General features: G+C 66.8%; 64 protein-coding genes, 1 tRNA gene and 2 pseudogenes (1 of these 67 only partly in view). 40 read left to right on the top strand and 27 right to left on the bottom strand.

Features of this window, described 5'->3' with window-relative positions; genetic code table 11:
- From B3T77_RS11795 to B3T77_RS11825, 7 genes are all read right to left on the bottom strand, one after another.
- A partial coding sequence (locus B3T77_RS11795; RefSeq protein WP_292079788.1) for a hypothetical protein occupies window positions 1-247 on the bottom strand: 247 nt, incomplete at its 3' end.
- Window positions 244-723: a helix-turn-helix domain-containing protein gene (locus B3T77_RS11800; RefSeq protein WP_292079790.1), complete on the bottom strand. Its 480-nt coding sequence runs from the start codon at window positions 721-723 to the stop codon at window positions 244-246. The genes B3T77_RS11800 and B3T77_RS11795, both read right to left, overlap by 4 nt.
- Window positions 720-1,043, bottom strand: a complete 324-nt coding sequence (locus B3T77_RS11805) for a hypothetical protein (protein ID WP_292079793.1) — start codon at window positions 1,041-1,043, stop codon at window positions 720-722. Before B3T77_RS11805 ends, B3T77_RS11800 begins: the two co-directional genes overlap by 4 nt.
- Window positions 1,040-1,621: a hypothetical protein gene (locus tag B3T77_RS11810; RefSeq protein ID WP_292079795.1), complete on the bottom strand. Its 582-nt coding sequence runs from the start codon at window positions 1,619-1,621 to the stop codon at window positions 1,040-1,042. Before B3T77_RS11810 ends, B3T77_RS11805 begins: the two co-directional genes overlap by 4 nt.
- A 6-nt stretch (window positions 1,622-1,627) precedes the next feature.
- Window positions 1,628-1,900 (bottom strand): DUF2312 domain-containing protein, encoded by a 273-nt coding sequence (locus tag B3T77_RS11815; RefSeq protein ID WP_292079797.1) that lies wholly within the window; start codon window positions 1,898-1,900, stop codon window positions 1,628-1,630.
- Window positions 1,901-2,214: 314 nt separating this feature from the next.
- Window positions 2,215-2,652, bottom strand: a complete 438-nt coding sequence (locus B3T77_RS11820) for a hypothetical protein (RefSeq protein ID WP_292079799.1) — start codon at window positions 2,650-2,652, stop codon at window positions 2,215-2,217.
- A gap of 55 nt (window positions 2,653-2,707) precedes the next feature.
- On the bottom strand, window positions 2,708-2,965 hold the full coding sequence (locus B3T77_RS11825; RefSeq protein WP_292079800.1) for a hypothetical protein: 258 nt from the start codon (window positions 2,963-2,965) through the stop codon (window positions 2,708-2,710).
- A 125-nt stretch (window positions 2,966-3,090) separates the two neighbouring features.
- Here B3T77_RS11825 and B3T77_RS11830 point away from each other — a divergent pair, with 125 nt between their 5' ends.
- Complete coding sequence (locus B3T77_RS11830) at window positions 3,091-3,771, top strand: helix-turn-helix domain-containing protein (RefSeq protein ID WP_292079801.1); 681 nt, start codon at window positions 3,091-3,093, stop codon at window positions 3,769-3,771.
- Between the two features lie 54 nt (window positions 3,772-3,825).
- On the opposite strand, the gene B3T77_RS11835 is transcribed toward B3T77_RS11830, so the two are convergent.
- The 3 genes from B3T77_RS11835 to B3T77_RS11845 form a co-directional block, all read right to left on the bottom strand.
- The gene (locus tag B3T77_RS11835) at window positions 3,826-4,671 is read right to left on the bottom strand and encodes a KilA-N domain-containing protein (protein WP_292079802.1); all 846 of its coding nucleotides are present in this window, start codon (window positions 4,669-4,671) and stop codon (window positions 3,826-3,828) included.
- A 251-nt stretch (window positions 4,672-4,922) separates the two neighbouring features.
- On the bottom strand, window positions 4,923-5,315 hold the full coding sequence (locus tag B3T77_RS11840) for a hypothetical protein (RefSeq protein ID WP_292079803.1): 393 nt from the start codon (window positions 5,313-5,315) through the stop codon (window positions 4,923-4,925).
- 201 nt (window positions 5,316-5,516) lie between these two features.
- A complete protein-coding gene (locus tag B3T77_RS11845) occupies window positions 5,517-5,684 on the bottom strand; it encodes a hypothetical protein (protein ID WP_292079805.1) in 168 nt (55 codons plus the stop codon).
- A 218-nt stretch (window positions 5,685-5,902) separates the two neighbouring features.
- On the opposite strand from B3T77_RS11845, the gene B3T77_RS11850 reads away from it, so the two are divergent.
- From B3T77_RS11850 to B3T77_RS11915, 14 genes are all read left to right on the top strand, one after another.
- The gene (locus B3T77_RS11850) at window positions 5,903-6,148 is read left to right on the top strand and encodes a hypothetical protein (RefSeq protein ID WP_292079806.1); all 246 of its coding nucleotides are present in this window, start codon (window positions 5,903-5,905) and stop codon (window positions 6,146-6,148) included.
- Window positions 6,148-6,699, top strand: a complete 552-nt coding sequence (locus B3T77_RS11855; protein ID WP_292079808.1) for a hypothetical protein — start codon at window positions 6,148-6,150, stop codon at window positions 6,697-6,699. Before B3T77_RS11850 ends, B3T77_RS11855 begins: the two co-directional genes overlap by 1 nt.
- Entirely contained in the window at window positions 6,696-7,052 is a 357-nt protein-coding gene (locus tag B3T77_RS11860; protein WP_292079810.1) for a hypothetical protein, read from the top strand. The genes B3T77_RS11855 and B3T77_RS11860 overlap by 4 nt, the downstream gene beginning before the upstream one ends.
- The gene (locus B3T77_RS11865) at window positions 7,052-7,576 is read left to right on the top strand and encodes a hypothetical protein (RefSeq protein ID WP_292079812.1); all 525 of its coding nucleotides are present in this window, start codon (window positions 7,052-7,054) and stop codon (window positions 7,574-7,576) included. The genes B3T77_RS11860 and B3T77_RS11865 overlap by 1 nt, the downstream gene beginning before the upstream one ends.
- Window positions 7,573-7,827 (top strand): hypothetical protein, encoded by a 255-nt coding sequence (locus tag B3T77_RS11870; protein WP_292079814.1) that lies wholly within the window; start codon window positions 7,573-7,575, stop codon window positions 7,825-7,827. Before B3T77_RS11865 ends, B3T77_RS11870 begins: the two co-directional genes overlap by 4 nt.
- On the top strand, window positions 7,827-8,060 hold the full coding sequence (locus B3T77_RS11875) for a hypothetical protein (RefSeq protein ID WP_292079816.1): 234 nt from the start codon (window positions 7,827-7,829) through the stop codon (window positions 8,058-8,060). Before B3T77_RS11870 ends, B3T77_RS11875 begins: the two co-directional genes overlap by 1 nt.
- On the top strand, window positions 8,060-8,275 hold the full coding sequence (locus B3T77_RS11880) for a hypothetical protein (protein ID WP_292079817.1): 216 nt from the start codon (window positions 8,060-8,062) through the stop codon (window positions 8,273-8,275). The genes B3T77_RS11875 and B3T77_RS11880 overlap by 1 nt, the downstream gene beginning before the upstream one ends.
- A complete protein-coding gene (locus B3T77_RS11885) occupies window positions 8,272-9,525 on the top strand; it encodes a hypothetical protein (protein ID WP_292079818.1) in 1,254 nt (417 codons plus the stop codon). Before B3T77_RS11880 ends, B3T77_RS11885 begins: the two co-directional genes overlap by 4 nt.
- 2 nt (window positions 9,526-9,527) lie before the next feature.
- Window positions 9,528-9,761, top strand: a complete 234-nt coding sequence (locus B3T77_RS11890) for a hypothetical protein (RefSeq protein WP_292079820.1) — start codon at window positions 9,528-9,530, stop codon at window positions 9,759-9,761.
- Window positions 9,758-9,997: a hypothetical protein gene (locus tag B3T77_RS11895; protein ID WP_292079822.1), complete on the top strand. Its 240-nt coding sequence runs from the start codon at window positions 9,758-9,760 to the stop codon at window positions 9,995-9,997. The genes B3T77_RS11890 and B3T77_RS11895 overlap by 4 nt, the downstream gene beginning before the upstream one ends.
- A complete protein-coding gene (locus B3T77_RS11900; protein ID WP_292079823.1) occupies window positions 9,994-10,374 on the top strand; it encodes a hypothetical protein in 381 nt (126 codons plus the stop codon). The genes B3T77_RS11895 and B3T77_RS11900 overlap by 4 nt, the downstream gene beginning before the upstream one ends.
- Window positions 10,371-10,751, top strand: coding sequence for a hypothetical protein (locus B3T77_RS11905; RefSeq protein WP_292079826.1), 381 nt, complete (start codon window positions 10,371-10,373; stop codon window positions 10,749-10,751). The genes B3T77_RS11900 and B3T77_RS11905 overlap by 4 nt, the downstream gene beginning before the upstream one ends.
- A 239-nt stretch (window positions 10,752-10,990) precedes the next feature.
- A complete protein-coding gene (locus B3T77_RS11910; protein WP_292079827.1) occupies window positions 10,991-12,124 on the top strand; it encodes a tyrosine-type recombinase/integrase in 1,134 nt (377 codons plus the stop codon).
- A 19-nt stretch (window positions 12,125-12,143) separates the two neighbouring features.
- A tRNA-Lys gene (locus B3T77_RS11915) sits at window positions 12,144-12,220 on the top strand.
- 45 nt (window positions 12,221-12,265) lie between these two features.
- On the opposite strand, the gene B3T77_RS11920 is transcribed toward B3T77_RS11915, so the two are convergent.
- Window positions 12,266-14,695 (bottom strand): PAS domain-containing protein, encoded by a 2,430-nt coding sequence (locus B3T77_RS11920; RefSeq protein ID WP_292079829.1) that lies wholly within the window; start codon window positions 14,693-14,695, stop codon window positions 12,266-12,268.
- A gap of 112 nt (window positions 14,696-14,807) precedes the next feature.
- Between B3T77_RS11920 and B3T77_RS11925 the strand changes: the two genes are divergently transcribed.
- Window positions 14,808-15,347 carry a hypothetical protein gene (locus B3T77_RS11925; protein ID WP_091745976.1) on the top strand — a complete coding sequence of 180 codons (540 nt, stop codon included), beginning with the start codon at window positions 14,808-14,810 and terminating at the stop codon, window positions 15,345-15,347.
- A gap of 3 nt (window positions 15,348-15,350) precedes the next feature.
- Here B3T77_RS11925 and tgt read toward each other — a convergent pair whose 3' ends face one another.
- The 3 genes from tgt to B3T77_RS11940 form a co-directional block, all read right to left on the bottom strand.
- A complete protein-coding gene (tgt, locus tag B3T77_RS11930) occupies window positions 15,351-16,463 on the bottom strand; it encodes a tRNA guanosine(34) transglycosylase Tgt (protein ID WP_292079832.1) in 1,113 nt (370 codons plus the stop codon).
- Window positions 16,464-16,937, bottom strand: a complete 474-nt coding sequence (locus tag B3T77_RS11935; protein ID WP_292079834.1) for a hypothetical protein — start codon at window positions 16,935-16,937, stop codon at window positions 16,464-16,466. It lies immediately after the preceding gene.
- A 63-nt stretch (window positions 16,938-17,000) separates the two neighbouring features.
- Window positions 17,001-17,759, bottom strand: coding sequence for a tRNA1(Val) (adenine(37)-N6)-methyltransferase (locus tag B3T77_RS11940; protein WP_292079862.1), 759 nt, complete (start codon window positions 17,757-17,759; stop codon window positions 17,001-17,003).
- 198 nt (window positions 17,760-17,957) lie between these two features.
- On the opposite strand from B3T77_RS11940, the gene B3T77_RS11945 reads away from it, so the two are divergent.
- Window positions 17,958-18,899 (top strand): polyprenyl synthetase family protein, encoded by a 942-nt coding sequence (locus tag B3T77_RS11945; RefSeq protein WP_055753370.1) that lies wholly within the window; start codon window positions 17,958-17,960, stop codon window positions 18,897-18,899.
- A complete protein-coding gene (locus tag B3T77_RS11950) occupies window positions 18,896-19,531 on the top strand; it encodes a squalene/phytoene synthase family protein (RefSeq protein ID WP_292079864.1) in 636 nt (211 codons plus the stop codon). Before B3T77_RS11945 ends, B3T77_RS11950 begins: the two co-directional genes overlap by 4 nt.
- A 1-nt stretch (window position 19,532) precedes the next feature.
- On the opposite strand, the gene B3T77_RS11955 is transcribed toward B3T77_RS11950, so the two are convergent.
- Window positions 19,533-20,024: a MarR family winged helix-turn-helix transcriptional regulator gene (locus B3T77_RS11955; RefSeq protein WP_292079865.1), complete on the bottom strand. Its 492-nt coding sequence runs from the start codon at window positions 20,022-20,024 to the stop codon at window positions 19,533-19,535.
- A 66-nt stretch (window positions 20,025-20,090) separates the two neighbouring features.
- Here B3T77_RS11955 and B3T77_RS11960 point away from each other — a divergent pair, with 66 nt between their 5' ends.
- A complete protein-coding gene (locus tag B3T77_RS11960) occupies window positions 20,091-21,296 on the top strand; it encodes an MFS transporter (RefSeq protein ID WP_292079866.1) in 1,206 nt (401 codons plus the stop codon).
- Between the two features lie 19 nt (window positions 21,297-21,315).
- Here the strand turns inward: B3T77_RS11960 and trmFO are convergent, their stop codons facing one another.
- Window positions 21,316-22,710, bottom strand: a complete 1,395-nt coding sequence (gene trmFO, locus B3T77_RS11965) for a methylenetetrahydrofolate--tRNA-(uracil(54)-C(5))-methyltransferase (FADH(2)-oxidizing) TrmFO (protein ID WP_292079867.1) — start codon at window positions 22,708-22,710, stop codon at window positions 21,316-21,318.
- Window positions 22,711-22,786: 76 nt separating this feature from the next.
- Here trmFO and B3T77_RS11970 point away from each other — a divergent pair, with 76 nt between their 5' ends.
- Window positions 22,787-23,566: a hypothetical protein gene (locus tag B3T77_RS11970; protein ID WP_292079868.1), complete on the top strand. Its 780-nt coding sequence runs from the start codon at window positions 22,787-22,789 to the stop codon at window positions 23,564-23,566.
- 20 nt (window positions 23,567-23,586) lie between these two features.
- Here the strand turns inward: B3T77_RS11970 and B3T77_RS11975 are convergent, their stop codons facing one another.
- The gene (locus tag B3T77_RS11975) at window positions 23,587-24,243 is read right to left on the bottom strand and encodes a 3-oxoacid CoA-transferase subunit B (protein ID WP_017504089.1); all 657 of its coding nucleotides are present in this window, start codon (window positions 24,241-24,243) and stop codon (window positions 23,587-23,589) included.
- 2 nt (window positions 24,244-24,245) lie between these two features.
- Window positions 24,246-24,971 (bottom strand): CoA transferase subunit A, encoded by a 726-nt coding sequence (locus B3T77_RS11980; protein WP_292079869.1) that lies wholly within the window; start codon window positions 24,969-24,971, stop codon window positions 24,246-24,248.
- Between the two features lie 344 nt (window positions 24,972-25,315).
- On the opposite strand from B3T77_RS11980, the gene B3T77_RS11985 reads away from it, so the two are divergent.
- From B3T77_RS11985 to B3T77_RS12015, 7 genes are all read left to right on the top strand, one after another.
- A complete protein-coding gene (locus tag B3T77_RS11985; protein ID WP_292079870.1) occupies window positions 25,316-26,341 on the top strand; it encodes an SAM-dependent methyltransferase in 1,026 nt (341 codons plus the stop codon).
- 11 nt (window positions 26,342-26,352) lie between these two features.
- Window positions 26,353-26,766, top strand: coding sequence for a DUF2177 family protein (locus B3T77_RS11990; protein WP_039245498.1), 414 nt, complete (start codon window positions 26,353-26,355; stop codon window positions 26,764-26,766).
- A 100-nt stretch (window positions 26,767-26,866) separates the two neighbouring features.
- Window positions 26,867-28,117, top strand: a complete 1,251-nt coding sequence (locus B3T77_RS11995) for an oligosaccharide flippase family protein (RefSeq protein WP_292079871.1) — start codon at window positions 26,867-26,869, stop codon at window positions 28,115-28,117.
- Window positions 28,101-29,249, top strand: a complete 1,149-nt coding sequence (gene glf, locus B3T77_RS12000; protein ID WP_292079872.1) for a UDP-galactopyranose mutase — start codon at window positions 28,101-28,103, stop codon at window positions 29,247-29,249. Before B3T77_RS11995 ends, glf begins: the two co-directional genes overlap by 17 nt.
- On the top strand, window positions 29,246-30,160 hold the full coding sequence (locus B3T77_RS12005; RefSeq protein ID WP_292079873.1) for a glycosyltransferase: 915 nt from the start codon (window positions 29,246-29,248) through the stop codon (window positions 30,158-30,160). Before glf ends, B3T77_RS12005 begins: the two co-directional genes overlap by 4 nt.
- Window positions 30,161-30,195: 35 nt before the next feature.
- Window positions 30,196-31,383 (top strand): O-antigen ligase family protein, encoded by a 1,188-nt coding sequence (locus B3T77_RS12010; RefSeq protein WP_292079874.1) that lies wholly within the window; start codon window positions 30,196-30,198, stop codon window positions 31,381-31,383.
- The gene (locus tag B3T77_RS12015) at window positions 31,359-32,591 is read left to right on the top strand and encodes a glycosyltransferase (RefSeq protein ID WP_292079875.1); all 1,233 of its coding nucleotides are present in this window, start codon (window positions 31,359-31,361) and stop codon (window positions 32,589-32,591) included. Before B3T77_RS12010 ends, B3T77_RS12015 begins: the two co-directional genes overlap by 25 nt.
- Here the strand turns inward: B3T77_RS12015 and B3T77_RS12020 are convergent.
- From B3T77_RS12020 to B3T77_RS12030, 3 genes are all read right to left on the bottom strand, one after another.
- On the bottom strand, window positions 32,537-33,589 hold the full coding sequence (locus tag B3T77_RS12020; RefSeq protein ID WP_292079876.1) for a glycosyltransferase family 4 protein: 1,053 nt from the start codon (window positions 33,587-33,589) through the stop codon (window positions 32,537-32,539). The genes B3T77_RS12015 and B3T77_RS12020 overlap by 55 nt on opposite strands.
- Complete coding sequence (locus B3T77_RS12025) at window positions 33,582-34,679, bottom strand: glycosyltransferase (RefSeq protein ID WP_292079877.1); 1,098 nt, start codon at window positions 34,677-34,679, stop codon at window positions 33,582-33,584. The genes B3T77_RS12020 and B3T77_RS12025 overlap by 8 nt, the downstream gene beginning before the upstream one ends.
- 128 nt (window positions 34,680-34,807) lie before the next feature.
- A complete protein-coding gene (locus B3T77_RS12030; RefSeq protein WP_017504078.1) occupies window positions 34,808-35,269 on the bottom strand; it encodes a peptidylprolyl isomerase in 462 nt (153 codons plus the stop codon).
- Between the two features lie 73 nt (window positions 35,270-35,342).
- Between B3T77_RS12030 and B3T77_RS12035 the strand changes: the two genes are divergently transcribed.
- Entirely contained in the window at window positions 35,343-36,053 is a 711-nt protein-coding gene (locus tag B3T77_RS12035) for an RlmE family RNA methyltransferase (protein ID WP_055753232.1), read from the top strand.
- A gap of 4 nt (window positions 36,054-36,057) precedes the next feature.
- On the opposite strand, the gene B3T77_RS12040 is transcribed toward B3T77_RS12035, so the two are convergent.
- A complete protein-coding gene (locus B3T77_RS12040; RefSeq protein WP_292079879.1) occupies window positions 36,058-36,603 on the bottom strand; it encodes a DUF2061 domain-containing protein in 546 nt (181 codons plus the stop codon).
- A gap of 127 nt (window positions 36,604-36,730) precedes the next feature.
- Between B3T77_RS12040 and guaB the strand changes: the two genes are divergently transcribed.
- From guaB to B3T77_RS12075, 7 genes and pseudogenes are all read left to right on the top strand, one after another.
- Entirely contained in the window at window positions 36,731-38,188 is a 1,458-nt protein-coding gene (gene guaB, locus B3T77_RS12045) for an IMP dehydrogenase (RefSeq protein WP_292079880.1), read from the top strand.
- Window positions 38,189-38,194: 6 nt separating this feature from the next.
- On the top strand, window positions 38,195-38,590 hold the full coding sequence (locus B3T77_RS12050) for an MAPEG family protein (RefSeq protein ID WP_165117347.1): 396 nt from the start codon (window positions 38,195-38,197) through the stop codon (window positions 38,588-38,590).
- Window positions 38,591-38,599: 9 nt separating this feature from the next.
- Complete coding sequence (locus tag B3T77_RS12055) at window positions 38,600-39,901, top strand: RsmB/NOP family class I SAM-dependent RNA methyltransferase (RefSeq protein WP_292079881.1); 1,302 nt, start codon at window positions 38,600-38,602, stop codon at window positions 39,899-39,901.
- Window positions 39,898-40,611 carry a 5'-methylthioadenosine/S-adenosylhomocysteine nucleosidase gene (locus tag B3T77_RS12060; protein WP_292079882.1) on the top strand — a complete coding sequence of 238 codons (714 nt, stop codon included), beginning with the start codon at window positions 39,898-39,900 and terminating at the stop codon, window positions 40,609-40,611. The genes B3T77_RS12055 and B3T77_RS12060 overlap by 4 nt, the downstream gene beginning before the upstream one ends.
- The gene (gene guaA / locus B3T77_RS12065; RefSeq protein ID WP_292079883.1) at window positions 40,608-42,170 is read left to right on the top strand and encodes a glutamine-hydrolyzing GMP synthase; all 1,563 of its coding nucleotides are present in this window, start codon (window positions 40,608-40,610) and stop codon (window positions 42,168-42,170) included. Before B3T77_RS12060 ends, guaA begins: the two co-directional genes overlap by 4 nt.
- Window positions 42,171-42,460: 290 nt before the next feature.
- Window positions 42,461-42,982: pseudogene (locus B3T77_RS12070) on the top strand (tyrosine-type recombinase/integrase); the annotation flags it as partial.
- A gap of 72 nt (window positions 42,983-43,054) precedes the next feature.
- Window positions 43,055-43,708: pseudogene (locus B3T77_RS12075) on the top strand (efflux RND transporter permease subunit); the annotation flags it as partial.
- An 87-nt stretch (window positions 43,709-43,795) separates the two neighbouring features.
- Here B3T77_RS12075 and B3T77_RS12080 read toward each other — a convergent pair.
- The 3 genes from B3T77_RS12080 to B3T77_RS12090 all read right to left on the bottom strand — a co-directional run bounded on the left by B3T77_RS12080 (window position 43,796) and on the right by B3T77_RS12090 (window position 45,329).
- On the bottom strand, window positions 43,796-44,416 hold the full coding sequence (locus B3T77_RS12080) for a lytic transglycosylase domain-containing protein (protein ID WP_185224699.1): 621 nt from the start codon (window positions 44,414-44,416) through the stop codon (window positions 43,796-43,798).
- Between the two features lie 75 nt (window positions 44,417-44,491).
- Entirely contained in the window at window positions 44,492-44,758 is a 267-nt protein-coding gene (locus B3T77_RS12085) for a helix-turn-helix domain-containing protein (RefSeq protein WP_185224700.1), read from the bottom strand.
- An 88-nt stretch (window positions 44,759-44,846) separates the two neighbouring features.
- A complete protein-coding gene (locus B3T77_RS12090) occupies window positions 44,847-45,329 on the bottom strand; it encodes a helix-turn-helix domain-containing protein (RefSeq protein WP_205196151.1) in 483 nt (160 codons plus the stop codon).
- 242 nt (window positions 45,330-45,571) lie between these two features.
- Here B3T77_RS12090 and B3T77_RS12095 point away from each other — a divergent pair, with 242 nt between their 5' ends.
- The 5 genes from B3T77_RS12095 to B3T77_RS12115 all read left to right on the top strand — a co-directional run bounded on the left by B3T77_RS12095 (window position 45,572) and on the right by B3T77_RS12115 (window position 49,078).
- Window positions 45,572-46,138 carry a GntR family transcriptional regulator gene (locus B3T77_RS12095; protein ID WP_185224701.1) on the top strand — a complete coding sequence of 189 codons (567 nt, stop codon included), beginning with the start codon at window positions 45,572-45,574 and terminating at the stop codon, window positions 46,136-46,138.
- A gap of 69 nt (window positions 46,139-46,207) precedes the next feature.
- Window positions 46,208-46,336, top strand: coding sequence for a hypothetical protein (locus B3T77_RS12100; protein WP_263973019.1), 129 nt, complete (start codon window positions 46,208-46,210; stop codon window positions 46,334-46,336).
- A gap of 97 nt (window positions 46,337-46,433) precedes the next feature.
- Window positions 46,434-46,559 carry a hypothetical protein gene (locus B3T77_RS12105; RefSeq protein WP_263973020.1) on the top strand — a complete coding sequence of 42 codons (126 nt, stop codon included), beginning with the start codon at window positions 46,434-46,436 and terminating at the stop codon, window positions 46,557-46,559.
- A gap of 177 nt (window positions 46,560-46,736) precedes the next feature.
- Window positions 46,737-47,369 carry a lasso peptide biosynthesis B2 protein gene (locus tag B3T77_RS12110; protein WP_292079885.1) on the top strand — a complete coding sequence of 211 codons (633 nt, stop codon included), beginning with the start codon at window positions 46,737-46,739 and terminating at the stop codon, window positions 47,367-47,369.
- Between the two features lie 2 nt (window positions 47,370-47,371).
- Window positions 47,372-49,078, top strand: coding sequence for an asparagine synthase-related protein (locus tag B3T77_RS12115; protein ID WP_292079886.1), 1,707 nt, complete (start codon window positions 47,372-47,374; stop codon window positions 49,076-49,078).
- Here the strand turns inward: B3T77_RS12115 and B3T77_RS12120 are convergent.
- Window positions 49,011-51,377, bottom strand: coding sequence for a S9 family peptidase (locus B3T77_RS12120; protein ID WP_292079887.1), 2,367 nt, complete (start codon window positions 51,375-51,377; stop codon window positions 49,011-49,013). The genes B3T77_RS12115 and B3T77_RS12120 overlap by 68 nt on opposite strands.
- 6 nt (window positions 51,378-51,383) lie before the next feature.
- Window positions 51,384-53,913, bottom strand: partial view of a TonB-dependent receptor gene (locus B3T77_RS12125; protein WP_292079888.1) — the 3' portion only. Its footprint extends 419 nt past the window's final position; the window shows 2,530 of its 2,949 coding nt (coding positions 420-2,949); its start codon lies off the right edge, out of view — the gene reads right to left on this strand; its stop codon occupies window positions 51,384-51,386.

Here is a 53,913-nt window from a genome sequence, read left to right on the forward strand (position 1 = left end):
GTTGGGGGGTCTGGGGGGAAGGGGAGAGGGAAGGGGTTTGGTCGGTGACGGTTTCGGCGTCACAAGCGTCACCACCGTCACATGTGACGCTTTGTGACGCTGCGTGACGCTCTCTCCAACGACGCGTCCGCTCGGCGCCCTTGGACCGGGTGGGCTGCATGGTTTCGTAGACCTCCGCGGCCTTCAGGGCGTCAGCAGCCGATAGACCGGCATCCATCAGGGCGCGGATGTAGACCACCGTGCTCATGCGAACCCCGCCAAGGCCGTGACCACGTCGCACCAGGCGCGGCGGGTCTCATAGGCGCGGATGCCTGACAGGACGGTTGTATGGTCCCGACCACCGAACAGAGCGCCTATGCGGGGGAGGGACAGGCCGAAGCGGTCCTTGATGATCGCCATGGCCTCATGCCGGGCCCATGCGAACCGCCGTGTGTGCCGCTTGGACGTCAGGTCTTCGGCCTTCAGGCCGTATCGACTGGCGACGGCGTCAAGTATGGCCCTGTAGGCTTCCCTAGGCGATTGTCCGGCCTGTTCAGCGACGCCCACCGGCTTGAATGACGGCTTGGGCGGCGGGCTGTAGGTGGGACGCTGGGCACGCAGCGTCTCCATGGGCCGAACCGTGTCGACGTGCATGCCGCAGATCATCGCCACCGACTGCACGCCATAGCCGCGTTTCAGCAGGGCGGCGGCGTAGTCTCCGGGCGTAGAGGCGTGAGGGGTCATGCTTCCCTCCGTTGGAATAGCTGTTCGGCTCTGGCGCGGGCCGTGACGCCGCTGACGATGGCCTGTTGGGCCTTAGCGGCGATGATCGACGACGCGCCGGCAGGGTCCAGGCTGGCGGTCAGCTGCTCCCTGATGGCGTCCAGCATCCCTTCCATGTGTCGGACGCGGTCATTCGCCGGCACGGCCATGATCGCCACCACCGTCGCCACACGGGCGTGGGCCAGCACTTGGGCCTCACGAGCCCGATCCTCCGACCGGCGCTTGCCGCTGTCGATGCGCTGGATCGCGACGGATTCGGGGTTCTGACGGTGCCGGTTCATGCGGCGACCTTCTCGTGGGTCGGCGCGCACCAGCCCTTGCGGAAGGCGCGGGCGATCACGGCAGCCTTCGTGGCGCCGGGAATGGCGGATGCGACCTCGGCTGCGGTCTTGTCGCCTGACACGAAGTCACGTTTGACGATCTCGTCGAGTGCAGGCGTCCAGATGACCTTATCGCTCTTGATCGCCCTGGACTTCAGGCCGAGGCGCGCAGCCCAATGCAGGATGCCGCTGTCCGACAGGCCGAAGCGTGCCGCCAGCGCCGCCGTCTTCACGCCCTGTTCCCATAGGTCTGAGAAGTGCTGGTCGTCTCGGGATTGGCGAGGCGTTTGCGGATCAGGGGCGACAGGACGCAACGTCACCAGAACCTGGGCAGCTTCGATCTCCGAGCGGCATGCCATGAATGGCCGCACGTCAGCCTCGCAGCGGCCGATCATCTTGGCGACCTGGGCGGCTGTGGCGCGACTGCCCAGCGCCGCACGGGCCTGGGCGATCTCATCGTAACCCACGGCACCACGTCGCGAGGTCGCAAACGACCCGGCGCCCGCCAGCGCAGCTGAAGCGTTGACGCTGATCGACATGGCTGATCAGACCTCGCCCAGAGCGGAGAGATACAGATCGAGGATCGCGTCCTCTTCCTGACGCTTAGCTTTGTCGATCTTGCGGGTGCGCAGGACCTTGCGCAGCACCTTCACGTCGTAGCCCTCGCCTTTGGCCTCGGCGAAGACCTCCTTCATGTCGGTCATGACGGCCTGCTTGTCCTCTTCGAGGCGCTCCAAGCGTTCGATGATGGTGCGAAGGCGGCCGGCAGACGTCGACGTCAGGACATCGGTGTGGGGCTCTTGCGGGGTGTCGGTCATGTCAGGCTCCGAAGGATCGGCCCCGAAGGGCCTTGAGGGTGAAATCGCGGCGCGCTCTGCGCTCCCTGCCGACCTGTCGGTCTGCGCCTCGGGCGGCGGCGTTGCGTTCGCGCTGTTGGGACTGGCGATGGAAGGCGGCAAATGCGTCATCGACCGCAGGCATGGGCAGGGGCGCGTCGAACAGGTCGGCGTCTCGCACCGGCTCGCGGAAGCATCCGCAGTTCCTGCACCGCGCCCAGGGCATCAGATCAGACGCTCCCGATGCAGCAGGGCCAGAAAGCCGGCATGAAGGCGCGACAGCAGTTCGCCGATCATCACGCCACCTCGCCCGGTTTCAGGCCTGCGGCTGCATCATTCAGCTCGCGAGCCTCACGCAAATTGCGGGCAGCGGCCTCCTGCACGGCTCGGACCTCGGCGGCGTCACGATGGCCGTCGGCATCCATGTCGTGCACCAGGCGCAGAGCGGCGGCGCTGCTGGCCACGCTCTCGACGACGGCGGCGGCGATGGGATCAGGCGCGGCGCCCTCGATGGCACGGAACTGGGCGCCCGAAACGATGGCGGCGCCGGCAGCGACTTCCAGCACCCGGATCTGCCGGAAGGTCGGCTCGTCCTCGTTGTTGGCGTTCTGAAGGTGAGACACGCGCTGATGGCTGATCTTCAGGTCGACGGCCGCAGCCTCGACGCCGCCGGCGGCCTTCACCAGCTGGCGGAAGAGCGCCTTGACCTCTCCGGTTTCGATCATGCGGGACATTGCAGGGTTCCAGGGTTTGCAACGGCACAGGTTGCAGGTGGACGGGTTAGACAGATCAGGCCGCCGGACGGGGCGGTTCAGGCGGGGACTTCGGGTGACGATCGTTGGCGGCGGGAAAGGGCACGACGGTTGCCGAGCGGGGCGTGAGGCCGTGTTCGCTCAGGAACTGACCAATCGCGGCGGCCTCTTCCGGGGTGGCGTCGCGGAAACCACCGCAGCGAGGATGATCGACCACCGCCCGCAAATCGGCGGCGAGGCCGATGGCGACAGCCAGCCGGTCTTCGAACCAGGCATTGAAGCGTCGCATCAGCATTGGGAAACCCCGCCGGGCGCCGGGGGAGGGGCGGGGGACTGCCCGGCGGGGACCACCGCACGAGGGCTCCGCAGCCCGCGCGATGAAGTGGCGAAGGCCATCTATGCGGCCTCCGCAGAAGGGACTTGGTCATTAGCCGGGATGGAATTTGCCAAGAGTTCGGCCGCTTTGACCTTGCCTCGCGTGACGCGTTCAAGCTCGAAGGCGCCAGCAGGGGAAGGGCGGCTTTTGCCGCGCCGGACACGAGATGCCTGGGATCGGCTGCATCCCAGGACTGCGGCGAGCCACAGGTCGTCGCGGTCGCCTCCCATCCAGCGTGCGAGTTTTGTCTGCGTCATGTCGTCAATGTGCACCTGATGCACATTCAAGGTCAAGAGCATTGTGCACGGTGGCCGCTGGCTGCGCTGGCGGTCGCGCGAGACAATGTGCATATGTCGCACACCGACCGTCCAAAGCACTATCTACGTCAATGGCGGAAGGCCTCTGGGCTTTCGCTGCAGGGAGTTCGCGATAAAGCTGAGGCGCTTTACGAGGACCGGATCGTTGCCGAGGGCGAGGAAGTCGATCTCAACAAGATCGGGCTGAGCCATTCGACGCTGAGCCGCATTGAAAGCTTCAAGGTGCCTTACAACCAGCGCCTTCTGGAGGTTCTGGCCGAGGTCTACGGGACCGACGTGCCGTCATTGATCATGCGCAATCCCGAAGATCCGGAGGGCATCTGGTCGATCTACGATCAGATCCCGGCGGCGCAACGTCCGGTCGCGCTCAGAATGCTGAGCGGCTTGAAGACGGGCACCGAGGGCTGACAGCCTTATAGTTCTGGGAGGGGTGGCCCCAGCCGAAGCCGGGGCCGAATTGCCTTATTGTAGGATTCGCTGAGCGGCCTTCTCGCCGAGGTATGACAGCACTTGATTGGCGTCGTTTGAGGCGATCTTGCCCTGCCTGACTTGGTCGTTGAGATAAGCGGGCAGCTTTACCGGCTCATACGTCTGCCGCAACCAGCGGCGGAATTCCTGCAAAGCTGCGTCAGGATAGCACCACGGCTTCTGTGGGTTGGAAATCGATTGGGGGAAGTAGTCCGGGTAGTAGTGGTCAAACTTCCGCGCAGGGCCGTATTTCGAAGCAAGGTTCTGATCACGCCAATGATTGCCCCAGTGCAACCCGGCGCTGATGTCGAGGATCATGCGCGTGCCGGGATTTACGCCGCTCTCGATAAGTGACGCATATACCGAGGCCGTCTCATGGAAGATGCAGAAGTAGCCTGCAGGCACGCTGTTGTGGGTAAGGCTTATGCGATCTTTGAACTGCTGCCAGGCATCCTCGTTTTTGCCCCGGCCGGAGAGCCAATCGGTCACCCATCGGCTGACCTTCACCGCGAACTGCGGTGAGAGCCACTGAGCTAAATGGACCGCGACTTGGGGGTGAACCCATGTGCCTTGGTTTCGCGCATCCCCTCCAGGCGTACCGTAAACTGTCAGCGCGAGCTGGGTCTGGGAAATACCCATGTCCAGCGCTAGCGCCTCGAAAAACTCGACTGTCTTGGTGTGGCGTCGATACTCTGACCACGGCTTTCCCGTCGCCCGACACATCGCAGTTGCATTGATGTAGCCGTCTCGTGATCGCTGGGTGATGACTTGGCCTTGATAGTCGTGCGGTATCAGCGCTAGCTGGGTGCCAGGCTGGACTTTCGAGGAATCGGGGGTCATATAAATCTATCCTTATGTGATGCCTCTAGCGAGGCAGAGGTGAAGGGCAGAGGGTCAGGGTCTCAAGCTGGGCCCTCTGTCCGAACTCGCGAGCGATTCTCGCGCAACCCTAATTGCCTACCCGAATCGCCTCAGGGTCAACCGACAACGACCCATCCATCCCCAAGGGATAGCCAACAATTTCAATTCACAAACCAAAACGGCGGCCCCTTATGGAGCCGCCGTTGGTCGTTCTAGCCTGTGGTTAGGGCTTAGAGGCCGCCCTGACCGATCGGCGCGAGAAGCGCGTTCGGGACCATCAGGCGCAGGTCGGCGTTGGCCGGGTTGTCGCACTGCTTGTCGTTGTAGAACGACATGAGGTGGGTGCGGCGCTGCTCGACGAGCTGCTGCGCGTCGCGGGCGTTCAGGTAGTTGCCGGCGGCGGCAGGCCAGAACAGGATGACGGCTGCGACGTTGGCGCCGTTCACGCCCTTGTCGCTGTCCGCGTCGCGCTTGATGGCGTCCAGCTTGGCGAACTCTTCCTTCAGCTGCGTGCAGGTCATGGCGCGGTCGCCGGGCTGCATGACGCTCACCTTCTCAGTGGTCGTGCAGGCAGAAGTGAGCGCGGCGGCCGCGATGGCGGCCGTGATGATGGTCTTCTTCATAGGTGATCCCCCCAGGATCAATTTAGCGGAGCCCTTTGCCCCGACATACCAGCGATCTAGCACAGCCGTCGGATGAGTCTAGCGCAATGGTGAGGGGATGATTGGCGACCCAGCCCCCAAAGGGACAAGCTGGGTAGGCTGCTGGGCCGCCGGTCCACTGAGGGTGAACGTGCTCAGGCTATGCACACCGAGAGCGTGTGTCTAGGCGGCATCCGGCGGCACCTGGCCAGAGCTGGCGATCAGCACAGGATCCATCCAGAAATCGGCCTCCGGCGATCCGGTGACCCGATAGACGACAACGCCCGCTGCATAGCCTTTGCAGGACTGGGCGGCGCGGATGGCGGCGTCGCGGCTGAGCAGCCGGCGCATGTGATCCTTCACCAGCCTGCCGGCCGACGTTTGGTAGGGCTGAACGCAGTAGATCGTTCGCATCATGCACAAAGAGATTCCAGTGGCGCGAACTGATGTCGAGTCCCTCTGCTGCCATGTGCGACCGTTTCTGGCGTAGGCGATGTGCACCACATGCAAATAATGTTTGACACGGATTGTGCATCGCGTGCACAGTCTCTCCATCAACGGAGACCGCCATGTCCCTTCGCGCCGCCACTGCTGAGATTATCCCTTTCCGCCGCCCGGCCCACGCCGAGAGCCTGATCAAATACACTGCCCGCCTCGCGTGGCTGGATCGCCACGGCGAGCAGCATGTCGAGCGTTTCGCCGCCTGGACGGAGCACGCGGCTACGTGCGCGGCTTGGAAGCGCGCCCGGTCGCTACGTCTGTCCGGCGAGGCGCAGACCTTCCGCACGCAACACACCGAACAGGCCTACGCCTGATGCTGGACTTCAACATCACCACCGTCGGAACGCCGAAGCGGGACATCGAACTGTTCGGCCCGACCACCGTCCGGATTGATCGGCGCCGCAGCGATGAGATCGCCGGCGTCCCGGTCCTCTACCTGTCCGCCTATGTCGCCGACGATGAAGCCTTCGCTCAGAAGGTGCTCGCGGCGCTGGCATGGGTCACGGACGGCACCGTTTCAGCAGCCAGGGCCGGGGACGCGCCGAACAAGCCGTCCCCGGAAGCTGTTGCCGTCGTCGCCAACGACCCGGCGCTCAGCCCCTACACCATGCCCGACTATGTCGAGGACGTGGACTATGCCGAGATCCTGTTCCTTCCTGACGACTTGCAGGCGGCGGACTGGAAGGCGTGGAGCGCGGCTATGCTGCGCCGGATAGCGCTGGCCACCACCGCCAAGCAGCTCGCCGACCTGACCACCGTCAATGCCATCGGCTTGAAGTGGTGCCCATGGCAGCAGCGCGCCGAGATCGGCAAGGCGCTGAACGACGCCTATCAGGTCACATTCGATCAGGCGGCTGCGGCATGATCCGCGATCACCGCATCATCACCACCGCCCAGGCCGAAGTGCTGACGGCCCTCAACGGCAATCGCTCGCTTCAGCGCGCTGCTTTCGCAGGCCAGTCGTTTCGCGTCACCTTCGATGATCCGGAGCCGGGCCGCGAAAAGCCAGCCTTCTCTGAGGCCTTGATCCTAAGCATGATTGAGGAGGGTTTTCTCATCGCAACGCAGGCGGCGGCGGCGTGGCCGGCTCGCAATGTTCCCGTCCGCCCGTTCTGCGTCAGGCTGACGAAAGAGGGCGACCAGGAGCGGCGGCGTTTGCTGACCGGAGTGACGTCGCCGGCGAACGATGACGCCCCCATACCGCACAGGGCTGCCTGATGGGACGCCCTCTCTGGCAGATCGACGCCGACCTTCGACGCCTTCAGGCCGAGAAGAAGGCCGCGCGAACTCGTACCTTCAAGCCCGGCATGCGCCTGCGGTCATTCAAGCCCGAGGCGCAGGGCCAGCGCGATCCGCGTCAGGTCGATCCGGGTTTCATGACCTGGCTGCACGTCGACACCGACTGCATCGCCTGCCTGATCGAAGGCCGACCGGCTCAACCCGGCCCGATCGAGGCCGCGCACCAGAAGCTGGCCATCGCTTCAAAGGGCTGGAGGGAAGGGGGCCTGGGCCCGCGCGTTCACGACCACCGCTGCGCGCCCCTTTGTGCCTGGCACCACCGCCACGCGGCGAACAGCTGCGACACCGGCGGGCAGCGCAAGTTCTGGGACCGCCTCGGCCTCGGTGACCGCGTCGCGGACTTCTGCCGCGATCTCCACGCCGCCTACACCACCGACGAGCCCGCCATGCCGATCATCCGCGCCTATGCCGCCTCTTCCTCCAACAGGGAGGGCTCGCAATGAGGATCGTCACCTTCATGAGCGCCAACGATGGGGCCATCGCCCGCATCGAAATGCCGATGCCGTCCAAGGGCGGTTTGAAGCTGGGTTGGAGCCCGGTCGTCATCCACGCGGCAACCGAGGACGAGGCCCGCGCCAAGGCCCAGGCCTTCTACGACGGCGAGCTTCAGCGCCTCGCCAACAAGTCCGCAAACATGGCCGAGGGCAGGGCGAAGGCTGCTGCAACCCGCGCCGCAAATCAGGGAGCCGCCTGATGTCTGACCAGACCATCACATCGCTTGAAGACGGACACTGCGACATCTGCGGTGAGCCCATTAAAGGGCCAGACCTTTGCGCCACTGACGTGGATATGGGGCCGTGCCATGCCGCATGCCTCGAAGGTTCGCCGATCGTCAGCCGCGAGACGGGCGAGGTTCTGCCTGACGCGAAGCCGCACATCTACCGCTGGGATGATCTGCCTGTCGCCCAATCGGAGGCCCGCGTCTGATGGGGGAGAAGCAGGGACAAGCCAACAACGCGCGGCTGATCGCAGCGCTGAAGTTCTACGCCTGCTCCTGTGAGCCGGGCCGCTGCGCCATGTCGGTCGATGGGGACGACGTGCCTTGCGACGATCAGCTGTGCGGCCGAACCGCCCGCGACGCCCTAAGCCCCACCGGAGAAGACAGCCCCGCAAACAGTCAGAACCAGGAGCATCGCTCGTGACCCAAGCCCCCACACCCGGCCCGCTGTCGGCTGAAGACTGGGCCTCGTTGGCCGATCTGCATACGCTCAAGGGGTGGCTGCACGGCATCTCATTGACTCCCGACTGGAATGATGTCGTCGCGGACGGGGGCATCACTGTCGCCGTGGTGGTGCAGCAGGAAGCAGCCGAAATGGCGAAGCGCGTCGGACGAGTGATCGACAACTTCCGCCTCGCCCCCACCGCTCCGGTCGAAGCGAGCGGGTCGGAGCCGATGACAGAGCGCGAGGTCCAGCAATGGATTGAGGCGTGCAATCACGAACCGGCCCGGCAAGTCCTGCGCGACTATTTGGCCATCCGCCCCCAACCGAGCGGAGAGACGCGGGATGCTTTGGCTCGGGTTCAGGGATACATCGACCAGGCGGAGATGAGCAATATGGGGTCGGTCATGGTCGCAACCTCCGACCTGCGCGCCCTCCTATCCGCCCGCCCCCTCGCCTTGGGAGGGCAGAAGGGGGAGGATGCCGCGTGGTCGTGGCTCAATCAGCACGTCGAATGCGATCCGGCTGACAGGGACTATTCCGCTGACGAAATGGTCGATGCGTTCATGGCCGGAGCTGGACGCTACGACATTTGGTTGAAAGCACTTGAGCGTATTGCTGGTGAACAGCAGTACCGCTCTGGCTACTGCCAAACCGACATCACCGTAGAGCCTGCTCTGACCGCTGAAGAGGCTCAAACAGTTGCACGTGCTGCCCTCTCCACCACCCCCGACCGAGCCGAGGCGCTCAAAGAAGGGGCGGCGGGGGTGCCTGTGGCGTGGCGTGAGACTTTCATCGTCGAAGAAGAGGACGGAGCCGCAGTCGGTATCGTCATCGATCTGCCAGATGGCTCCCAAATCTGGACCGGGGAGTGCAGCACCCAGCTTCTGGAAGATGCGAGGTCGAGAGAAGAAAGCCCCGAGGCGTCGGGTCAATATCTGATCCTCGCCGCGAAGGGCGAGCCGACGCGTGTGATTGCCCAACTCGCTACCGTTGACGACGGGATCGCATTGGCTCGCGCTATCGCTGGACACGCCCGCGCCCACCCATCCCCGACCCCCGCCGCCGATGCCGACAGGGTGCGGTCTGCGCTCACCGACTTGGTGTCGTGGTTCGATAGGCCTGTTCAGGGCGAGCGCGGCATGGTTTGGGTCATTCGTGCGGGCGATCAAGGCGCGGATGATGCAGTCGCCGAAGCCCGCGCTGCTTTGACGTCGGAATCGCGGTCATGAAAATGAGCGATCTGATCCTAGCCGTGGGCGACGACAAGGTTCGGTTTCAGAACCTCGACCAATGCGCCAGCGACCTCAACTACAGCGCCAAAAAGGGAACGACTATCACGTTCGGCACTGACCAAACATGCGATCTGAACGGAACAGCCGACCTAGGCCTAGTCATCTGGCTGCCCCGCGCCGCAGTTGAAGCCGCCCTGAAATCGACCGCCGCGAAGGAAGGGGGTTCGGCATGACGGACTTCACAAACGCGCAGCGCGAAATGATTCTCGCAAGCGACCCCGACGACCTGACTGGTGAGGAAGGGTGCGGCGTCGAGCTTTTTAACGGCGCGCATTACGCTACCGCCAAGAACCTTGAGCGGCGTGGATATGGTCACGTCCAAGGTCCGGGAGGCCCGCTTCCCGGCATGTATTGGAATAACTCGACCGGCCTGATCGCACGTCAAGACATTCTTGATGGTGACGCATGACCGACTCTAACGCGAACACGTCGGGGCTGGGAGACGTGGGTCTGAGCGAAACGTATCGCTTCGCCTACGAGAGCATCCGAAATGGCGCGCCCGGCCTGTCTGACGCGACCTGTGCGGCAATCGCGAGGTCGATCAACATGAAGGTGTCGCTCGCTGCCAACGACCGCGCCACCGCAGCCGAAGCCCGAGCGGATAGGCTGGCGAAGGCGTTGGAGCGAGCGACTGACGACTTGCGGGACATCGGAACGCAGAAACCCCAGCCGACAAACAGCCCCGATCCAGAGCACGAAAACTATCTGCGACGAGTGCTGATCTCTCTTGGTCAGGTCGGAAACGCTCGCGCCCGCGCCGCCCTACAGCAGGAGAAACAGCCGTGAGCAATGAAGCCCCCACCGATGCGCTGCGCCTGGTGCCTGTGGAGCCGACTGAGGCGATGGTCGCGGACGGCGTGAAAGCTGCTCAGCGAGCAGAACAGACCTGTGTGTCATGGCCCGAAATGGCGTTGTTCACTTACCGAGCCATGCTAGCAGCCGCCCCCGCATCGCCGCTGCCAGGGGGCGGGCTTCCGGGACGACCGGTTCACATTGTGCGCGTGCGTGGTGCGACTCTGGAGGAGCAAAAGGACGCTGTTCGACGCAGCGAAACTTACAAGCGCGGAGACACCGTCTTGGCCTGGGTGAACGAGGGCGATCTTTACGCCAATCCGTTCGTCAGGTTCGAAGAGCTTCCCGCCGCCCCGACAGGTGCGAAATGATCGGAATCGCATTTCTGTTGTTGGGGATCATGCTGACGCTCCTGTCTATCGACCGAACGCTCGGTAAGATTCTCGCCTTCCTCGCCCGCAATGGGAAGGGGGAGGGATGAGCACGCAACGAACCTCCGTGAGCAAGATGGTCCGGTCGCTTCAGAAGTGCGGCCTGACCGTCACCGGCGTCGAGGTTGCGCCCGATGGCACCGTGAAGGTCTTGACCCAAGCCGCCAATGAGAGCGCAGATGACGAACTGGAACAGGCGAGGGAGCGCAGGCGTGCGCGCAAGGCTGGTCGGACTTCACAAGGCCACGAAGCGGCTTAGCGACGGCCGCGTGGCTATCTATGCCTATGCCTACCGGGGCGGAGACATGGTTGCGCGTGCTGAAGGGCGGACGTTGGACGCCGCCAATCGCGCCATGGAGGCCGAGCTGGGCCGGCCGGAAACGCTTGACCGGATAGAGCGCGCGCGGAGGCCGGTGCGCCAGGCAGATAGCAAGGCCTACATCCGGGGCCTGATCGCCGCCTTCAAGATGTCTCCCGAATGGGCCAAGCTGGGAGAGACAAGCAAGGCTGAATATACCCGATACCTGAAATCCTTCTCCGACGAATTTGGGGACTGGAAGGTCAGCCTGTTCGAACAGCCAAAGGCGAAGGTTGAGCTGCTGGACTGGCGCGACGAGTGGGCCGATCGCCCTCGCGCAGCCGACTACGCGCTCCAGACCGTGGGCCGCCTGTTCAAATGGGCGAGAGGGCGCGGCCTGACTGAGGCCCGTCCAACGGAAGACGTTGAGCGTCTTCATAGCGCGGATCGGTCGGATCTGATTTGGACCGAGGAAGACTTGGCAAAGGTGCTCTCGAAGGCTGGCGCCGAAGTCGGTCTTGCGATCCGCCTCGCTGCCGAGACCGGCTTGCGCATGGCCGATCTGCTGAACCTCCCATGGGGAGCCATCGGTGAGCATGGGATAGTGTGGCGAACGGCAAAGCGCGGGCGCCAGGTCATCGTGCCTCTGACGCCGACCGCCCGAGCCCTATTGGACGCGGCACCGAGAAAGCATCTCGTGATCCTGACCAATAGTCTCGGCAAGCCTTGGACCACGGACGGTTTCAAGACGATGTTCGGCCGCGCAAAGGCTGATGCTGGAATCACCGGTCTGCGCTTCCACGATCTGCGCGGGACCGCTGCAACCCGGTTATTCCTCGCGGGCTCACCGAAGCGGGATATCGCCACGATCATGGGTTGGTCTGAGGCCGCCGTTGACGCCCTGCTGACAAAATACGTCTCCGGCGACGCTGTCGCCCTTGACCTCTTGTCGAGAATGAACCAGAAACCCGCCTCGCAAACCGGCGACAAACCGGGTTTGCGTAGAGACACCTAAGTCATTGTTTCTAAAGTGTGCGTCCTTAGCTCAGTTGGTTAGAGCATCTGACTTTTAATCAGAGGGTCCTCGGTTCGAGCCCGAGAGGACGTACCATTTAAAGCCCGCTTCGGCGGGCTTTTTGCTGTCTGGGCCTTGCCTTCAGTGCGTTGCGAAACGACCGGGCGCAGTCGTATCTGACGCGATCGTAGCGTTCGATTTGTCGAGATACTTCGATAGGGTGGCGACCAGGGCGGGCAACTGCAGCGGCTTGGCCAGGTGGTCGTCCATGCCGGCGTCGCGACACAGCTGGATCTGGTCCGGCTGAACATTGGCGGACAGGGCGATGATCGGCAGTCGGCGTCCTCCGCTCTGCTCGATACGGCGAATCTCGCGCGTGGCTGTCAGGCCGTCCATGACCGGCATCTGCATATCCATCAGGACGAGATCGTAGACTTCGGACTGCACCGCATGCACCGCCTCGGCTCCATCGCTGGCGGTAGCGACCTCCAGTCCCATGCCGACAAGGATGACGCTGATCAGTTCGCGGTTGGCCGGTGCGTCGTCGGCGATCAACACGCGGCCCTCGGGCATGACGCTGAGGCGCGGTCCCTCGGCCTCCGATCCGCCCTCGGCGATGTGCAGCGGGACGGTCACCTTGAACGTCGATCCCAGGCCGGACTGGCTCGTGACGACGATATCGCCGTCCATCGCCCGCGCCAGCCGCCGCGAGATCGCCAGCCCCAGGCCGGTGCCGCCGTAGAGCCGGGTCGTCGACCGATCCGCCTGCGAGAAACGTTCGAACAAATGGGCTTGGGTCTGAGGGCTCATGCCGATGCCGGTATCGGTCACCTCGGCCGTCAGACGCCAGGCGCCGTTTGCCTCCGATGCCCCGCCGACCGACAGACTGACCGAGCCCTGGCCGGTGAACTTCACCGCATTGCCCAGCAGGTTCAGCAGGATCTGTCGAAGACGGGCCTGGTCGCCCATCAGGCGGTCCGGCAAGTCCGGCGCCAGATCGACGTTCAGCGCCAGACCCTTGGCCAGACACTGGGCCTCCATCATCTGGACCGTCTCGTGCGCTAGGGCAGCCGGGTCGAAACGCTGGGGCTCCAACTCGATCATGCCGGCTTCAAGCTTGGAATAGTCCAGCACGTCGTTGATGACCGACAGTAGGGCCTCGCTGGCCGTGGCGATGCGCGCGACAAAGCCCTTCTCGGCCTCGGGCAAGGCCTCGCTGGCTTTCAGCAGGTTGGAAAAGCCGATGACGCTGGTCAGAGGCGTGCGCAGTTCGTGGCTCATGTTCGCCAGGAATTCGCTCTTGGCAGCCGCCGCCGCCTCCGCCCGGTCGCGCGCGGTGACCAGTTCGTCGGCCAGGATCTTGCGATCCGTCATGTCACGGATGACCACCACCACCTCCGACGGCTTGGCCGCCTCGGCGGCCAGGGCGCGGAAGGTGCATTCGACCCAGACGATCGAACCGTCGCGATGAAGGGCGCGGTGCTCCAGCCGGCACGGCTCCTTGGTGTGGATGGTTCCCAGCACGGCCCGGGTCACCATCTCCCGATCATCAGGATGGACATAGTCCATGGGCCGGCCGTTCATCTCTTCGGTGGTCCAGCCGAGCAGGCTTTCGATCGCCGGCGAGATGTATTTGCTGGTGCCGTCCGGGCGAACGCGGGTGATCACGTCGCCCACGTTTTCAGCCAATAGCCGATAGCGCGCCTCGTCACGCTGAGCGCGGGCGATCTGGGCTTGCTGGTCCGTGATATCCTGAAACACGCCGTAAAGGACCTTCACGACCCCGGCGTCGTCACGTTCGGCGCGCGCCTGGGTCAGAACCGCGCGCTCCTCGCCATCGGCGCGGATCAGCCGAAGACGCATTTTGTAGCCATCGCCGGTTTCGGCCGAGTGTGCGATCGCCGCCAATAATCCGGGCCTGTCGTCGGGGTGATAACGGTCGATGGCCGAATCGACCTGGGGATCGAAGGTTTTGCGATCCAGACCGTGGATGCGGAACACCTCGTCGGACCAGTGGACCTTGCCGCTGGCCAGTTCCAACCGCCAATGACCGACCCCGGCCATGTTTTCGATCAACTCCAGCGTGCCGTGGCGCTCATCGCTGACGCGACCGACTTCCAGCGACGCGATGATGTCTTCGGCCATGGCGCCCAGCGTGCGCAGCGTCGCAATCTGAGCGTCGGAGGGCTGAGGGCGGGGTTTGCGATCCATGACGCCAAACGCGCCCAGCGGCCGACCGTCCGGGCCGCAGATCGTCACGCCAGCGTAGAAACGCAGATTATAAGGGGGCGCAACCAGGAAATGATTGCGCGCTGCGGGGTCCGCCAGACCGTCTTCGACCACGAGGACGGCGCCCTTGCCCTGGCGCAGCAGACGGTCGCCGAGGGTGCGCTCGCGCGGCAGACTTCGAACCAATTCACGATCGCTGCACCAGAGGACGGCGTTGTCGCCGCTAACCAGGGTGACGACGGCAGCGGGCGCATCGAAAACCGTGCAGGCCAGTTCCGTAAGACGTTGGAACGGACCGGCAGGGGCGTCCAGGGCTTCCAGGCTCTTGGCGATGTAAGGCACGACCGAACTCCAACGAACGGCCAAATTCACATAAAATCAGAGAATTCTTCGTTACCGAACGCTTCCGCCGCTACGCTTTAATCGCCAGCCCAGGCGTGGTCTAAGCCATGCCATGAAACGCCTTCTTCTCGCAGTCAGTCTTGTTGCGCTTTCCGGTTGCAATGCCGGTCGGTCGGCGATGGGCGGCGCCGAACAGGTCGGGGCAGGCTTCGCGGCGGCGGCGACGGCTCCGCTGGAAGACTTCAACCTGCGTCGTCAGATGATCCCGACGGTGCTGCTTCAGGCCGAAGCCAATCCCTACGACCTGCGCAATCTGAATCAGTGCACGACCATCGGCGCAGAAGTCGCACGGTTAGACGAAGCATTGGGACCCGATACGGACGAACCGCCGCGTCAGGACGGCTCCTATCTCAGCGAGCGGGCGGCGGACGCGGCGGCCAAGGCGGCGTTGAACGCCATACGCGACACGACGACCGACTTTATTCCCGGCCGAAACTGGATTCGTCGACTGAGCGGCGCCGAACAGCACTCAAAGCACGTTCAATCGGCCATCCAGTCCGGCCGGATGCGCCGCGCCTTCCTGAAGGGGATGGGCATGCAGCGGAACTGCGCGCCGCCGGCGGCGCCCAGCTGGTTCAGACCGCATCCCTAGGCGTCAGCCGTTCGACGTGTGGCGGGCGTGGAAGTCGCGCCTGAACTGTTCGAACCGACCCTCGGAAATCGCCGCACGCATGGCCGCCGTCAACGCCTGATAAAAGGCGATGTTGTGCCAGCTCAGCAGCACCTTCCCGAGGATTTCGTCGGCGCGGATCAGGTGGTGCAGGTAGGCCTTCGAATACGACGATGATGGGCCATCAATGGTCGGGTCCAGCTGGTCCTGATCCTCGGCGAAGCGGGCGTTCTTCAGGTTCAGCGGGCCATCCCAGGTCCAGGCCTGACCGTGACGGCCGGCGCGCGTCGGCAGGACGCAGTCGAACATGTCCACGCCGCGATATACCGCCTCGACCAGGTCGACCGGCTTGCCCACGCCCATCAGATAGCGCGGACGGTCGGCCGGCAGCATTTCGGGCGTATAGTCCAGCACCTCGCACATGGCGTGGTGGCCCTCGCCGACCGCCAGACCGCCGATGGCGTAGCCGTCGAAACCGATTTCTTGCAGTTGCTCCGATGACTGGCGGCGCAAGTCCTCGAAGGTCGATCCCTGCTGGATGCCGAACAGGGCCTGGTTTTCACGCTCGCCGAAACGGGCCTTGGACCGCGCGCCCCAGCGGATCGACAGCTCCATCGCCTTTCTGGCTGCATCCTTCTCGGCCGGATAAGCGACGCACTGGTCCAGCTGCATCGAGATGTCGGCGCCGATTCGGTCGGCCTGGATTTCGATCGACCGCTCAGGCGTCAGAACATGTTTGGAGCCATCGATGTGGCTGGAGAAGGTTACGGCCTCCTCCTTGACCTTGGAGATGCCGGCCAGGGACATGACCTGGAACCCGCCGCTGTCGGTCAGAATGGGCTTGTCCCAGCCCATGAACGTGTGAAGCCCGCCCAGACGCTCCATCCGCTCAGGGCCGGGGCGCAGCATCAGGTGATAGGTGTTGCCCAGCAGGATGTCGGCGCCAGTCGCCTTGACCTGATCCACCGTCATCGCCTTGACCGTGGCGGCGGTGCCGACCGGCATGAAGGCGGGGGTGCGGATGTCACCGCGCGCGGTCTTCAGCACCCCGGTGCGGGCGCGGCCCTCGGTGGCGGAAATCTGGAAGGGGAAAGGCATTCAGGCGATCAGTCGTTCAAGCTGTTCGACGCGCGCCAGATCCTTGGGGCGGCCGAACAGGCGGTATAGGGCGATGTGGTCCCGGATATCCGGAACGAACAGGGGCGTGTCCTCGACGAAGACGCGGCGGCGCGAGCGGAAGGCGACCGGGGTCCAGTCGCCGCCGTCGCGGGTCTCCAGATCGGCCATGACCTCGACCAGGATCGGCTGATCCGGCGCGCGCCCGAAGACGGCGGAGCGGAACAGGCCTTCGCCTGGATCGGGTATCACCACGCCGCCCAGCACGCCCAGCAGGCTGCGCGCATCGCGCGGCGCGCACAGCACGTCGATGTCGGGCACATGGATGTCGGTCAGGCCATAAAGCGCCATCGCCGCCCCGCCGAAGATCCACCACGGCTCGCGCAGGTCGCGCGCGGCCTCGCCGACGGCGATCAGGCCGTCTTGAAGATCATGCGGAAGGTCGTCGGGTGACACGGGGCGGGCTCGATTTCGTCAGGAGGCGGCATTTAGGCGTTCCGGTCGCGATTGACCACCCGATCACCATCGCAGCGACGCCTCGCCGCGCAGGATGGCCTCGGCCTGGGAGGTGTGCTTGCCGCCCTCGCGGTCGTGCAGGATCAGCGGCGGCAGCAGCCGCAGCGGCGCGCGCCCGGTCTTGATGGCGTGCACCAGCACCCGCTTGGCCGGCTCGTCCGCAAAGGGATGGATGGGCCGCACGGCGAACGACCCCGCCTTTTCGCCCAGTAAAGCCAGCAGATCGGCCAGTCGGTCGGCGCGGTGAACGACCACGATGCGTCCGCCTTCCTTCACCGCCTTCAACAGGAAATTGGTCCACGCCTTCAGCCCGTCGTCGGCCATCCAGGCGCCCCGCTTGCCCTCGGCCGGGGCGCGCAACGCCGTGGCGTCATCGAAGAAGGGGGGATTGGATATGGCCCAGTCGGCTGGCTCCACGCCGAGGGCCCGAAACCCGGCCGCCACGTCGCCCTGACGAATCGTAGCTGATCCAGCTGCGCCGTTCAGCGTCGCATTCTCGGTCGCCAGCGCCGCCATCACCGGATCGCGCTCCACGCCCGTCAGGGTCACGCCGGGCCGTCGCGCCGCGATCTGCATCAGGACCGCGCCCGCCCCGCAGCCTGCCTCGATCACGCTCTGGCCCGCCTCGGCCGGGACCGCCGCCGCCAGCAAAGCCGCATCCATCCCGGCGCGATAGCCGCGCGCGGGTTGACGCAAGCGCACCCGGCCGTTCAACAGGGCGTTCTCAACGATCGTCGTCGGCAGGGTTTCGACCGGCTCCAAGCCTCAATCTCCTTGACCCTCAAGGGGTCGAACATCATTGTGCGCCGCAACTCGCGGGGGCAAGCCGGCCCGGCCGCAAAAAGCCATTCCCGCGGCCCGCCGCGCCAGTGAAAGAGTATTCGTTTGGACGTCGCCATCGCCGCCGCTCACCGCCCGAAGGGGGACGTCAACGCCCTTGTCCGGCTGGCTGAGGTCGATATGGCGGCCGTGGACGCCCTGATCCTGGATCGGATGCAGTCGGACGTGCCGATCATCCCGAAACTGGCCGAACATCTAGTTTCGGCGGGTGGAAAGCGTCTGCGCCCCCTGATGACCGTCGCCGCGGCGCGCGCCGTGGGCGCGACGGACGACATCGTGGCACCGCGCAAGCTGGCCGCCGCGGTCGAGTTCATCCACACCGCCACGCTCCTGCATGACGACATCGTCGATGCGTCCGAACTGCGTCGCGGCAAGGTCGCGGCCCACCTGATCTGGGGCGCGCCCACCAGCGTCCTGGTCGGCGACTTCCTGTTCGCCCGCGCCTTCGAACTGATGGTCGAGACGGATTCGATGCGCGCCCTGGGCATTCTGGCGGAAGCTTCGCGCGTGATCTCCGAGGGCGAGGTGCTGCAGCTGACGCGCGCCCACGATCTGAATCTGGACCAGGCCACCTATCTGCAGATCATCTCGGCCAAGACCGCCGAACTGTTCGCCGCCGCCGCCGAGGCGGGCGCGGTGGGCGCCGGCGCCGATCCGGCCGCGATCAAAGCCCTGCGCGACTACGGCATGGCGTTGGGCATCGCCTTCCAGCTGGCCGACGACGCGCTGGACTACGGCGCGACGGCGGAGGCGCTGGGCAAGAACGCCGGCGACGATTTCAACGAGGGCAAGGCGACCCTGCCGCTGCTTCTGGCGGTCGCCCGCACGCGCGGCCGCGAGGAAGCCTTCTGGGAACGCACCGTGACCAAGGGCGAGCGGACGCCCGAAGACTTCACCCGCGCGCGCGAACTCATCATCGGCTCGGGCGCCATCGGCGCGACCCTGGACCTGGCCGGCGACTATGCCGATCAGGCCAAGGCCGCCCTGTCGGTCCTGCCGTCCAGCGACTGGCGCGCCGCGCTGGAAGACCTGGCCGATTTCGCGGTGTCGCGCGCCGCTTGACCGAGACTGCGGATACGCTCGACCAACAGGTCCGCACTGCCGACCTCGACCGCTGGCTGTCCAGCCGCCTGGTCGCGGATGACCGCGTCCGCGCTGACCTGATCACGCTGTACGCCTTCGAAGCCGAGCTGATGACCATCCCCACGCGCGTGACCCAGCCACTCCTGGCCGAGATGCGCTACACCTGGTGGGCGGAACAGATGGACGGTGTCTTCGCCGGCGTGCCGCGCAAGGGCCATCCGGTGCTGGAGGCGCTGACCGATCTTGTTGCGCGTTATGGCCTGGACAGCGCGCCGTTCGACGCCTTGATCGACGCCCACATTGGCCGCGTGCGCGAACAGCCGCACGACCTCGACGCCTTCTACGTCGGCCCGATGCAGGTCGCGACGCGTGTGCTGGCAGGGCAGGGGCATGACGCCGCCGTGGCCGATGCAGCCCGCGTCTGGGGGCTGACGCAGACTGGCCGGCGCCAGGAGGCGGTGTCCCTGAAATCCGCCGCCAATGCGGCGCTGAAACGCCTGCCGCCTGCCGGCTTCCCGGCCGTGGCCCACGCCGCCCTGACCGATCCGGACCGGCCGGAGCCGCTGAAGCGGCTGCGCCTGCTGTGGGCCGTGCTGCGCGGCCGGATCTGACCTAGCCGTTCAGGCCGGCGATCAAGCGGGTCAGCAGGGCGTTTAACCTTTTCTGATCGTCTCGCGACAGGCCGCTCAAGGCCTCTTTGGCCGTCTCCTGGTGGCTGGGCATGATCGTCTCGATCAGGTCGAAACCCCTGTCCGTCAGACGTACCAGGGTCGCCCGTCGGTCGCTCGGATGTGGACGCCGCTCAACCCAGCCCGCCTTTTCCAGCCGGTCGATCCGCGCGGTCATGCCGCCGGACGACATCATCGCCGCCTCGAACAGAGCGGTCGGCGTCAGGCCCTCGCGTTCGCCGGATCGACGCAGCGTCGCCAGCACGTCGAACTCGCCGTGTTGCAAACCATAGCGCGCGAACAGCGGCGTCTGGCGCTCGCGGATCACCAGTTGCGACGCCTCGTTCAGGCGTCCCAGCACCTCCATCGGCAGCATGTCCAGGTCGGGGCGTTGCACAGCCCATTGGGCGGCGGCGCGAGAAGCTCTATCGGGCATGGTTATCTTGACATCGAGATACTTGAGGTCGAGAGACTAGCGTGATTTTCAGTCGGAGTCCTCATCATGACCGCACGATCTGACGCCACGCTCGCGCGCGGCGCCTCTCTGCTGATGCTGGCGGCCATCGTCGCCCTGGCGCTGAATCTGCGGCCGGCGATGGCGGCGGTGGGGCCGCTGCTGGATCTGATCGAGGCCGCGACGGGCATGGGTTCGACCGCCGCCAGCCTGCTGACCACCTTGCCCGTGCTGATGATCGGTCTGGGTGCCCTGTCGATCCGGCCGTTGCGTCGGCGACTGGGCGAGCGGCGCGGGATCTTGCTGGGCGCACTTCTGATCGGCGGGGCGTGCTTGGTGCGCGCAGTGTTGACCGGCGCGACCGGCCTGATCGCCAGCGCCGTGGTCGTCGGGATCGGCGTCGCCTTGATCCAGGCCTTGGCGCCGGTCGTCATCAAACGGGCCTTTCCGTTGCAGTTCGGCACGGTCATGGCGCTATACACCACCGGCATCATGGGCGGCGCCGCCGTCGCGGCGGCCACGGCGGCCGGTCTGGCCGAGACGATCGGCTGGGCCGGGACGCTGGCCCTGTGGAGCGCGCCGGCCTTCGTCGCCGCTCTGATCTGGCTGGCGGCGTCGCGCGACCCCGCAGCTGAAGAGCCGAACCGCGCCGCAGTGGTCGAGGCGACGGACCCGGAGCTGCCTTTCTGGCGCCAGGGGCGGGCGTGGCGGCTGATCCTGATCATGGGCCTGGGGACCTCGGCCTATACATTGATGCTGGCCTGGCTGCCGCCCTTCTACATCGACCTAGGCGAGCCGAGGGCCACGGCCGGCTATCTGCTCAGCGGCATGACGGCTGCGGAGGTGACGGCCGGCCTGCTGGTGTCGCTGACCATCGGGCGCTTCCCGGATCGGCGCGGACCGATCCTGACGGCCTTGATTCTGGCCCTGGCGGGTCTGGCCGGTCTCGTGGTCGCGCCCCTCGGCATGGCCGTGCCGATCGTGATCGTCCTTGGCCTCGGCATCGGCGCAATCTTCCCGCTCAGCCTGATACTGGCCATGGACCAGATCGACGATCCCGCGCGCTCCGGGGATCTGCTCGCCTTCGTCCAGGGCGGCGGCTACATCATCGCCAGCCTCTCGCCGCTGGGCGCTGGCCTGCTGCGCGACAACATGGCCGACCTGACCCAGGCCTGGGTGCTGATGGGCGTGGGTGTCATCCTGCTGGGCGTGATGACGCTGGGGTTCCGGCATGAGTTGCCCAAGCTGAGCTGAGCGACCCGGCCCTCAGAAATCAGCCCGCGTCGCGCCAGACCTGTAGGCTTTCCATCGCCCGGATGCTCATCAGGCGCTTTTTGGCCCGGCCGCGTTCCTTCAGCGGGATCTTGACGCCCGCCTCATCGACCTTGGGTGCCTCGAGCGGCGGCAGTAGGCCGTAGTTGATGTTCATCGGCTGGAATTTCGATCCTGCCAGATGCCCCCCGGTGATGTGCTCGACCAGGGCGCCCATGGCGGTCTCGGGCGGCGGCGAGGCCAGGTCGCGACCCAGCGCTTGCGCGGCGGCGAGGCGGCCGGTCAGCAGGCCCATGGCGGCGCTCTCGACATAGCCTTCCACCCCCGTCACCTGTCCGGCGAAGCGCAGGCGCGGCATGGCCTTCAGCCGCAGTTGCTTATCCAGCAGCTGGGGACTGTTCAGATAGGTGTTCCGGTGCAGACCGCCCAGGCGCGCGAACTGGGCGGTCTGAAGCCCCGGGATCATGCGGAAGACCTCGGCCTGCGCCCCGTGCTTCAGCTTGGTCTGGAAGCCGACCATGTTGAACAAAGTGCCCAGCGCATTGTCCTGGCGAAGCTGGACGATGGCGTAGGCCTTGACCAGCGGGTCGCGCGGATTGGTCAGGCCGACCGGCTTCATCGGGCCGTGCCGCAGGGTCTCGCGACCACGCTCGGCCATGACCTCGATGGGCAGGCAACCGTCGAAATAGGGGACGTTTTCCCAGTCCTTGAACTCGGCCTTGGGACCGCTCAGCAGGGCGTCGATGAAGGCCTCGTACTGAGCCTTGTCCATCGGGCAGTTGACATAGGCGGCGGCGTCGCCGCCCGGACCTTCCTTGTCATAGCGCGACTGACGCCAGGCGACGTCGAAGTCGATCGAGTCGGCGTGAACGATGGGGGCGATGGCGTCGAAGAAGCTCAAGGACTCCTCGCCCGTCGCCTTCAGGATGGCGTCGGCCAGGGCGGGGGAGGTCAGGGGGCCGGTGGCGACGATGACATTGTCCCATTCCTGCGGCGGCAGGCCGGCGATCTCTTCGCGCACGATCGTGACCAGGGGGTGGGCGGTCAGTCTGGCGGTCACCGCCTGGGAAAAGGCATCGCGGTCCACGGCCAGGGCGCCGCCGGCCGGCACCTGGTTGATGTCGCCGCAGGCCATGATGACCGAATCCAGCGCCCGCATCTCGGCGTGCAGCAGGCCGACCGCATTGAACTGCCAGTCGTCCGAGCGGAAGGAGTTGGAGCAGACCAGCTCGGCTAAGCCATCGGTGTGGTGGGCGTCAGTCTTGACGCCGGGCACGCCGCGCATCTCGTGCAGGATGACGGGCACGCCGGCTTGGGCGATCTGCCAGGCGGCCTCGGAGCCGGCCAGGCCGCCGCCGATGACGTGGATGGGGGAAGGAGAGGGGGAAGCGCTCATCGCGGCCTTCTAGCGGGCGGGTGGCGTGGTGTCATGGCCCCCTGCTATATCCGCCGCCGGTCATCGGGGGCGTAGATTGAGCGAGCATCGGATTTTACGGCTGGGCGAGACGCTGTCGGCGGCGGCCCGCGCCCTGCCTCGCCTGTCGCGCGGGGCTTGCGGCGCGATCGTGCTGGCGGCCGTGGTCTGCAGCCTCAAGCCGCTGGCGGCGGGCCTAGCGGGCCTGATCTGGGCGGCGTGCGCTCTCGCCTCGACCCTGGTGCTGGCGGGCGCGCTGGCGCGGATCGCCATCACCGACGATCTGGTCGCCGCGCGACGGCTGGGCTTGGGGCCGGTCGGGTTGCAGTTCGGACGGCCGGAGGTGCGGCTGCTGGGCGCGGGCCTGCTGTGCGCGATCTTTCTCGCCATGATCCTGTCGGTCGTGGCCCTGGTCCTGTTGGCCGTGTTCGGCATGGCCGAGTTGAACGCCCAGGCCATCGAGATGCGCCAGTGGAGCGCGGTGGGACCTGCATGGAAGCTGATCCTGCTGGCGGTCGTCACGGCCTTCGCCCTGTTCGCCGTCATCGCCTTCGCTGTGCGCCTGTCCCTGTTCGCACCGGCGACAATCGGGCGCGGGCAGATGGTGTCGCTGCAAAGCATGAGCGTCGCGCGAGGCGGCTTCTGGCCCCTGCTGGTCGGGCTTGTCGTGACGGCGCCGCCCAAGATCGCGCTGGTGTTGATGTGGGGCGCAGGCGCGCTGTCGGGGAATGCGGGCTGGATCGTCTTCGCCGTGGTGCTGACAGGCTTGCAGGCTCCTCTGACGATGGCCTTTGTTGGCGCGGCCTATCGTCGGCTTGAGGCTGCGCCGCCCCGGTAGACCAGAGCGGCGCAGGTCTATCAGGCGGCCTGCAAGCCCGGTGCGACGGTGTAGGCCGCCTCGGTTTTGGCGGCGACTTCGTCGAGGGTGACGCCGTCGGCCAGTTCGATCAGCTCGAGGCCCGCGCCGTCCGGCTTGACGTCGAAGGTGGCCAGGTCGGTGATGATGCGGCTGACGACGCCGGTGCCGGTCAGGGGCAGACTACATTCCTTCAAGACCTTGGACTGGCCGTGCTTGTTGGCGTGTTCCATGACGACGACCACGCGTTTGACGCCCGCAACCAAGTCCATGGCGCCGCCCATGCCCTTCACCAGCTTGCCGGGGATCATCCAGTTGGCGATGTCGCCGTTCTGGGCCACTTCCATCGCACCCAAGATCGACAGGTTGATATGGCCGCCGCGGATCATGGCGAAGCTGTCGGCGCTGGAGAAGTAGGACGACTCCGGGATCTCGGTAATCGTCTGCTTGCCGGCGTTGATCAGGTCGGGGTCCTCGTCGCCCTCATAGGGGAAGGGCCCCATGCCCAGCATGCCGTTTTCGGATTGAAGGGTCACGGTCATGCCGGCGGGGATGTAGTTGGCGACCAGGGTCGGGATGCCGATGCCCAGGTTCACATAGAAGCCGTCCTGCAGTTCCTGGGCGGCACGTTCGGCGAGTTGTTCGCGGGTGCGGGGCATGATCAGACCTCCGATCCGGCGGCGGCGCCGGCGGCACGTTGACGGACGGTGCGCTGTTCGATGCGCTTTTCGGACACGGTCTGGACCAGGCGGTCGACATAGACGCTCGGCGTGTGGATGTGGTCGGGATCCAGCGCGCCGACCGGGACTATCTCTTCGACCTCGACGACCGTGACCTTGCCGGCCGTGGCCATCATCGGGTTGAAGTTGCGGGCGGTCTTGCGGAACACCAGATTGCCGCGCTCGTCGGCCTTCCAGGCCTTGACGATGGACAGGTCGGCGACCAGGCCGGACTCCATGACGTAGTCGCGGCCGTTGAAGTTGCGGACTTCCTTGCCCTCGGCGACCAGAGTGCCGACGCCGGTGGCGGTGAAGAAGGCGGGGATGCCCGCGCCGCCGGCGCGGATGCGCTCGGCCAGGGTGCCTTGCGGGTTGAACTCCAACTCCAGCTCGCCGGCCAGATACTGGCGCTCGAACTCCTTGTTCTCACCGACGTAAGAACTGATCATCTTGGCGATCTGGCGGGTGCCCAGCAGTTGGCCAAGGCCGAAGCCGTCGACGCCGGCGTTGTTGGAGATGACCGTCAGGCCCTTGACCCCGCTGTCGCGCAGGGCGGCGATCAGGTTCTCGGGGATGCCGCACAGGCCGAAACCACCGGACATGACCGTCATGCCGTCGAAGGTCAGGCCCTCCAGCGCGGACGTGACGTCAGCGTAGATCTTTCCCATCGCTCTCCCTTTTTTCACTGCCTGATGAATATCGGCTTTTGACCACGCCTAACGCGGGGGCGGGCAGCGGGCAAGACGCGGCGTCGATCCGACGCGGCGATTTCAGACGGTGAAGGCGAAAAACAGAGTCTAATTCGTCTAATTCGTCTGAACCGACGGCGAGCCGGGTTCGAAAAAGAGAGTGCAATTGGTGCACTTTCTACGGAATCGGTCGTCGCGGAAGGCGGATGTCGGCATCGCTTCGGTTGTGTTCAAGGGGGTCAGATATCCATCAGGCATCCATCGGGGCCGAGGTGTCGTATTACCGTCAAGCCTGCAGCAAGATCCGACGATCGAGGACGCCGATGAACCTGACCAATGTCGCCATTCGCCAGCTTCAGGACGCGCCGTTCCCGGACTTCGTGACGCGCCCGGCGATCGACAGCCTGGTGACAGAGGCCAGAAAGCGTCTGGATCGCGACGGGCCGCATGACGAGGCGGCCTTTGCGCGCGAAATGGCCCAGCGCGCCATCGCCGAACATACGGATGCGGCGAACCAGCAGCATTACGAACTGCCGCCCGAGTTTTTCCAGCTGTGCCTGGGCAAGCGGCTGAAATACTCCTGCTGCCTCTATCCCACGGGCCGCGAGACTCTCGATCAGGCGGAAGAGGCGGCGCTGGCCGAGACCTGCGCCCATGCCGATCTGAAGGACGGTCAGACGATCCTGGAAATGGGCTGCGGCTGGGGCTCTTTGTCGCTGTGGATGGCCGAGACCTATCCGAATGCAAAGATCACGGCGGTGTCGAACAGCCACGGCCAACGCGGCCATATCGAAGCCCAGGCGGCGGCGCGCGGCCTGACGAACCTGACGGTGATCACGCGCGACATGAACGAGTTCCAGACCGAGCAACGGTTCGACCGCATCGTCTCGGTTGAGATGTTCGAGCATATGGCCAACTGGCGCGCCCTGCTGACCAAGGCGCGGGGCTGGTTGAAGGACGACGGACGGATGTTCATCCACGTCTTCACGCACCGCGACGCGCCCTATCGGTTCGATCACACCGACAGCGGCGACTTCATCGCCCAGCATTTCTTCACCGGCGGCGTCATGCCGAGCCACGGCCTGATCCGACAGTTTCCGGACCTGTTCGCGGTCGAGCAGGAATGGACCTGGAACGGCGGTCACTATGCGAAGACCGCCAATGATTGGCTGGCGAACATGGACCGGAACGCCGCGCGTATCGCGGTGTTGATGCGTGAGACCTATGGAGACGACGCCAAACTTTGGACCCGTCGCTGGCGACGCTTCTATCTGGCGACGGCCGGTCTGTTCGGAAACGACGAGGGCCGCACCTGGGCGGTCAGCCACTATCGACTGAAGCCGGCTTAAGGGAGACGAGGATGATCAAATATGTCGCGGCCTATCTCGGGGCCGGCCTGACCTTTGCAGCCATCGATTTCGTCTGGCTGACCACCATGACCAACCGGTTGTACAAGCCCGTCATCGGGCCGATCATGGCCGACAAGCCGGACATGAAGGCGGCGGTGGCCTTCTATCTGATCTCCATTGCCGGGACCGTGTTCCTGGCGATCGCGCCGGCCCTTAAGGAGGGGAACTGGACGCGGGCGGCGATCAACGGGGCGGTGCTGGGCTTCGTCGCCTACGCCACCTACGACCTGACCAATCAGGCGACCCTGGCGGTCTGGCAGACCAAGCTGACGATCATCGACCTGATCTGGGGCACGACCCTGACGATGCTGTCGGCGACCGGCGGCTATTTCGCCGCGCGCTGGGCCGAGGGCCGTTTCGGCTAGGCCGCCCGACTGCCCCGCGCTTGCGATTGCAGCCGCGCGTGTCTAAAGCTCGCGCCAGGGTTGATCGCGGGGGCGACAGTTGGGGGATGGCAGGCACCGATTGCTGTCGGCGCGCGGCGCGGCCGATGCGGGCTGGGTCTATGGCGCGCATGTCGCCCGCTATGTCGCGCCGCTGCTGCTCTATCCGGTTCTGACGCGACGACTGGGGCTGGAAGGGTTCGGGATGTTCGCCTCGGCCATCGCCCTGGCCTTGGTGGTGTCGGTGGTCGTGGATTACGGGCAGTCGCTCTCGGGGCCGCGCGACATCGCCGGATCCGTCGAAGGGCGCGGCGTCCTGGTCGGTCAGGCCCTGGCGATGCGCGGCGTGCTGATCCTGCCCGCCGCTGCGGTCGGCGCAGGTCTGGCGGCCTTGAATCCGGTTCTGGAAGGGGCGAGCGTCGTCGTGGCGATGGCGGTCGTTCTGGGGATCGGGCAGGGGGCCAGCCTGCTGTGGTTCTTTCAGGGCATTCGCGATCCCGGTTTGGCAGCGATGCTGGAGGTTGGCTTCGCCCTGGCCGCGACGGGGGTCGTTCTGGCGATGCCCGGCCTGAGCGTCGGCGGCGTGATGGCCGTCCAGGCGGGCGGCGTCTGGGCCGGCTTGGTCGCGACCGGCATCCTGTTGTTGCGACGGCAGAGGGTTCAGGCGCCGGAGCGGGGCTTTGTGAAGCTCCTGATCCAGGGCGGGCCGCTGTTCGCCAGTCGGGCGGTGATCGTCGCCTATACGGGGGCGGGCGTTCTGGCTGTCGCGGCGCTGGCCGGGCCGGCGCAGGCAGCGCTTTACGGGGCGGCGGACCGGGTGGTCGCGGCGTCCGGATCGCTGATGCGGCCGCTGGCCGGTCTGATTGCGCCCCGGATCGCCGGACTGCTGGGACAGGATCATGCGGCGGCGTTTCGCACGGCGCGGTGGACGCTGGCCGCATCGACGGGGTCGTTCGTGCTGCTGGCGGCGGGACTGACGCTGGCGGCGCCGCTGCTGATCAGACTATTGTTCGGGCCGGGGTTGGCGTGCGCCGTCGACGTGTTGCGACTTCTGGCCTGGGTGCTGCCGCTGGTGGCCGTCAGCCAGGTGCTAGGGCTGCATCTGATGAACCCGCTGCGGATGGATGGACGGTTCGCGCTGATTGTGGCGCTGGGGTGTGTCGCAACCCTGGGGCCGGCGGTGGTGCTGGCGCCCGGCCTTGGCGCGGCCGGCATGGCGGGCGCGCGGATCATCGGCGAGGCGGCGGTGGTCGTGGCGTGTCTGATCGGCCTGAGGGCGCACTGGGGCGCGCTGTTCCAGACCGGCAGGGGGCGTGATGTCCCGGCGATATGACTGGCTGATCGTCGGCGCCGGTTTCACCGGGGCGGTGGTCGCCGAACGGCTGGCGCGCGGGCTGGATCAGAGCGTGCTGGTGATCGATCAGCGCGACCATGTCGGCGGCAATGCGCACGACCGGCGCGATGCGGGCGGGCGGCTGATCCATCCCTATGGCCCGCACGTGTTCCACACCAACAGCGCGCGCATCTTCGACTATCTGAGCCAGTTCACGGCATGGCGACCCTATGCCCATCGGGTCCAGGGGCAGGTGGACGGGCAACACGTGCCGCTGCCGTTCAATCTGGATTCGATCGAGACGCTGTTTCCCACAGCGACGGCCGAGCGGATGACGCACGCCTTGGTCCAGCGCTTCGGTTTCGGGGCGCGGCCCAGCATCCATGACCTGCGACAGGCGGGGGACGATCCGGATCTGAGGCGACTGGGGGACTATGTCTTCGACAAGGTGTTCGCCGGATACACCGCCAAACAGTGGGGTCTGCCGGTCGAGGCGCTGGACGCCTCGGTCACCGCGCGGGTGCCGATCGCGGTCAGCCGTGACGACCGCTATTTCGTCGACCGCTACCAGGCCATGCCGCGCGACGGCTATGGGCCGCTGTTTGAGCGGATGCTGGATCATCCGAACATCACGGTGTCGCTGAACACGCCGATAGATCAGGTGGGGGCGGGGTCGTGGGACCGGATGGTCTATTGCGGCGCGCTGGACGACTATTTCGGCCGGTCGGTCGGGGCCTTGCCCTATCGCAGCGTGCGGTTCGACCATCAGGTCGTGGATGTCGAGGATGGCCTGCCGATCGGGACAGTCAACTATCCCAACGACTTCGACTTCACGCGTATCACCGATTTCCGCCACCTGACCGGCGAGCGCGGGCCGACGACGGCGACGGTGACCGAATATCCGATGGCTTATGAGGCGGGCGTGAACGACCCCTATTATCCAATACTGACGGAGGCGTCGCGAGCATTGGCGGGGGAGTATCGCGCGATGGCGGCGACGCTGGCGGGCAAGGTCTGGTTCGCCGGGCGGCTGGCCGATTTTCAGTACTACAACATGGACCAGGCGGTCGGGCGGGCGCTGAGCCTGGTCGAGAAGTCGCTGGCGCCGGCCATCGCCCGGATGGCGGCATGAGCACGTCAGTTTGGGCGGTGGTGGTGACGTGGAACCGGCGCGCCCTGCTGGAGCAATGTCTGGCGCATCTGATCGCCCAGACGCGACATTGTGACGGGGTGGTGGTGATCGACAACGCCAGCGATGACGGCACCGCCGAGATGCTGGCTGACGCCTGGGCGGGTCAGGCGATGGTGGTTCGGATGCCGGTGAACACGGGCGGGGCGGGCGGATTCAACGCCGGCATCCGTGCGGCGATCGAGGCGGGGGCCGACCGTCTCTGGCTGATGGATGACGACGTGCTGGCGGCGCCGGATGCGCTGGAGGCCTTGCTGGCGGCGGAAGCGGGGCTGGCGGATGAGGGCGTTGTTCCGGCCTTCCTGTGTTCCAGCGTCAGGTCGCCTGAGGGGCATCTGACCAATACGCCCGAGATCGACCGACGCGAGAATGTGCTGGGCTATCCGGCCTGGGGCGAGCGGCTGGAGCAGGGGATGGCGCCGGTGCGGCAGGCGACGTTCGTGTCGGTCCTGGTCAGCCGGGCGGCGGTGATGCGGCACGGCCTGCCGCTGGCGCCCATGTTCATCTGGGGCGACGATACGGAATATACGCTGCGGCTGTCGCGCGAGGGGCCGGGCTATCTGGTCGCGGCCAGCCGGGTCGAGCATGTGCGCGCGGCGCCGGGACGGCTGACCATCGAGACCGAGCCGGATGCGCGGCGCGAGCGGCTGCATCGCTATCTGACGCGCAACGTCATCCTGGCCAAGCGGCGGCACGAGGGACGGCGCTCTGCGCTGCGCTATGCCGCGTCGCGGCTGAGGCTGGCGGGTCGGCTGGCGCTTGGCGGACGCTGGCGAAAGGCCGGTGTGTTGATCGCAGGCGTGGTGGACGGGGCGCGGTTCGATCCCGAGGTCGAGCATTGCAGGCCGTCCTGAGCGCATCGCGGCGTGGAACGCTGCGGTGGTCGCAGGTGCGCGCGACCTATGAGCGGGTGGCGTTGGGTCTGCTGGGCCTGGGCGTGACCTTGCCGCTGTTTCTGACGCCGGGGCAGGTCAGCGGGCCGCGACTGGGCGATCTGGCGCTGGCCGTTGCTGTGCCGCTTGTGGGTGTGACGTGGCGAGACTTGGCGCCGGTTCTGAGGGCGGCGGGCGTGGTCGCGGCGACGTTCTTGGCGATGACGCTGCTGGTGCAGGTCGCGCAGGGCGGCGATCGGCTGAACGTCGGGGATGCGGCCTTCTGGTTTCGGTGGATCGCCTCGGCGCTGGCGGCGCCGGCGGCGGCGAGCCTGATCCTGAGGGACGAGCGACGGCGGCGGTTGTTCCTCTGGGCCGTGCTGGCGGGCGCGGGGTGTCACCTGGCGACCTATGGGTTAGCGATGCTGGTGGGCCTAAAGCCTTTGCAGGCCGTGGGGCTGGCGTCGCCGCGTGCGATGGTGACCACCACGGCCGCGCAGGTGCGGCTGACAACCCTGGCCGAGCATCCGAATGCGGCGATGGCGATGATCGGATTGGCGGTCCCGGCTGGCATGATGCTGGCGGAACGGCGCTGGGTGCGGCGCGGGACGACGTGGGGCGGCGTCGGCGTGGCGGCGCTGGGGTTCGTCAGCACCCTGTCGCGGGGCGGCATGATGGCGGCGGTGCTGGCGGGGCTGGCGAGGATGGTCGTCGGTTGGCGGTGGCGCGAGCAGGTTCGGCCGTTGGGAGTGGTGCTTGCGGTCTGCGTGCTGGCGGCGGGCGCGGTGGCTTTGCAAGCGGGGCGGTTCGATCTCGACGGCGGCCGTTTTGCGGGACGGTTCGACAGAGCGGCGCTGCAGGACAATCTGGCCGGACGGATGTCGACCTGGCGGCGGACGGTCGATCTGGTCGTGGAGCGGCCGATGGGGACGGGGTGGTCGTCGGCGGACGAGATGGGGGCGTTTCGGGCGCTGTCGGTCAGCCACAACGGCTATCTGTTCACGGCGCGGACGGCGGGCGTGGTGAGCGCGCTGGTGCTGCTGGGGCTGCATCTGGCGTCGGCGGCGCGGCTGGACGCGCTGACGCCGCTGTCGGTCTATGTGCTGGCGGCGATGTTCGGCGAGGACCTGACGCAGGGGGCGGGGATGGTCTTTCTGTGCTGTCTGGTGGGCGCCCTGGCGTGGCGAAGGTCGCTAGCGCCGTGAGGGTGCTGATCGTCAACACCCTGTATCCGCCGGCGCAGGTCGGCGGGGCGGAACGCAGCGTGGCGCAGTTGGCCCAAGGGCTGAGGCGGGCGGGCGTGGAGGCGTCCGTGCTGACGCTGACGCCCGGGCGCGAGACGGTGAACCAACGGATCGACGGCGTGCCCGTGCAGCGCCTGCCTTTGCGAAACCTGTTTTGGCCCTATGACGGCGCGCGGCGGTCGGCGGTTCGGCGGGCGGTCTGGCATGGGCTGGAGGCGGCCAATCCTCTGATGGATCGGGCGGTGGATCGGGCGGTCGCGCGGGTGCGGCCGGATCTGATCCATCTGCATTTGACGACGGGGTTTTCGCTGTCGGTCTATCGCGCGGCCGCGCGGTGGGATCTGCCGCTGGTGCAGACGCTGAGGGACTGGTCGATGCTGTGCGCGCGGGCGTCGCTGTTTCGACGCGGACGGCGTTGCGAGCGGCGGTGTAGGTCCTGCGTGTTGGTGACGGCGGGCAAGCGGGCGCGGTCGCAAGGGGTGGCCCATGTCATCGGGCTGAGCGGGCCTGTGCTGGAGACGCATCGGGCGGCCGGCTATTTTCGACGGACGCCGGGGTCGGTGATCGGAAATGCGGCAGGTGCGGCGGCGATCGCGCCAAGACCATCGCTGGCCGAGGCGCCGACGATGCGGTTTGGGTTTCTGGGGCGGATCGAGCCGGAGAAGGGGATCGAGGTTCTGCTGGCGGCGACCAGAAGGTTGCAAGGCGACTGGACGCTGAATATCGCCGGGCGGGGCGAGGCGGATTACGTGCAGGCGTTGAGGCGGGCTTACGATGACCCGCGCATCGTCTGGCTGGGGCAGGTGGAGGGGGAGGCGTTCTGGCCCAGAGTGGATGTGCTGGTCGCGCCGGCGGTGTGGGCCGAGCCGTTCGGACGCAGCGTCGTGGAGGCGGTTCAGCAGGGACGGGGCGTGATCGCATCACGCATCGGCGGCTTGACGGAGGCGGCGCAGGGGGCGGGCATGTCGGCCCTGATCGAGCCGGGGCATGCGGGTGCGCTGACAGCGGCGATGCAGGCGGCTGCGGACCAGCCGGAGCGCTGGCGTTTTGCGGCGATCGGTGCGCCGGCCTGGACCGAGGCGTCGATCGTCGAGGCCCACAGGGCCGTCTATCGTCAGGTGCTGAGCAGAAGGTCTTCGATGATTTCGGCCGAGCGGGACCAGGCGTAACGGTCGGCGCGGCGAAGGCCGGCGTCGCAACGGGCGACATCCGGTCGGCTGAACAACTCCGACACATGGGCGGCCAGGGCTGCGTCGTCGGCAGGGTCGAAGTAGAGGGCGGCGTCGGCGCAGACCTCGCGCGTGGCGGGGATGTCGGAGGCGATGACCGGACAGCCGAGGGTCATCGCCTCCAGCGGCGGGATGCCGAAGCCTTCATAGAGGCTGGGAAAGACGAGCGCCTGCGCGCCGCCGAGCAGGGCGGCGATCTCGGCGTCCGAGCGACGGCCGGCGAAGATCAGGCGCGGGTCGGCCGCAAAGGCGGAACGGTCGAAGACGGCGGGTCGGTCGCCGATGAGGACCAGCCGAACGGCAGGGTCGGCAAGACGGGAGAGGGCGCGGATTGCGACGGCGAGATTCTTGTTTGGCGTCAGATTACCCAGGGCCACGAAGTAGGGGCGCATCGTCAGATCGAGGCGCTCGATGACGGCGGGGTCGGGCGTGATGTTGCGAAGATGGTCGGCGCTGTTCGGGGCGACAGCAATGCTTTCGGGCGACAGGTTCAGGACCGAGGCCAACTCTCGCCGTGAAAACGCGGAGACGGTCGCCAGCCGCGCACGGCGCGCCAGAATCCTGTTCAGGGTGCGGTGAAAGGCGGCGTAGCCGGTTCGGAAATGCTCAGGATGACGAAAGACGGCGGCGTCGTGGATGACGACGACATGGCGACGATGCAGCACCGGACCCGAACCCGCTAACGAAAGCAGACGGCCGTGGCGCGCGGTCCAGGCCAGGGCGGTCTGTTCCCAAAGATGGCCGCCTGCGCGCCCGATCGTGCGGGTCGGGATGTTGAGCAGGTTCAGGTTATCGGCGCCGGGGGGCGTCAATAGGACGTAACGCTCGGCCGAGCCGGGGCGCTGGTCAAGGGCGCCGACGATCTGACGCGCATAGCGCTGAACCCCGCTCATCGGCTGGGTCAGGAAGCGGCCGTTGATGAAGACGGGCTCAGCCACCCAGGCGTCTGCCGGCGAAGGCGTCGCGGTAAATCCGGACAGTCTGTTCGGCCATGCGAGAGGCGGACAGCAGGCCCGGCGCGATCGGCAGGGGCACGACGCGGCTGGCCAGCGCGGCGCACATCGCCTCGGCCAGATGATCGGGCGAGGCGTCGACGGGCAAGCGGTCGATGCGCGCGCCGGCCTGGATCAGACGCCCGATACCGCCGACGTCGGTGCAGACGATCGGCAGGCCCAGGGCGGCCGCCTCGATCATGGCGTAGGAATCGGCCTCATAACGGCTGGTCATGGCGAAAAGATCGAAGCCCGCCATCAGCGGCGCAGCGTCGCGAGCGCCCAGCAGACGTAGGGCGTCGCCGGCGGCGGTCCTGACCAACGGGGTCAGGTCGCCATCGCCGATCATGACGCCGGTGATGCGCGGATCGATGGCGTTCGCCCGGCGGACGGCGTTGGCGAACCGGACGGGGTCTTTCTGGGTGCAGAACCGGCCGACGAAGCCGATGACCAGAGCGTCGTTGGGAACGCCGAGGACCTGGCGGGCGGCGAGACGATCGTTGGCGGGCGGGGAGCCCAGGCCGTTGGGAACGACGTGCAAGCGGTTCCCGCCGAGCCCCCAGCGACGGGCGACGGCGGCCTCTTCCTCAGAGACGGCGATGATGGCGTCGCTGGAGCGGGCCAATAACGCCTCGGCCGCGCCGGCGATGATCTTCGCCAGACTGGCCTGGCCCATCATCGGCAGGGCGTGAGGCGTGTAGATCTTGGCGGCGCCGGGCGCGTGGGCCAGGCGGACCAGAGCGCCGGCCTTGGCGCTGTGGCCGTGAACGATCTCGAACGCGCCGAGGCGGGCGATCAGGCGATTCAGGGTGTGAAGGGCGGCGACGTCCCACGGTCCGACGCTGCGACGCATCGGCAGCCGTTCGCTGGCGTGGAGGGGAAGGGCGGCGACCGCGGCCTCGAACCAGGGCTCTGCGCGGCGCGGCGACCAGATCAGGAACACCTGATGGCCGCTTCCGATCAGGGCCCGGGCCAGATCGACCACGTGACGCCCCGAGCCGCCGCCGGACGGCTCGATGACCAGAAGAATGCGCAATGTCGTCCCCCGACGATGGCTCAGCGTTGCAACTGAAAGCCATCACCGAGAAACGTCAAGATTGCGCACATTCTCGTTGCGCGAAATCTAATCCGAGTTGGACGAAGTCCAACTCTGCCGCTTTCGCTTTAGTTGACCGTCGCCTTGACGATCTTGCCGGGGCTGCGCGGCGGCTCGCCCTTGGGCAGGGCGTCGACGTGTTCCATGCCCGATTCGACCTGACCCCAGACGGTGTACTGGCGGTCTAGGAAGGTGGCGTCATCGAAGACGATGAAGAACTGCGAGTTGGCGCTGTTGGGGTCCGAGGTGCGGGCCATCGAGCAGACGCCGCGCACGTGCGGCTCGGCCGAGAACTCGGCCTTCAGGTTCGGCTTCTTGGAGCCCGAGGTGCCGGTGCCGGTCGGATCGCCGCCCTGGGCCATGAAGCCCGGGATCACGCGGTGGAAGACCACGCCGTCGTAGAAGCCTTCCTTGGCCAGCTCGGTGATGCGTTCGACGTGGCCGGGGGCCAGGTCAGGGCGCAGCTTGATGACCACGTCGCGGGCTTCGCCGTCGCCGGTGTCCAGGGTGAAGGTCAGGGTGTCGGCCATTTCGGTCGTCCTCTTGGGGGTTGATTTGAGGCGGGACATAGCCCGCAACGCCGGTCGGGGCTATGTGGGAACGATGAGCGAAGACGAAAAGCCCCAAGAGCGCCGCCGGATGGTGAAACCGCCCACCGGCGGAACCGCCGCCGGACGCGGCATGGGCACCAAGATGAAGACGGCCGACACCAAGTCGATGTCGAGCCAGCAATGGATCAAACGCCAGCTTTCGGACAAATGGTCCGAAAAGGCGCGGGCCGAAGGCTGGCGCTCGCGCGCGGCCTTCAAGCTGATCGAGATCGACGACAAGTTCCGGCTGATCAAGCGCGGGTCAAAGGTCATCGACCTGGGCGCGGCGCCGGGCGGTTGGGTTCAGGTGGCGTTGAACCGGGGGGCGGGTGCGGTGGCGGGCGTGGACCTGCTGATGATCGCGCCGATTCCGGGCGCAACACTGCTTCAGGCCGACTTCACCCATCCGGGCGTGGACCAGCAGCTGATCGACGCCATCGGCGGGGCGCCGGACCTGGTGCTGTCGGACATGGCGCACAACACGGTCGGGCATCGCCAGACGGACCATTTGAAGATTATCGCCCTGATCGAGATCGCCGCCGACTTCGCCATCCGCACGCTGCGGCCTGGCGGAAACTTCGTCTCCAAGAACTTCCAGGGCGGGGACGCCGGCGGGGTTCTGGCGCGGCTGCGCGAGGAGTTCGAGACGGTGAAATACGTCAAGCCGGCGTCGAGCCGGAAAGACAGCGCCGAGGTGTTTCTGGTCGCGCTGAACAAGCGCTGACGCGTCAGGCGGCGGCTGTGCTCGCGCGGGCTCTGCGATCTTCCAGGCGGGACCAGATGCGGTCGTGCAGGGCGAAGAAGAGCGTCTGGACCAAGGGCTCGACCATGCCGATGGTCAGCGCCGTTCGGATGTCGTTGGTCAGGGCGTAGGCCACGGCGACCGCCACGGCGAAATGCATGACGCCGTAGGTGACGGTCTTCAGCGCGATCTGTTTGAACGACCGGGGCAGGGTGTGGCTGTGGCCGTGATGAGCGTCGTGCGAGCGGCGCTGTTCCTCGGGCGACATGATGTCGAGGCGGGCGGTGAAGGCCTCTGTCGCCTCCTCGATATTGGAGGCCATGCGACGCCGCTCGACCTTATGCCAGACGCGGTCGTGGACGGTGTAGGCGATGGTCTGAAAGATCGGCTCGACCATGCCGACGGCCAGGGCGATGCGCCAGTCGCGGGTGATGACGAAGGCGACCAGAATGGCGACGATCAGGTGCATGACGCCATAGCTGGCGATCTTCAGAGCCAGTTTGCGCGCGGTGCTGAGGATGACGCCGACCATGCGGAGAGAATGGTGAGCGGCCCTGCGGGTTGCAAAGCAATAAAATCTATCGGGCCTATAACCGCAATCGGCCTTGCCCCCGACCCCCGCATCCCGTTATACGCGGCCCGCAAAACGGAGACTCCCTATGGAGATACGCGAAGGACTGACCTTCGACGATGTTTTGCTGGAACCCGGCGCATCCGAGTTCATGCCGGCGATGGTCGATATCTCGACCCAGCTGACGCGCGACATCAAACTGAACATCCCGCTGCTGTCGTCCGCCATGGACACGGTGACGGAAAGCCGTCTGGCCATCGCCATGGCTCAGTCGGGGGGTCTGGGCGTTCTGCACCGCAACATGACCATCGAGGAGCAGGCCGACGAGGTCCGCGCCGTCAAACGCTATGAGAGCGGGATGGTCGTCAATCCGGTCACGGTCGGCCCGCAGACGACGCTGGGCGAAGTGCGCGAGATCGTGGCGCGCAAGAAGATCACCGGCTTCCCCGTCGTAGATCCGGCGACGGGCAAGCTGGTCGGGATGCTGACTCACCGCGACATGCGCTTCGAGAGCGACCTGAACGTCACCGCCGCCTCGCTGATGACCACGGGCGACCTGATCACGGTGCGTGAAGGCGCCAGCCGCGACGAGGCGCGCGAGCTGCTGAAGACCCGCAAGATCGAACGCGTCATCGTGGTGGACGAGGATTATCGGGCCGTCGGCCTGATCACCATGAAGGACATCGAGAAGGCTCAGGCCTTCCCCAACGCCGCCAAGGACGAGCAGGGCCGCCTGCTGGTCGGCGCAGCCTCCACCGTCGGCGACGCGGGATACGAGCGCGCGATGGCGCTGGCCGAAGCGGGTTGCGACGTGGTGGTGATCGACACCGCTCACGGTCACTCGGCCTCGGTCGCCCAGGTGGTCGAGCGGATCAAGCGCGAGAACAACCGGCTGCAGATCATCGCGGGCAATGTCGCCACCTATGATGCGACGCGCGCCCTTATCGACGCAGGCGCGGATGCGGTGAAGGTGGGCATCGGTCCCGGCTCCATCTGCACCACGCGCATCGTCGCCGGCGTTGGCGTGCCGCAGCTGACGGCGGTGATGGACTCCGCGCGGGCGGCCAAGGGCACGGGCGCCTCGGTCATCGCCGACGGCGGCATCAAATACTCGGGAGATCTGGCCAAGGCCATCGCGGCCGGCGCGAACGTGGCCATGATGGGCTCCATGTTCGCCGGCACCGACGAAAGCCCCGGCGAGGTCTTCCTGTACCAGGGCCGCAGCTACAAGTCGTATCGCGGCATGGGCTCGGTGGGGGCGATGGCGCGCGGCTCGGCGGATCGATACTTCCAGAAGGAAGTCTCGTCCGAGAAGCTGGTGCCCGAGGGCATCGAGGGTCAGACGCCCTATAAGGGCCCGATCAGCCCGGTCCTGCACCAGATGGTCGGCGGGCTTCGCGCCTCCATGGGCTATGTCGGCGCCGGCACGATCCCGGAGTTTCAGGAACGCGCCCGCTTCGTGCGCATCACCGGCGCGGGCCTGCGGGAAAGCCACGTCCACGACGTGATGATCACGCGTGAAGCGCCCAACTATCGGCAAGGGTAGGCGACCATGACGACCGAACTCACCTATCTGGCCCTGACGCTGATCCTCGCCTTGGTTCAGATCTTCCTGCCCGCCGGGGCGCGGACGGCCGAGTTCGGCTCGAAATGGAATGCGGGTCCGCGCGACGAGACGCCGGAGGCGAAGAAGCCGCTGACCGGCCGTCTCGAACGCGCCCAGGCCAATCTGTACGAGACCCTGCCGCTGTTCATCGGCGCGGTGCTGATCGCCCATGTCATCGGCGCGTCCAGCGCCCTGACGGTGTGGGGCGCGGCGCTCTATTTCTGGGCGCGGGTGGTTTATGTGCCGCTCTACGCCTTCGGCGTTCCCTATATCCGGTCGCTGGTCTGGGTGGTCTCGCTTGCGGGACTGGTCATGGTCCTGTCGTCCCTGTTCTTCGTTTGAAAGCCTGAATTGACCCCAGCCGCTCGCCTCGCCGCCGCCGCCTCCGTCCTGGACTCCATCGCCCAGGGCCGCCAACCGGCCGAGGCCGTCATGAAGGCCTGGGGCACGGCCAACCGCTACGCCGGGTCCAAGGACCGGCGCGCCATCGCCGACCGGGTCTATAAGGTGCTGCGCGCGCGCGGACGCCTGTCGTGGATCATGGGTGGGCGCGAGGACGGCCGGGCTCTGGTCATCGGTTCGCTGCACGCCATCGACGGCCTGTCGTTGGAAGAGATCGAAGCCCTGCATTCGGGCGACGGCTATGGCCCGCGCCCGCTGTCGAAACAGGAGCGCAGCCGCATCACGGCGGGGCAGGGCGAACTGCCGGGCTGGGTCGCCGCCGGCCTGCCTGAGTTCGTGGTCGAGGATTTCAAGGCCACCTTCGGCGATCGCTGGGCCGAGGAAGCCCATGCCCTGATGGCGCCGCGCGCGCCGATCGACCTGCGCGTCAATGATGCGGCCGCCACGGTCGATGAGGTCGAGGCCGAACTGAAGGCCGCCGGTCTGGACGTTTCGCGCACGCCCTGGTCGGCCGTCGGCCTGCGCGTGCCGTCGGAACCGCCACCCAACATCCAGGCGCTGGAAGGCTTCAAGGCCGGTCGGTTCGAAATCCAGGACGAAGGCAGCCAGGTCGTCTGCTGGCTGGCGGGCGCTGCACCCGGCATGACGGTGGTGGATTACTGCGCCGGCGGCGGCGGTAAGACGCTGGGTCTGGCCCAGGCGATGAAGGCGCAAGGCAAGCTGGTCGCCTCGGACGTCGTCAACAAACGGCTGGAGAACATTCGTCCTCGCCTGCAGCGCGCGGGCGTCGAGGCGGAGCTGGTCCTGATCGGTCAGAACGGCGGCGGCCTGGAAGACCTGAACGGGCAGGCCGATCTGGTCTTCGTCGATGCGCCCTGTTCGGGATCTGGCACCTGGCGTCGTCGTCCCGAGGACGCCTGGCGTCTGACCGCCGAAGAGGTCGAAAAACTGCACGGCCTGCAGGTGCGTATTTTGAGCCAGGCGACCAAGCTGGTGAAGCCGGGCGGCCGACTGGTCTATGTCACCTGTTCGATGCTGGCGCGCGAGAACGAGGCCAGCGTGGACGCCTTCGAGGCCGCCAATCCGGACTTCCGCCCCGTCGCCGTCGCCGATGTCCTGTCGGCGCCGCAACTGAGCCAGGCGGCGCAGGCGAAGTTCGCCGAGCTGGCGTCCGGGGCGCGCCTGCGCCTGTCGCCGGCGTCGGCCGACACCGACGGCTTCTTCGCCGCCGTCTACGAGCGCGCGGCATGAAGCTGGCGCGGCATGGCGGGGTTTCGCTGCTCTACGTCATGGCCGCGCCTGCTGAATACGGGCCGCACCTTCAGGCCCGGATCGCGCCGCTGATGACCGGCGTCGGTCCGGTCGAGGCCGCCGTGAGCCTGGGCGCCGCCCTGGCGCGGCTGGAGGCGGCGGGCGATCTGCCGGATCTGATCGTATCGCTGGGCTCGTGCGGATCGCGGGTGCTGGATCATGCGGCGGTCTATCAGGCCTCGTCCGTCGCCTATCGCGACATGGACGCCAGCCCGCTCGGTTTTCCGAAGGGCGTGACGCCATTGCTGGACCAGCCCGCCGTCCTGCCTTTGCTGTGCCCGATCCCCGGCGTGCCGATGGCGACCCTGTCGACCGGAGCGAACGTCGTGTCCGGAGCCGCCTATGACGCCATCGACGCCGAGATGGTCGACATGGAGACATGGGCCCTAGTCCGCGCCGCCCAGACCTTCGGTGTGCCTCTGATCGCCTTGCGCGGCGTGTCGGACGGTCGCGCCGAGTTGAAGGCTTTGGAGGACTGGACCTCGACCCTGCATCATGTCGACGAGAACCTGGCCGTTGCCCTGGATCGGCTGATCGCCGTGCTGGAGGTCGACGGCCCCGCCGCTCTTGAGCTTCCCGCCCTTGAAATATCGGCCCCACCCCGCCAAGACCGCGCCCATCTTCCTGCCCCGGATTCGATCACGCCATGACCACGCCGCAAGACCACCAAAAGGTCCTCATCGTCGACTTCGGCAGCCAGGTGACGCAGCTGATCGCGCGCCGCCTGCGCGAGGCCAGCGTCTATTGCGAGATCCATCCGTTCCAGAAGGCGGAAGCGGCTCTGACGGCCATGAACCCGGCGGCCATCATCCTGTCGGGCGGTCCCGAGAGCGTGCATGAAGAGGGCAGTCCCCGCGCGCCGCAGGGCGTGTTCGAGGCGGGCGTGCCGGTTCTGGGCATCTGCTACGGCGAGATGACGATGTGCGAGCAATTGGGCGGCAAGGTCGAGGGCGGCCATACCCGCGAGTTCGGCCGCGCCGAGATCACGGTTCAGAAGACCTCGCCCCTGCTGGCCGACCTAGCCCCCGTCGGCGAGAACGAAGAGGTCTGGATGAGCCATGGCGACAAGATCGTCGCCATTCCGCAAGGCTTCGACGTGGTCGCCTCGTCCGAGGGTTCGCCCTATGCGGTGATCGCCGACGAGGCCCGTCGCTTCTACGGTGTGCAGTTCCACCCCGAGGTGATGCACACCCCCCGCGGCCATCAGATGCTGAAGAACTTCACCCACGGCATCGCGGGTTTGAAGGGCGACTGGACCATGGCCGCCTACCGCGACGAGAAGATCGCCCAGATCCGCGAACAGGTTGGCGACGCCAAGGTGATCTGCGGCCTGTCGGGCGGGGTCGACTCCTCGGTCGCCGCCGTTCTGATCCATGAGGCCATCGGGGATCAACTGACCTGCGTCTTCGTCGACACCGGCCTGTTGAGAAAGGACGAAGCGAAACAGGTCACGACCCTGTTCCGCGAGCACTACAACATCCCGCTGGTGCACGTTGATGCATCGAAGGAATTCCTGGGCGAACTGGCCGGGATTTCCGACCCCGAAACCAAGCGCAAGACCATCGGCAGGCTTTTCATCGAGGTGTTCGATCGCGAGTCCGCCAAGATCGAGGGCGCCGAATTCCTGGCCCAGGGCACCCTCTATCCGGACGTGATCGAAAGCGTCTCCTCGTCCAGCGGCAAGGCCCACGTCATCAAGAGCCACCACAACGTCGGCGGCCTGCCTGACTATATGAAACTCAAACTGGTCGAGCCTCTGCGAGAGCTTTTCAAGGATGAGGTCCGCGCCCTGGGTCGCGAACTGGGGCTGAGCGACGCCTTCGTCGGGCGCCACCCGTTCCCCGGACCGGGACTGGCCATCCGCATCCCGGGCGAGATTACGCCGGACGCCGTCGAGACCCTGCAACAGGCGGACGCCATCTATCTGGATGAAATCCGCAAGGCGGGTCTCTACGACAAGATCTGGCAGGCCTTCGCCGTCCTGCTGCCGGTGAAGACCGTCGGCGTCATGGGCGACGCCCGCACCTATGAAAAGGTCCTGGCCTTGCGCGCCGTCTCTTCCACCGACGGCATGACCGCCGACTTCTACCAATTCCCGTGGGACGTCCTGGCCAAGACGGCGACGCGCATCATCAACGAGGTCCGCGGCGTCAACCGCGTCGTCTACGACGTCACGTCCAAGCCGCCGGGGACGATCGAGTGGGAGTGATTCAGGGCTTTCGAAGTCTTTCGGCGGCGCTTTGAAATATAGCGCTAAATCACTGACTTGCAAGATAAATGCTTTCGCAGCCTCTCGATACCTTTCGAGGGGCTGCTTTCGTTTTTGTCGGTCGCTCCGACGGTCCCGCCGCCATTGCTCGCGGAGACTCCGCTCCATACCGTCATAGGGCCGAGGGCGTCCTGACGGTCTTTTTTCTGAGCCAAGCTGCGGATTTGGCTGAGGAAAAAGATCCCGAAAGGTCCCGAAAACGCCTGACGGTCTTTTGGAGTGAAAACGGCATGCTCACCGACGCTGAATTGCGAAATACACGTGGAAAAACGAAGCCTTACAAAAAGACCGACAGGGACGGTTTGTACGTCCTCGTAACACCGACAGGCGGCATCGCTTTCAAGTACGACTACCGCTTCAACGGGCGGCGCGAGACGGTCACGTTCGGCGCCTACGGCCCGACCGGGCTCTCGCTCGCCAGGGCGCGGGAGAAGCTGGTCGAGGCGAAGCGCCAGATCGCCGAAGGCGTTTCGCCGGCGCTGGACAAGCAGCGGGTCAAGCGCCGGCTGAAGGAGGCCCAGAGGTTCGAGCAGGTGGCGATCCGATGGATGGATCATGCTCCGATGGCGGACAGCACCCGCAACATGCGGCGGTCCATCTTCAACCGGGAAATCCTGCCTCAATGGCGCACCCGCCTGCTGAACGAGATCACCCCCAACGATCTTCGCGCCCACTGCAAGACGATCGTCGAGCGGGGCGCGCCGGCGACGGCCGTGCACGTGCGCGACATCGTCAAACAGATATACGCCTATCCTTGCCGACGGGCCGCAGTCTGAGGGCCGCAGACGGAGACGGCCGCTCAAGAGGCCGGCCGCGCGCCCTTCGGCGTCCAGGACTCGATCATCGCGCCCCAGCTCAAGACCGTCGAAGGCGTCGCCGGCATCGACGTCCAGGGCGGCTATGTGAAGGAGTACGCGGTCCATCCCGATCCCGCGCGTCTCGCCGCCTATGGCGTGGGCCTTGTGCAACTGGTCGAGGCGCTCGAACACGCCAACCGCATCGCCGGGGCCGGCTATGTCAACCGGGCCGGCGAAGCCTACATCGTCCGGGCCGACGCGCGGATCCGCAGCCTCGAGGAGCTGGCCCAGACCCCGATCCTCAATCGCGGCGGCCAGGTGATCCGGGTCTCCGACGTGGCCATGGTCGAGATCGGCCGCGCGCCGCGCCTCGGCTCGGCCAGCAGCAACGGCCGCGAGACCGTGGTGGGCACGGCCCTGATGCTCCAGGGCGAGAACTCGCGCGCCGTGGCGCATCGCGTCGGCGAGCGGCTGAAGGAGATCGGCGCGAGCCTGCCCCCTGGCGTCGTGGTCAAGCCGGCGCTGGATCGCACCCAACTGGTCGAGGCCACGATCCGCACCGTCGAGCACAACCTCGCCCTCGGCGCCCTGCTGGTTATCGCCGTGCTGTTCTTCGCGCTCGGCAATGTGCGGGCTGCGATCATCACCGCTCTGGTCATCCCGCTCAGCTTCCTGTTCGCCGCGCCGAGAGGCAGGTCGCCGCCAGCGCGATGCAGACCGCAGCGCCGGCGTGACGGGGGAAAGGCGAGGGGATCAGAGGACGAAACATCAGCGGCTCCGGTCGTCGGATGTGGAAAAGGCGACTTGCACGGGCCCGCGCGCGAACACGTCCCAGGATGCGGGCGGGGTTCTCGGGGGCGGTGTCTCGGGCAGGGTCGCGCCGGTCGCTCCGACGGCGGCGGCCGTGAGCGGCGTCGCCAGATCCAGGGCGACCGCCGCCTGTTCCACTCTGGCCACATAGCCGTTGCGGAACCCCCGCCCGGCATCGCCGGTGTTGTAGCGGGACAGGGCGACGCGCAGGGCGGCCTGGCGATGCGCCGGAGCCTCGCCGGACGGCCTGTAGCCCGCGCGGAGGACCGTCGCCGCGGCGCGGAGATTTAGGCAGGGATCGAATGTGTCTTCGACAGACAGGCCCAGCCAGCCGAGGTTGTCGCTGTTGATCTGGGCCAGGCCGAGGTCGAGGTTGGCGCCGCGGTCCAGGAGACGACGGGCCGTCGCCGCCGCCTCCCTTGCGTCGCGCGCCCGGGCGGGGCGGGGCCCATTGCCGTTGACGCCGATCGCCAGCGGGTCGAACCGGCTCTCGACGTGCGCGATAGCGGCAAGGGTCTGAGGCGCCACGGAAGGCGCGCAGCTTTGCGAGAGGGCGAGAACGAACGCGAGGTCGAGCATCAGGGCCTCCAGGAACCGCCCCAATCCCAGCCGATCCGGCCGGCGGCGACGACCCGCGAGCGTCCCGTGGGAGATCTACGGTAGGAAGCTGCGGGGTTCGTTTGCGCGTCGTGCGGCGACCGCCAGGCGCGCGACCGCCTGCACGCGCGTCCGCACCCCGAGGATTCTGCAGGCCGTCATGAGATGCTCATCGACCGTTCTCGGGGAGAGCCCCAGCCGTTCGGCGATGGCGGAGGAGGTCAGTCCCGTGGACGCGAGCTGCAGGCATTCGCGCTGCCGTCCGGTCAGGGCCTCGACCAGAAGGGCCGATGACTCAGCGGGATGGGAGGCGAGCGCTTTCATCGCCGAATCCAGCCGGAAAATCCCGGCCGCGCGCCAGTCCGTGACCTTCTCACCGTAAATCTGCGGTGGCGTCAGCGGCTGGGGCGCCTCAGCCGCCGTCTTCGCGGTCCGGGGCCAACAGCCGGCTGCGGCGTTGTTCGAGCCAGGCCTCGGCTTCCGCGTCGCGCCGGACGGATTGGTCCACGAGATCCCTGAACATCCTCGTGAAGGTGTTGATGATCGGCCGGGCGTCGAGGTCGGCGATGGCGTCGCCGGCCTCCTCGTCGAATTCCTGCAGGGCGACGGCGAGGATCGTCGCCAATTTATTGTCGGCGCACCGCAAGGCGAAGGCGGGCGACCCGAGGGCGAGGGCGGCGAGGATCCCGTGCGGATCGCTGTTGGTCACCTCGGCGAAGCGATGGATTCGCTCGATGTTGATTCGTCCGGCGCCGGACTCGAAATGCTCGTACGACCTGAGCGCCATGTTCATGGCCTGGGCCACGTCGATCGACCGCATGCGCCGATGGGACCGGATCAGGCGCAGGCTCGAGGAGAGCACCGCATTCGTCGACTGGGTGTGCCGGGCGTCCATCTCTCGGTTTACTCCCTCGCCGTCGGCACCACGCGTTACGAACTCAGGTTCACCCCTACAGGTTGAAAAATGACTCAGCCAAGCGTCAAATGAAAGCTGATAAAGATCAACAACATAAAAGCTGCGGCTATGACGCAAGTTTCTTGCGGACGACAGTATAGACGCTATCGCGTCGACCGACTCCCCCAGTGCCTGGCGGTCGCTGGCCTGCGGATCGTCGGCGGCCCGTGCGGGACACGGGGATGAGACAGCGGGATCCCTTTGGCACGGCGCTCGCCAGCCTGCGAACAGCGATCGAGGACGGGCTGGCGCCCGGTCAGCATCTGTCGGTGGCCGACATCGCCGCCTCGCTCAACCTCAGCACCAGCCCGGTGCGCGAGGCCCTGTCGCGGCTCTGCGGCGAGGGACTGATCGAAGACCGTCGAGGCTTGGGCTACTTCACGCGGGCGACGCCGCTCGAAGACATCCTCGGCCTGCTGGATCTGGAAGCTGCTCACGTTCGGCTTGCGGCGCGCGGAGCCGGGTTCGCCAATCCGATCGACGGCTCGGACGGGGCCGTCGATGCGTGGATCATCGAACTGATCGAGGTCTGCGAAAATCAGCCCCTGCTGGAGAGCCTCGCGCGGGTCCGTCGCCGTCTTGCGCCGCTTCGAGGCCTTGGCCCTTCGACGGAGCCGCCGGCCGGGCCATCCGATGGCGACAGTATCGACGCCTACTACGCCCGCTGGCGGATCACCGCGGGAACAATCGCTTCGCGCGTGCGGCGGATCGATCCCGACCAGTCAAAGTATACGCGCAATATAGTTTGAATCGATTTGCTTTGAGGCGCTGATGGTCCGTCGTCGACCTTTTGTCGATATTTCAACGAGGAGACGACCATGACCACCCACCGCACCCCGCGCCTCGTGCGCCTCGGCGCCGCCCGCGACCTGACGCGCGCCGTCGACGAAGGCGACTACGCCGAGCTGAACACCTCCAAGCTCTACACGATCCCGCCCGGCGCCTGAGCGCGACGTGCCGTCCTCCGGGACGGCACGGACGCCCGGTCCGGCCTCGCCCGGCGCGTCCTGATCAGAGGCTTTCACCGAAAAAGGGAGTCTGGCCATGAAGGTCCAGAACAAGGGCCGCATCCTGCGGCTGGGCGGCGCGCGCCGCCTGACGCGCGCCGTCGACGAAGGCGACTTCGCCGAACTGAACTCGCATTTCCGCTGGGAAATGCCGCCCGAATGAGCGGGCCGGGGTCGTCCCTCGGGGCGGCCCCGAGCGGCTCCCATTGGAGGAATAGTTCATGCTGATACGAAAGATTGGGCGCCTGGTTGTCCTCGGGTCGGCGCGACGGCTGACTCGGGGCAAGGGCGGCGAGTTCGTGGAGTTGCAGGTGACCCACCGCTACGACCTCCCGCTCGAATGACCGAGGAGGGGCAACTGGCGCAGGGCGTCCACGCGGTTCCGATCGGAGGCGATCTGGTCCTTCTGGATCTGGCGGCGGATGACTATCTGCTGTTCGCGGACTGCGGTGACGTTGCGGTCTTGGGCGAACGCCTTCGCGGACCGATGGATACCCTCCTCGAACTGGCGTCAGCAGAACTGCTGCATTCCGGTCCAGCGCGTCCTGCGTGCGTCCCGCCTCCGCCGCTCCCCCTGCACAGCTTGCCTGAGATTTCCGGTCGCCGGCCGCGCCTGGCAGAGATCGCCGCGTTCGGCGCGATCTGGGCCGATCGGGCCTGGCGTCGCCCGACGCTGGCCGGACTGGCGGCCGCTCATGGCGACCGGACCGGGCGGCGCGATGACCTCGAAATGATCGCGGCGCGCGCGCAGACGTTTTTCCAGCTTCTGCCCTTCGCGCCCCGGACCGGCGCATGCCTGTTCCAGGCCGAGATGCTGTTGCGCTTCCTGAACGCCGGCGACCTCGACGCCGACTGGGTGTTCGGGGTCCGCGCCTGGCCGTTCCTGGCCCATTGCTGGCTGCAGGTCGATGACGTCTGCGTCAGCCAGTCCGCGGAAACGCTCAGCCATTTCCATCCCATTCTGGTCATCTGAGGATGGGCGCGGACTCCTTCGTGGCGCTCGTCGGCGACGCGGCCGGCGCGGTCGATGCGCTCATGGCCCCCTTGCGTCGGCGGCTGGCCGGCGCCGGCTGGTCGCGCTGTGTCTCGCACCCGTTCCTCGAGGTCTATGCGCCGTCCGACCGCCTCAGGATCACAGCAGCGCTGGACGGCCATGGCGTCCTGATCGGCGAGATGTTCGACAACACGGGCCGGGCGGCTTCCGCCTCCGAGGGGGGCGCGCTGGCCTGCCGGTCCCTGGATGCGGCGTCCGCTCGACGGATTATTGGAGAGCACTGGGGCCGGTACGTGCTGGTCCGGCGCACTGGCGGCGACGCCGCGATCCTGCGCGATCCTTCCGGTGCGATCGAGGCCGTCTGCTGGCGCAGGTCCGGTGTGACCGTCGTCGCCTCCAGCGCGGCGCCAGTTCTTGACCCTCTCCTGCCCGAGGATCTGGCTCTGGACTGGGAGGCGGTGTCGCGGTTGGTCAGCCGCGGCGGCGAATATCGTCACGATCTCGCCCTGGACGGACTGACGCCGATCGCCGGCGGAGAGCTCCGAACGGTCGGCGCCGGCGGGTCTCGCGGCGTGCAGATCTGGCGGCCGGCGGACGTCTATCGACGCGGGCGCGGCCGTCCGCCTGAACTTCGGTCGGTGGTGCAGATGGCGGTGCGCAGCCTAGCCGGCGATCACACATGGGTCGCCGAGGTCAGCGGCGGTCTCGACTCTGCGATTGTCGCGGCGTCCCTCGAGACGTCGCAGCGGAATCGCGTCGCGGCCTGGGTGAACCACTACGTCGAGCAGCCCGAAGGCGACGAGCGCATCTATGCGCGGGCGGTCTTGGCGCGCGAGGGACATGCGCTGACCGAGGTGCGGCGCGAAGGGCTGAGCCTGTCCGCCGAGCGTCTGGCGCGCACGGCGGACGCCTTCCGACCGGCCACCAACGACATAGATACGGACTACAATGACGACATCGCCGCCCGCGTTCGGGAGGCTGGGGCATGGGGATCGCTCACGGGACAGGGCGGCGACGCGGTCTTCTTCCAGATGCCGAGCCCTCTCATCGCTTTCGACGAAATCCAGGAGCGCGGGGTCAGGGCGCGGCCGGCGGCCGTGCACCGGATCGCACGCTGGACCCGCCGGTCCCTTTGGCCTTGGGCCTGGTCCCGCGCATTCCGGGAACACCGGCGCAGCCGCGCCGACTGGGATCATCCCTGGCTCGACGACCTGCGGAGTGTTCCACCTGCGAAGGCCCTGCAGATTTCGATCCTCGCCTTCTGCCAGACCTTCCAGGGGCAGGCCGCACGGAGCCGGCGCGGGGTCTGCGTGAACCCGCTGCTGAGCCAGCCCGTGATGGAAGCCGGCCTGTCCTGGTCGACTGTCGATCTGACCTGGGGCGGCCGGGATCGGGCCGCGGCCAGAAACGCGTTTCAGGACGTTCTGCCTCCCTCGATTTATGCCCGCCGTTCAAAAGGCGAACTCGGAGCCTTCTACGGCGAGGCTGCCGCGAGCAATCTGCCCTTCCTGCGGGACTATCTGCTGGGCGGGGCCCTGGCTCAGGCGGGCCTGCTGGACGACCTTGAGACGGACCTTTCCCGGGAGGCGCTGCTGTGGCGCGGCGGCTTCTCCCGCCTGCTCACCCTGGCGCTGACGGAGGCCTGGGTTCGACGGTGGACGGCGCGGCTGGAGGCGCGTTCGCGATGAGATGGCGATCGAACCAGCCGATGACCTGCTCATAGTAGATCCGGGCATTGCCGGGGTTGTGGATCCCGTGGTCCTCGCCGATCAGATAGAGCAGGGCGGCCGGGCGCTGGAGGCGTCTGAGGGCGGCGAACATGCCTTCGGCCTCGCCCGTCGCATGGTCCATCTCGCCATAGACCAGCAAAATGGGAGCCGTGATCCGATCCGCCTGTTCGAAGGCGCTGCCGCGGCGGTACCTGTCGGGATCGGACCAGTAGGACGCACGCATCCCGACCTGACCGGATTCCAGCCACCGCGCCGTTCCCATGATCGCAGCCTCGTTCTCGCCCGCCAGACGCGCATGGTTGGACAGCCTGCCGAGCGATCCGGCCAGGTCATAGGATCCGTTCAGGGCGACGACAGCCTTGAACCTGGGGGATTGTGACGCGCTCAGCACGACCGCCCAGGCGCCGAAACTGTGTCCCCAAAGGCCGATCCTGTCGCCATCGACGAGCCTCTCGGCGGCGGCGGCGTCGACCACGGCGAGGATCCGGTCCGCCAAACCGGCCGCCGGCTCGGGGCCGACAGGCAGGTCGGGATAGAGGACGGCGTAGCCGGCGGCGACCAGAAGCTGGCCGTTGAGCGTCAGATTACCCGCCTCGGGGCGCATGGTCGGCGGCGGGGTTGCATACGCGCGGTCGGGATAGGGGATGACAATCACCGGAAGCGGCCGATGGCCTTGAGCCGGGGCGTAGAGCCATCCACCGGCCCCTCCAGGGCCGTCAACCCGCCGGGCCGCTGTGAGGTCTACGTCGTCGAGCTCGGGATTGAGGCTCCGGATCGTCTGCGTCGACGTTCCGCGTGTCACGGCGAGGCGGTTGACAGCCCGACCCTCGCCGCCGCGCGCGACGGCCACACCTTGAGACCAACTCACTGCCGCGCCGGAAGGACCCGTGACGCAGACGATGGGGCCCGGGTCAGCCCGGATCCGGCACAGCTGTCCTGTCGGCTCCGACACCACTGCGCTGTCTTGTTTCATTGGCCCCGCCAGGGCCCGCTGGCCAAGCGGGCCATCCGGCCGAACGACCGAGGCGAACGCACCGAGGTCATCGGACGACCCGTCGGTGGTCAGGCGAACGACATGTCCGCGACTGGAGAACAGAGCCCCGCGGCCTCCTTGTGCGATGAGGCGGGCGTCCGGCGCCAAGGCCGGGAGCCTCTCGCCGCTCAAGAACCAACCCTCTTCATCCCGATCACGGCCGTGCAGGACGATCGTTTCACCGATCCAACCGGCCTCGGCCGTCGGCAATCCGTGGAAATCGAGCGGGATGAGCGGGGTGACGCCCGGCGGGGTGACGTCCCGCGCCGCGCCAGCCGGGCTGACGGCGAGAAGGCGGGGAGAGTCGCCATCGATCGCGGCTACCATGAGGGTGTCGGACGCCGGCGACCAAGTCAGGAGACTTGTCGAGACGTCCCGGGCCTCGGGCGGGTCCCGAGTTTCGCCGGAGCGACTGTCGACCAGCCGCAGGGCGCGGGTACGCCGAAACTCCGTTGCGGCGCCCGGAGAGGGGAGGAGCTGGAGGGCGCCGTCGACAATCAGGGCGACGTGGCGGCCGTCCGGGGACGCCTCCAGGTCAAGGAACGGCCCTCGGGCGAGACGGGTCGCGGCACCGGTCCGGGCGTCGATCCGCAAGAGGTCGCGAAGGGGCCGCGCCGGTTCCGACCCAAGCCCGACCGAAACGAAGGCCGCCTCCCCACGGGCCGCCCGGTCCCAGAGCGGGGGCAGTTCTCTCTGGGTTCGATTGGTGTCCGCCAGACGCGGCGGCAGATCCCCGTCGGGCATGCCGAGCACCACGATAACATCCTCGGACAGCCATTCCACGGATCGGCCCCAGGCGCCCGTTTCCGGAGAGATGTCGGTCCACACGACGCCGCCGCTGCCCAGATCCACGATCCCGATGTGGAACTGCAGGGCGTGCAGGCGGAAGACGAGGAGCTTGCCGCCGGCGGGGGAGAAGGGGCCGGCGGTGTAGCCGGCGTCCTCCTCCATCGGCAGGAGCGGCGCGACGCGGGCAGGGCTCGCGACATCGGCCCGATAGAGGCGGGCGTAGCGGAGCGCGCCCTCGGGCTGCAGGTCGTAGCGGGGAAGATCGTCCCGCGCGCGGCGTTCCTCGAACACGATCACTTGGCCGGTCGGATCGACGGCGATCCGCCCGAAGCTCTCAAGCCCGAGCAGGGTGTCGAGGGTCAGCGGCTCCGAAGCGCCCGTCGTCGGGCACGCGAGAGCCAGCGCGACCAGCGCGCCGGACAGACGTTTGCGCATGGCGTCTCACCAGCGCTTGACGAGTTGCAGGGAGACTTGGCGGCCCAGCGCGTTGGTATTGGCCGCATCGTAGCCGATCCCGCGCGACGCGTCGTAGAACGGCGGCTCCGAGTTCGCGAGATTGAGCACGTTCAGGGAGAGGGAAAGGCCCTCGCCCCAGCCAGGGAAGTCGTAGCGAACCTGCCCGTCGAAGGTCGCCCAGTCGTCGATGCCGCGACCGCCAACGGGGTCTCGTCCGCCGCTGACATAGTTGGCGATCAGGCCGAGCGTCAGAGGGCCGCTTACCCATTGGCCGCCGAGCCTGCCGCGCCACCGGGCGGGGAAATGAGGGTCTCCGAGCAGGTCCTCATTGGGGGACGCGTCGGTGATCTGGCGATCGTTGGCCAGGAGATGCGTCATCGACGCGTCGATCGACATCTGACCAGCGCCCAGGTCGAAGCGATATCGCGCTGACAGGTCCAGCCCCTCGACCTCGACGGCGGCCGCGTTGACGAAGCGATTGTCGACGATCACGCCATAGGCGGTGACGGGCATGACGGTCGGGTTGAAATTGCCGGGGTGGTCCAGCAGCGATTGGACGAGGGCGCGATCCTCGGCGTTGGTGGCCGGGTTCACGAAGCGGACGAAAGGGGCCAGGGCGGGATCGTTGAGAACATTCGTCAGATTCTCGAGGACCGGATTGCCGATGCGGTCCTCGAACCGGGTGCGGAACCAGCCGCCCTCCAGTCGGAACCCGCTAAGGGCCGCCGGCGTCCAGATAAAGCCCGCCGTCGTCGAAGTGGCCGTTTCCGGCCGCAGGTCGGGATTTCCGCCGTACTGGACGACAGCGAGCACATTGACGCCGCCCCGGTTGAGAAAGGTCGGGCCGAGGGCATAGGCCGTGAACAGCTCGCGGAGCGCCGGCGCGCGGAACGATGTGCCATGGCTCGCCCGCAGCAGCAGGTCGGAAGCCGGGCTGTAGAGCAGACCGACCTTGGGGTTGGTGGATTGCCCGACCCCCTCATGGTCTTCGATCCGCGCCGCCAGGGAGAACTCAAGGCGCTCCAGGCCCGGGCGGGCGTTTGCGGCGCTCACGAAGGGCGCCCGGAACTCCACAAAGGCCGCCGAGACATCCCGCTCATAGACGAGAGGGGCGACGATGCGCGGCGCTATGCCGGAAAGGAAGTTCTCGCCCTCGGTTTCGAACCGTTCGCCGCGAAGATCGACGCCCACGGCCACCCGCAGCGGACCGCCTGCGAGCTCAAGAAGCGACCCGTCAGCCTTGAGGTTTGCCGAGGTCACGGTGGTCGTGTGGTCAGTCCAGGAATAGCCCGAGCCGATATGCGCCCGCATCGCCGGGCTGGTGTTGGCGGGATCGCCGTAGGGATTGAAGAAGCCGTCGACCGCCGTTCTGAACGTCGTCGTCGGTATATCCGCCCGGGACCCCATGGCCTCCTGCAGGAAGGTCGTCTGAACCCGGTTGGAGAGTGTCCGGCTGCTGAACTCCCGACCGCCGCTGAGGTAGGCCGACAGGTTCCAGTCCCGTATCGCGCCGTTGAGCCCAAGGGCGCCGCTGACGCTTCGCGTGCGGCCTTCTGAGAGCGCCGGCCCAAGCTCGTCGATCCAGGAATAGGCGATGTCGTGGCGTGTCGCGCCCACCGGAGACACGAAGTGAGGATTGGCGGAGGTGATCACGACGATGCCGGTGTCGGCGGGCGTCTGGAGGGTGTGGTCCCGCTCTGTGTAGCGGATGTCGCCGTCGATGCTGAAGCCGAATGGAAGACTCTGCCGCGCCGCGGCGAAGAGGCTGTGCCGACGCTGATGCGGCAGGAACCACTGGCCCAGGTTCTGGTTCGTGAGGTTGACCTCATTGGCCCGAAAGTCGCCCGGCGTCAGCCCTGCGCCGTCCTGATCGCGAGGAATGGCGAAGATGGGCTGATAGGAGCCCGAGATGGGGTTCTGCGCCATGATGTTGCCGGGCGCGCTGTAAACAAGCCGCCAGTCCGAACCGCCCAGCGGGCGCAGGTCGGCGCTGGAGATCACGCGTCGGTCCTCCGAACGGAGCTCGCCGCGATCATGAAACTCGTAGGCCGCGACGAGGCTTCCGCTCGACCAGTTGAACCCGCCGACATGGGACAGCAGGACTTCCTCGGCGCCGCCGTCGCTCGTGCCGCCCACTCGCACGCGGGTTTCCGCCTGCTCGAACCGGGATTTCAGGATGATGTTGACGACGCCGCCGACCGCGTCCGCGCCGTAGAGGGCTGAAGCCCCGTCCAGCAGCACATCCACCCTCGCGATTGCGCTGGAGGGAATGTTGGAGACGTCCGCGAAGTCGCCGGAGATGCCCGTGCCGGCGATCCGCCGGCCATTGACGAGGACGAGGGTTGCGTCTGCGCCGAGTCCGCGCAGGTTGAGCCCGGTCGCCGCGCCGCTGTTCCGGGCCGAACGATCCGCGCCGGTGTTCGCGGAGCCCTCATAGGCGGCGCCGGTGAAATTCTGGGGGAGGGCCGCCAAGGTCTCGGCCACCGTCGCGCGCCCCTGCCGCGCTACATCGTCC

Source organism: Brevundimonas sp. UBA7838, from assembly GCF_002500885.1.
In the GTDB taxonomy this organism is placed as follows: domain Bacteria; phylum Pseudomonadota; class Alphaproteobacteria; order Caulobacterales; family Caulobacteraceae; genus Brevundimonas; species Brevundimonas vesicularis_C.

Coding starts and splice junctions, on each gene's coding strand:
- B3T77_RS11875 (WP_292079816.1), top strand. CDS start 7,827: ATGTCTGACCAGACCATCACATCGCTTGAAGACGGACACTGCGACATC.
- B3T77_RS11880 (WP_292079817.1), top strand. CDS start 8,060: ATGGGGGAGAAGCAGGGACAAGCCAACAACGCGCGGCTGATCGCAGCG.
- B3T77_RS12030 (WP_017504078.1), bottom strand. CDS start 35,269: ATGGCCGACACCCTGACCTTCACCCTGGACACCGGCGACGGCGAAGCC.
- B3T77_RS12060 (WP_292079882.1), top strand. CDS start 39,898: ATGAAGCTGGCGCGGCATGGCGGGGTTTCGCTGCTCTACGTCATGGCC.
- B3T77_RS12050 (WP_165117347.1), top strand. CDS start 38,195: ATGACGACCGAACTCACCTATCTGGCCCTGACGCTGATCCTCGCCTTG.
- glf (WP_292079872.1), top strand. CDS start 28,101: ATGTCCCGGCGATATGACTGGCTGATCGTCGGCGCCGGTTTCACCGGG.
- B3T77_RS11855 (WP_292079808.1), top strand. CDS start 6,148: ATGCTGGACTTCAACATCACCACCGTCGGAACGCCGAAGCGGGACATC.
- B3T77_RS11815 (WP_292079797.1), bottom strand. CDS start 1,900: ATGACCGACACCCCGCAAGAGCCCCACACCGATGTCCTGACGTCGACG.
- B3T77_RS11850 (WP_292079806.1), top strand. CDS start 5,903: ATGTCCCTTCGCGCCGCCACTGCTGAGATTATCCCTTTCCGCCGCCCG.
- guaA (WP_292079883.1), top strand. CDS start 40,608: ATGACCACGCCGCAAGACCACCAAAAGGTCCTCATCGTCGACTTCGGC.
- B3T77_RS11835 (WP_292079802.1), bottom strand. CDS start 4,671: ATGACCCCCGATTCCTCGAAAGTCCAGCCTGGCACCCAGCTAGCGCTG.
- B3T77_RS11990 (WP_039245498.1), top strand. CDS start 26,353: ATGATCAAATATGTCGCGGCCTATCTCGGGGCCGGCCTGACCTTTGCA.
- B3T77_RS12090 (WP_205196151.1), bottom strand. CDS start 45,329: ATGGACGCCCGGCACACCCAGTCGACGAATGCGGTGCTCTCCTCGAGC.
- B3T77_RS11820 (WP_292079799.1), bottom strand. CDS start 2,652: ATGTCCCGCATGATCGAAACCGGAGAGGTCAAGGCGCTCTTCCGCCAG.
- B3T77_RS12035 (WP_055753232.1), top strand. CDS start 35,343: ATGAGCGAAGACGAAAAGCCCCAAGAGCGCCGCCGGATGGTGAAACCG.
- B3T77_RS12040 (WP_292079879.1), bottom strand. CDS start 36,603: ATGGTCGGCGTCATCCTCAGCACCGCGCGCAAACTGGCTCTGAAGATC.
- B3T77_RS11865 (WP_292079812.1), top strand. CDS start 7,052: ATGGGACGCCCTCTCTGGCAGATCGACGCCGACCTTCGACGCCTTCAG.
- B3T77_RS11840 (WP_292079803.1), bottom strand. CDS start 5,315: ATGAAGAAGACCATCATCACGGCCGCCATCGCGGCCGCCGCGCTCACT.
- B3T77_RS12115 (WP_292079886.1), top strand. CDS start 47,372: ATGGGCGCGGACTCCTTCGTGGCGCTCGTCGGCGACGCGGCCGGCGCG.
- B3T77_RS11955 (WP_292079865.1), bottom strand. CDS start 20,024: ATGCCCGATAGAGCTTCTCGCGCCGCCGCCCAATGGGCTGTGCAACGC.
- B3T77_RS11845 (WP_292079805.1), bottom strand. CDS start 5,684: ATGCGCCGGCTGCTCAGCCGCGACGCCGCCATCCGCGCCGCCCAGTCC.
- B3T77_RS12005 (WP_292079873.1), top strand. CDS start 29,246: ATGAGCACGTCAGTTTGGGCGGTGGTGGTGACGTGGAACCGGCGCGCC.
- B3T77_RS11900 (WP_292079823.1), top strand. CDS start 9,994: ATGACCGACTCTAACGCGAACACGTCGGGGCTGGGAGACGTGGGTCTG.
- B3T77_RS12095 (WP_185224701.1), top strand. CDS start 45,572: ATGAGACAGCGGGATCCCTTTGGCACGGCGCTCGCCAGCCTGCGAACA.
- B3T77_RS11975 (WP_017504089.1), bottom strand. CDS start 24,243: ATGCCCCGCACCCGCGAACAACTCGCCGAACGTGCCGCCCAGGAACTG.
- B3T77_RS11945 (WP_055753370.1), top strand. CDS start 17,958: ATGGCGGCCGTGGACGCCCTGATCCTGGATCGGATGCAGTCGGACGTG.
- B3T77_RS12105 (WP_263973020.1), top strand. CDS start 46,434: ATGAAGGTCCAGAACAAGGGCCGCATCCTGCGGCTGGGCGGCGCGCGC.
- B3T77_RS11805 (WP_292079793.1), bottom strand. CDS start 1,043: ATGAACCGGCACCGTCAGAACCCCGAATCCGTCGCGATCCAGCGCATC.
- B3T77_RS11925 (WP_091745976.1), top strand. CDS start 14,808: ATGAAACGCCTTCTTCTCGCAGTCAGTCTTGTTGCGCTTTCCGGTTGC.
- B3T77_RS11860 (WP_292079810.1), top strand. CDS start 6,696: ATGATCCGCGATCACCGCATCATCACCACCGCCCAGGCCGAAGTGCTG.
- B3T77_RS11890 (WP_292079820.1), top strand. CDS start 9,528: ATGAGCGATCTGATCCTAGCCGTGGGCGACGACAAGGTTCGGTTTCAG.
- B3T77_RS11960 (WP_292079866.1), top strand. CDS start 20,091: ATGACCGCACGATCTGACGCCACGCTCGCGCGCGGCGCCTCTCTGCTG.
- B3T77_RS11980 (WP_292079869.1), bottom strand. CDS start 24,971: ATGGGAAAGATCTACGCTGACGTCACGTCCGCGCTGGAGGGCCTGACC.
- B3T77_RS11810 (WP_292079795.1), bottom strand. CDS start 1,621: ATGTCGATCAGCGTCAACGCTTCAGCTGCGCTGGCGGGCGCCGGGTCG.
- B3T77_RS11800 (WP_292079790.1), bottom strand. CDS start 723: ATGACCCCTCACGCCTCTACGCCCGGAGACTACGCCGCCGCCCTGCTG.
- B3T77_RS12120 (WP_292079887.1), bottom strand. CDS start 51,377: ATGCGCAAACGTCTGTCCGGCGCGCTGGTCGCGCTGGCTCTCGCGTGC.
- guaB (WP_292079880.1), top strand. CDS start 36,731: ATGGAGATACGCGAAGGACTGACCTTCGACGATGTTTTGCTGGAACCC.
- B3T77_RS11870 (WP_292079814.1), top strand. CDS start 7,573: ATGAGGATCGTCACCTTCATGAGCGCCAACGATGGGGCCATCGCCCGC.
- B3T77_RS12110 (WP_292079885.1), top strand. CDS start 46,737: ATGACCGAGGAGGGGCAACTGGCGCAGGGCGTCCACGCGGTTCCGATC.
- B3T77_RS11895 (WP_292079822.1), top strand. CDS start 9,758: ATGACGGACTTCACAAACGCGCAGCGCGAAATGATTCTCGCAAGCGAC.
- B3T77_RS11985 (WP_292079870.1), top strand. CDS start 25,316: ATGAACCTGACCAATGTCGCCATTCGCCAGCTTCAGGACGCGCCGTTC.
- B3T77_RS12085 (WP_185224700.1), bottom strand. CDS start 44,758: ATGAAAGCGCTCGCCTCCCATCCCGCTGAGTCATCGGCCCTTCTGGTC.
- B3T77_RS12080 (WP_185224699.1), bottom strand. CDS start 44,416: ATGCTCGACCTCGCGTTCGTTCTCGCCCTCTCGCAAAGCTGCGCGCCT.
- B3T77_RS12100 (WP_263973019.1), top strand. CDS start 46,208: ATGACCACCCACCGCACCCCGCGCCTCGTGCGCCTCGGCGCCGCCCGC.
- tgt (WP_292079832.1), bottom strand. CDS start 16,463: ATGCCTTTCCCCTTCCAGATTTCCGCCACCGAGGGCCGCGCCCGCACC.
- B3T77_RS11825 (WP_292079800.1), bottom strand. CDS start 2,965: ATGCTGATGCGACGCTTCAATGCCTGGTTCGAAGACCGGCTGGCTGTC.
- B3T77_RS11910 (WP_292079827.1), top strand. CDS start 10,991: ATGACGAACTGGAACAGGCGAGGGAGCGCAGGCGTGCGCGCAAGGCTG.
- trmFO (WP_292079867.1), bottom strand. CDS start 22,710: ATGAGCGCTTCCCCCTCTCCTTCCCCCATCCACGTCATCGGCGGCGGC.